This is a genomic window from Oryzomicrobium sp. (genome assembly GCF_021287045.1).
Classification (GTDB): domain Bacteria; phylum Pseudomonadota; class Gammaproteobacteria; order Burkholderiales; family Rhodocyclaceae; genus Oryzomicrobium.
Genome location: NZ_JAJTBG010000006.1, coordinates 169,081 through 226,107, shown reverse-complemented (window position 1 = coordinate 226,107; position 57,027 = coordinate 169,081). Strand labels below are relative to the sequence as shown.

Below are 57,027 nucleotides of genomic sequence, written 5' to 3'. Positions count from 1 at the left end.
CTACTCGGGCACGACGCGCGACGACTTCGCGGCGAAGAACGCGGCGGCGCGAGCGGCGTTGGAGAAGTTCGGCGAGCTGCCGCAGGACGTGCTGGAAGGCACGCGCCGCTCGCGCTTCGCGCCACCGATCGCGCGGCGGTCGAACAAGCCCGGCACGCCGCATGCTGCGCCTGCCATCGTGCCCGATGCGCAGGCTCCCACGGGTGGCGCAGCCGATGGTGCCGCGGGCGATGAGGGTGCTGGCGCATGACAGCATCGCCCCCTATCAGCCACTCCACGCGCTTCGTGGCGCTGGAACAGGCGGACTTCCAGCGGCTGGAACACGCAGGCTACCTAAAAGGCCTTTTACAGCCTTTTAAGGGTAAGGGGAGTCTGGCGACCTGGGCCAGCCAGTGCGCAGCGCTTCGCGACGACGTGATTGGCCTGGCGCAGCGGCGCGTGCTGCCCCAGGCGCGCGCCTATCCATTCAGTCTGCTCGACGTGCAACTGGCCCAGCAGGCCACTGGCGCAGGGACGACCTTCCTGCGCTGGCGCAACCTCGACCGTTCCTCCATGGGCGTGGCGTTGTGGGAGGCCCTGCTGGCCAACCCCGCGACGCCGGCCTCGCTGATCGACGAGCTGTACGCGATCGAACTGCAGCGCATCGTGCTGAACATGCAGATCAGCCTGACCCACAGCATCGCTCGCCAAGCCCTGGAATGCGCCTACAAGGCCGCGCAGGCCGAAGCGGCTTACCTGCGGCGCGTCCACGGGCATACCGCATCCGTTCCACCCACCACCAAGGAGTCACCATGAGCACGCACTTCGTCGGCGAGGGCAACATCGGTTCTGCGCCGGACTACCGCGAATTTCCGAACGGCAACGACGAGCCGCGCCGGCTGCTTCGCCTGAACGTCTACTTCGACAACCCGATCCCGAAGAAGGACGGCGAGTACGAAGATCGCGGCGGCTTCTGGGCGCCCGTGGAGCTGTGGCACCGCGACGCCGAGCACTGGAAGACGCTGTACCAGAAAGGTATGCGGGTGCTGGTCGAGGGCCGCACCGTGCGCGACGAATGGGAGGACGCCGACGAGAACGAGCGCGTGACGTTCAAGGTCGAGGCGCGGCGCGTGGGCATCCTGCCGTACCGCATCGAGTCGGTGGCGCTCAGCGCCAAGCCCGCCGGCGGACAGTAATTCGCCCATCGCCGTTCCCCCGAGGGCGGCTGTAGCAACCGTCATACGCCCGCGATGCACCAGCGAGCTATCCCCAAGGGATAGCTCCAAGGTCGTCCACGGAGTTCCAGCCGCCCTCCAGAAACGACGCTCTTGCTGTGCCAACTCCTGCGGTCTATGCGCACCGCTGCGGCAACGGACCGCCTGCCGATCACAAAGCGGTGTCTGCATCAATCGGCTTCCTTGCTGCCGGCATCTCCTGGCCCCGCCAAGCTGACGCCCATCCGATGAACCGCACATTTCCAAGGAGGCTTCATGCGCGTGTTCCTGTGCGAGAAGCCGTCCCAGGGCAAGGACATCGCCCGTGTGCTGGGCGCCGGCCAACGCGGCAACGGCTGCTACAGCGGCGCGGGTGTCGTCGTGACCTGGTGCATCGGTCATCTGGTGGAGGCGGTTCCGCCCGAAGGCTACGGCGAGCAATACAAGCGCTGGGCCATCGAGCAACTGCCCATTCTTCCTGAGCGTTGGCGTGTCGAGCCCAAGGCGGCGACCGCGGCGCAATTCAAGGTCGTGCAGCAGCTCGTCGCCAAGGCGGGCGAGCTGGTGATAGCAACCGACGCCGACCGCGAGGGCGAGATGATCGCCCGCGAGATCATCGACCTGTGCGGCTACCACGGGCCGATTCAGCGCCTGTGGCTGTCGGCGCTCAACGATGCGTCGATCCGCAAGGCGCTGGGTGCGCTCAAGCCGTCCGCCGAGACGCTGCCGCTGTACTACTCGGCCCTGGCCCGCTCGCGTGCCGACTGGCTGATCGGCATGAACCTGAGCCGGCTGTTTACGCTACTCGGTCGACAGGCTGGCTACACCGGTGTGCTGTCGGTGGGCCGGGTGCAGACGCCGACGCTGAAGCTGGTGGTGGATCGCGACCGCGAGATTGCGAGCTTCGTTTCCGTACCGTTCTGGGCCATCGAGGTTGCGCTTTCGCATACAGGCCAGTCCTTCGTCGCAAGCTGGACGCCGCCGCAAGGTAGCACCGACGATGCGGGCCGCTGCCTGCAACAGCCGGTGGCGCAGCAGGCCGCCGAGCGCCTGCGCACGGCCGGCTCTGCCCAGGTGCTGTCGGTAGAAACCGAGCGCGTGCGCGAAGGGCCGCCGCTGCCGTTCGACCTGGGCACGCTGCAGGAGGTGTGCTCCAAGCAGTTGGGGCTCGACGTGCAGGAGACGCTGGACATTGCCCAGGCGCTGTACGAGACGCACAAGGCCACGACCTACCCGCGTTCTGACTCGGGCTACTTGCCCGAGAACATGCTTGCCGAAGTGCCGACGGTGCTGGACAGTCTGGTCAAGACCGATCCCGGCCTGCGCCCCTTGATCGACCGCCTCGACCGCAACCAGCGTTCGCGTGCGTGGAACGACGGCAAGGTATCAGCTCACCACGGCATCATCCCGACGCTGGAGCCCGCCAACCTGTCGGCCATGAACGAGAAGGAGCTGGCCGTCTACCGGCTGATCCGCGCCCACTACCTCGCGCAGTTCCTCCCGCACCACGAGTTCGACCGCACGATGGCGCAGTTCTCGTGCGGCAGTCAGTCGCTGGCGGCCGTGGGCAAGCAGAACGCCGTCACCGGCTGGCGCGAGGTGCTGGCGACGCCGGGGCCGGACGATGCCGATGGCGAGGATGCGCAGCGCAGTCAGGTGCTGCCCGCCCTGCATGCGGGCCTATCCTGCCCGGTCGGAAAGGTGGATCTCAAGGCACTGAAGACCCTGCCGCCCAAGCCCTACACGCAGGGCGAGCTGATCAAGGCCATGAAGACCGTCGCCAAGTTCGTGACCGACCCGCGGCTGAAACAGAAGCTGCGAGATACCACCGGCATCGGCACCGAGGCGACACGCGCCAACATCATCAACGGTCTGATCGGTCGCGGCTACCTGGTCAAGAAAGGCCGTGCCGTCCGCGCTTCCGACGCGGCATTCACGCTCATCGACGCGGTGCCCTCGGCCATCGCCGACCCCGGCACCACGGCGGTGTGGGAGCAGGCGCTGGACATGATCGAGGCCGGCCAGATGGCGCTGGACACCTTCATCGAGAAGCAGTCCGTGTGGGTCGGTCAGCTCGTGCAGCAGTACCGCGGCGCGACGCTCTCGCTCAAGCTGCCGCCGGCGCCGGCCTGCCCACAGTGCGGCGCACCGATGCAGCAGCGCACGGGCAAGAGCGGCGCGTTCTGGTCCTGCTCGCGCTACCCGGACTGCAAGGGCACGTTGCCGATCGAGTCCCCGACGGGCCGGCGCGGCGCACCGCGCAAGCGGCGCGCCGCCTCCAAGGCGTTCTGATCCTGGCTTCCCCCTGCCGCGCCCGCCACTTCAACTGGCGGCAAGGCAAACGTCCCGCACCGCGCGGGACTCCAAAGCGCGCGTCTCCTTCTGCAACGGTGTGCGCGCCCCGTCTGCCCGCCATCGGGCGACGGGGCGAGAAGGTCATTGCTCCATGAATCGCGCCCGCCGCCATTCCCTTGATCGGTGTGCCTTGCCTCGGTCATGAGGGGCTTCCTGACGCCTTGCCGCCGCGCGAGCCGTGAGGAGGCCCCTTGGGCCGAGGGTATTCCGTGCCGGTGCCCGCCGGCGAAACATCGGGCTCCCTTTGTGTGTGGATGCACGCCAGAGGTTTCCGGCCCCAGCCACGAAACGGGCCGGGTGCGATTGCTGACGCAGCGAACGGCTTTGACGACGGCCAGGCGCTATGCCAGCCCACGGGTGGTTTCTTGCTCGATAGCCGAAGACCTGCAGGTCTTCGGCGCCTTTCTCCAACCTGACCGAAGCCCGAAGAGGAGACACCCCATCACCTCAACACATCTTGGGGATCTGCTGACTTGCCAGCTTCATTCAAGCGTGCCGGGTTGCTTCTTCAGCAGCAGGCATTTCGCCAGATAGCTATCCGAGAACGCTCGCAGGTTCGCACGACGCACCGATTGCTCCGCCGCAGTTCCAGGCCCCGCGCGTTTGGGTAGACAGCGGGCGACGACGTCGCCTAGTCGCGCATGGATATGACCGGTTGGATTCAACTCCCAAGCGCCATTGGCTCGACCACCTGGGATCGCCACGACGGCACGGCAACGGATTTCCCCCAGGAAATCCTGCAACAAGTAGTCGCGGGTGGCGATGTATGGAAACACGATCGTGTCCTCGACACCGGCAGGAAAAATCGCTACCGCCGGCAGCATCACATCGTGCGCAAGGTTCAGCACCGCCTTCTTCTGCTCCTCAAGGCTGGCCATCAACTTGGTGTCACTCTTCACCTTGCGGATGACCTTGTTGCGGAACAGTGCAGGTTGTTCCTTCACGAGAAACAACAACGCAGCAAGATAGAAGGGCAATTGCAGGAATGGCAGATCCACCGCCTGGATCAGGCCACTCAACCACTCCAGCTTGGATTCCGCACTGCCAGGCTGGTGGTAGATGTACAGAATGGCTGGCAGGTAACCCGACAGCAGGTCTATGTTCTGCGCAAGCTCAGGCTTGCCGTCCTCCAGCAACCTGTCGAAGTATCCGGCATTGTGCTTGGCCGCCCAGGCACCAAAGCGCCTCCCCAGCAGCTCGGCAAAATCATGCAGTGCCTGGCTGGCGCCTCCAAACTTCTGCCGCTGTTCGAGCATGGCCATCACCGGGTTCAGCTCCAACGGTTTCGAGCGCAGAAGGTTCTCCAGATATTCGGTGTTGGCCGAACGACGGCCTTCGACCATGTCGGTCAGCACATTGTTGTCGAGCACCAGTGAATGCAGCACCTTCGAGCCCGATGGCACCTGTCCCCATTGGTGCAACATCGGCCGGATATACAGCGCATCGATCTCGCCAGGTGGTGAGGCCGCCACCTTCCCATCCACTACCCATGTCTCGCCGATCAGCGGCTCCACCAAGTCGAAGTCTCTCGTTGTGTCCATTCCGCTCCATGTGCCCCCATCGCCGTAATGGTGCAACGCTCGCAGTGTAGCTATCTCATCCCGTCAGGCAGTGACTTTCCGGTGCATTCAAGCACTGGAGCATCTGGCGCAGCCTTCATACGCCATCGCTTCGTCACGGCACCAGTCGTACCCAACCGGGTCCTGGTGCATAGGGCACTAGCCGGATTCGGCGGCATTGCGGTGATGACGGATTTCTGTTTCTTGGACCACAGCGACCCTCCTCGCGCCGATCCTCCCGTCATGCGTCGCTGACTCGTCAGCACCATGCCAGCAGCCAGGGTCATCCGGCTGCCGCGGAGTTCCTCCGTGCGACCCGTCCAGTCCGCTTCGCATCGACCACCGCGGACGCGCGCCCTCGCGGCGCCGATGCCTGCTTTGTTCCATCCACCGGGAGGTTTCCGCTCCCGTTCGGGATGTGGCCTCCGACCTTCGCCAGGAGATCGCCATGCCCCGTCCGCCCCCAGGGGTGCTCCCCAGCCCCGCACAGGCCCGTGCCGATTCCATCGGCCATCTGGCCCTGGTCCACGTCGGCAAGCGCCTGCCCCTCCAGGTCTGCCACAGCGCCGCCGGCCACTACATCGGCACCACCGATGCAGAAGGTCCGGTCTCGCGTGAGTCCGTCCAGTACTTCCGTTCGTACCAGGCCGCCCGCCATGCCCTGGAGACAGGCCACTGGCAACAGCGGCTTACCCCTTAAAACCTTCTCGCCAGGAGATTCCTCATGAACCAGTCCTTGCCCCAAGACGTACTCGATCTGATCGCTCTGGAGGATCTGCATTTTTCCCAAGCGCCCGAAGCGTTCTTCCAGGCGTGGAAGCGCGGCGCCGAAATCGCCGGCCACGAGTGGTTCGGCGACGGCACACGCGAAGGTCTGCAGCGTGCCACCACCAAGTGGGACCTGCGGCCCAACATGCTGATGCTCAACAACGCCTTGGGCGTGCTGAGCAGCGGTCAACGCATGTTCCTGTCCGCGATGGTGAGCTTCTACAACTCCCGCGAGGGCGGCGCGATGCTCAAGCGTTGCGGCTTCGAGGGGCTGTCCGACTTCGGCGGCCTCGATCTGGAACGGCGCCAGGTCATCGCTGACCTCACGCTGCACTACAACGGCTGGTGAGCCGCGCCTGGCAACCCACCGTCTTTTCATCCCACCCCACGAGGGACATGCGTCCCCGTTCGGGGCCATGTCCCTCCTTCTTTTCGCAGGAGCGGCCATGTCCCGAATCAGCATCTTCCACTGACCTGCACCGCCCGCCACCAGGGCGGCCCGACGCCGCGGCCGGCTGACCGGCTGCCACTTCATCCACTCGCTGGGGTTCAATCCCCGGCAGGGGATTGCCTCGGCCATCCTCTGCTGGAGGAATCCCATGTCCCATTCCAAAAACCCCTTCGTCCGCGGCTACGATGGCCTGTCCGTGCAGCGGCTGCTGGCGATTTCCTACGACGACGACTGCCCGCTGAGCTATCTGCCGCTGCACGTCTCGCAGTCGCACCTGCCGGACAGCCAGGTCGAGCGCCATGCCTGCGTCTTCTGCGACGACTTCGCGCTGATCACCGAGGGCCAGAACGTGCCGCCCGAGCTGGACGCGCAGTGTCCCAGCCACGGCATCGCCCGAAACCTCGTCTACACCGTCATGGCCGAAGAAGCCGGCCAGCCGCTGCACGTCGGCGATACCTACTCCGAGGAAGCCGCGCGCGAGGTGGTACGCCGCCTGCGCTTCGAGACCGGGTTCTACAGCCGTGCCTGGGAAATCAGTTCGGCGCACATCACCGAGGAGGCCGGTCGCTTCCTCGCCGAACTGGCGGACATCGCCACGCCGAGCGGTTTTCTGTTCGTGGCCTTCCGCATTCCCTACAGCCCGGCGGTCGGCATGAAGCTGATCGCCACGCCCTGGACGGATGCGAACCTGCAGCATGTCGAGGGCATCACCGCCGAAGAGCTTCGGCAGGAGCACCGGGCCAAGGGCATGCCGGAGTCCCTCGTGGAAGTGTTGCACCTGGCTGCGCTCGCCGACGTGCGGCTGCTGATCTTCGATGCCGACGCGCCCGTGCTGGACGGACTGACGCTCTACGACGACGAGTAACCCGCAACCCATTCGAGCCCCCACGTCGGGGCTCTTCTTTTTCGCGGAACGCGGTGCCGGCGCATTGCCGATTCCCGGCGGACGGCCGCCGCCATGTGCCGCACGCTGGCCGCATGTTCGCTGGCGTTGCCGGCAGCATGCCCAGGCAGTCGAGACCTTCGAGACTGCGGTGCGGTCCGCCGCGCTGGTCGTTTCTTTCGCCGGACGCATGCCGCGTCCATCCACCTCACCCTCAAGGGATCGACCTCCCTTGCGGGCGGGAGTCCCTTGGTTGCCACAAGGAGTCTCCCCATGGATACCCAAGCCATCCGCGCACAGATGCCGACGCTCGTCGTCGGTCATGTGCCTTCCAACGTCCGTTCGTTCAAGTTCAACATCTTCGACGGCCAGCCCAAGGTTTCGACGCTGGGCTTTCACATCGACCCGAAGCCTTTCGAGGGCAAGGTCATCGCCACCACCGACGAGGCCATCGTCGTCAAGACGGGACGGGCCGAGTTCGCGGTGCTCGATCGCACCCTCGTGACCGAAGTGCCCGACGAGGGCGCCAAGGTGCAGGTCGAACCCTATGTCAGACGCCGCTTCGACGGTCAGCGGGCGGACACGCCCGAGGAGCAAACCGAGTTCACCGCCGACGGCCAGCCCTACACGGTGAAGCGGTTCGTGCTCGGGTCCGCACCGGCGAAGCTGCCGATCCCCGAGCCGCGCTGCCCCGAGCTGCAGGAACTGATCGTCCAACTGGAGCAGTTGCCCGCTCCCGACGGTTTCCGGCGCGTCACCCACCTGTTGGTGGATGCCGGTGCGCGGGACATCACCTGGGTCGATCCGCTGCCCGCCGACATCATCCGCACGCCACCGGCCATCGGCTTCACCGTCGCCACGATGAAGTTCCAGGGTCGCGTCACCGTGCTGTATGAGCGTGGCCTCGACCTCTACGCGGTGGAGCTGCACCGCGCCGGCGAGCTGGTCGAACGGGTCGATGAAGTGTTCTTCGACACCCTCGGCGAGACGCTGGAACGGCTGATCGACGACGGGAGCTGGAGACGCATCCGCGTGCAGTGCCTGTCGGGTCGCAAGGCTGTCCGGCACTGACCTCCCAGCAGCTTCCCGCCTTCGCGGCGGGAAGCCTCTCTTTCTGCCTCCCTGGAGATCACACCCATGACTGTTCGATTCAAAGGCACGGAGCTGCGGCCCGTGCTCGCCGAAGCGGTGGCGAATCAGTGCCGCGTCATCCTGGTCAAGGATCACGGCGTGTACTTCCTGGCCGAGCGCGGCGAGCGCCGACCCGATGGTCGCCAGAAGACCATCGCCTATGCCGCCGGCTGCAACCCGGATGTCGATGCGTTCGATGACTGGTGGGAGCTGGCGCGCGCCGAGTTCGGTGGCGACGACTTCGGCGAGTTCTTCGATCCGCAGGAGGGCGTGTTTGCGCGCATCCTGCACAGCGAGGACGACCTCGACGTGTCCGCCACCGCGACACACCTGTCGCTGCAGGCGGTTCCTTCCACGCCCAGCGGCAACTGACCGCCCATCCCTGGCCCCCGCTCCGGGGGCCTCATTCTTCCCGGCAATGCGGACAGCCGCGAGTGCCGATTGCCGCTCGCCTGCGCGCCGTCCTGGCGCCACGCTTCCGGCCATGTTCCGCTGACGTCCGTCAGCGACATGCCCAGGCAGCCACGATCTTCAAGGCTGCGACGCGGTTCCGACCGCGTTGATCACTCCAGTTCGCACCGGCATCCATGCGCGAACGGCCATCGGTTCTCGATGGCGATGCCTCCAAGCTGTTCCATCAACCCACGCGGGGGTTCCACACCTTCCCCGCCTGGGTCGGGTGTGTCTCCGCCTCATTGTTCTCAGGAGATTCACCATGACCACTTCCAACGAAAAGTCCTACTTCGATCTGCACATCACCGGCCTCGGGTATCTCAATCGCATCCGCGAAGTGAAGCCCAAGAAAGGCGATGCGTTCCTGGCCTGCGACATCGCGGCTCTGAACGGTCCCAGCGATGACGTCTCGTATGTGCGTTTCGACACGCGCGTATCGGGATCGGAAGCGCAGCACCTGGTGCGCCGCTGCATTCAGGCGGCCGACGCCGAGAAGAAGGTGATGATCGGGTTCCGCCTGGGCGACTTGTGGACCGACACCTTCACCTACTCCAAGGGCAAGCGTGCCGGCGAGCAGGGTGTGAGCCTCAAGGCCCGCCTGCTGTTCGTCAGTTGGATCAAGGTCGACGGCAAGCTCGTCTACAAGGCCGAACCAAAGCCGACCGAGACCGACGAGCGCGACCCGGAAGTCCCTGTGACGTCCGACGCGCCCGCAGCGCAGCAAGCCTCGGCACCGGAGCCTTCCAAGCCCGTCGCCGATGCTGCCGACGACGCTGCCGATGCCCCCGCATTGGCCGTTGCCGAGTCGTTCTGATCCGCAAGGCCCCATCCCCGGGGCCTTGTCTTCTCTTCGTCAGCAGGAGACCTTCATGATCACCATCCCCGGCCAACTGGCCATCAAGACCATCCACGGCAGGAACGGCGACTTCAACGTCGGCCGCCTGGCGACCTCGATCGGCGAGTTCGTCGTGAAGAACGCCGAACTCGATCAGTACCGCGAGGGCAAGTACGACGGTGATTTCGTCATCGTCGAGATTCGCCCCTCCACGTACAACGCCAACGGCCGCATGGTCATCGAGATCCGCGCCCATCTGGGCGGGATGACGCTGTCCAACATCGACGCCCTGAGCCGCGACGAAGCCCGCCGGCTGAGTCCGCAGGAAGTCGATCCGATCGACGAGGAAGCGCAGGCGCCCGTGCCGGCAACGCCCCCGGCCAAGCCGAAGGCGAAGCCGCGCAGTCCGCGCGATCCCCTGGTCGATACCACGCCGTTCGGCAGCGAACCGGCTCCCGTGTCCGCTGCGGCCTCGGCCGAGGCAGACGACGCGGCGCTGTTCGGTGCCTTGTGGCCCCTGGGCGAGACCGTGAAGCTCGATGCGACCGTGGATCGTCGTGTGCTGCGTCAGCAGCGCGACCGTCTCGACAAGCTGGGCTACGAGTTCGCTCCGTTGTCCCAGGACTGGCACCTCAAAGCTGCCTGATCCATCCGCCGCCTTGCGCGGCATTCCGCCACCCGCCGGGGTTCTCGCCCGACGGGGAGGGCTCCGGCCATTTCTTCAAGGAGACCTTCATGGGCTGGACCTTCGTTCGTCAGACGCGCGATCAGTTGATCCGCGAGCTGATCGCTCCGCAGGCGTCCGAACGCGCTTGCTGCGAAGTCATCGACCACACGCTGGACGGCGACGTTCTGTGGACCGTGGTTCGCGTCACCGCCAGGCAGGCGGGCGTCATGGGCCTCGCGGCCGGTGAGTCCGTCTGCTACATCGGCTGCCACCTGCTGGAAAGCTCGGGCGGCGATTGGGGCTACAAGTCCCTCGATGAGTCCGCGCATCCGTACTACTACTCGTGCCCGCTGCGCTATCTCGACATGGCGCCGGTGCAAAGCTCCGAGTGGCGCGAGCGGGTTCACCGCTTCCACGCAGGACGCACCGTCTAGCGGCACGCATCTTCCTTCACCCAACCGGGGCGAGCACGGCCCCGCGGGCTGTGGTTGCTCCTTCTTTTCCAAGAGGACATCACCATGCCTGCACCTTCTTCCGCGAAACCGCTGTACCGCATCGACGAATGCCCCGATCTCATGGCCGACGGTTGCGTCGGTGACGAGCAGGGCAATCTCGTCTTTCTCTCGATCTGGGCGCGCGACACCGCCGTTCAGGAGTTCCTCGCCCGCCTGACCCTCGGCCGGGATGACCAGGGACTGGATCAGTTCCACGTCATCACCGAGCAGGGTGCATCCATCCCGGTCTTCGTCGGCAACGTCGAGAACCTGGAAAAGCGCATCACCCGCGCCTATCGGCGAACGCTGTTCGGTTCGCTGACGAATGTGTGGCTGTTCGATCGTCGCTGCGTGAAGCCAGACAAGGCCAACGCCAGCGCGCTGGCGCTTCTGCCCAGGGATTCCGCGCACCGGCTCGACCGGTTGTGGACGCTGGTGCAGGACACCTGCCCGCTGCCACTGCTCGACCACTGGCGCGACACCGTGCTGGACCTGTTGCAGACACGGCGGATGCTGACCGGTCTTCCCTTGGCCCTCGGGCCGCTGGAAGGTCATCGGCTGGCCCTCGATGTCGCCGCGCTGACGAAGGCGCTGGGCGAGCTGATCCGCAACGGCACCCTCGGTGCCACGCAGTACGAACTGGCCGCGAACGCACCGCTTCGGCGTGTGGCGTGAGCCATCCCAACGGGCATGCGCGCCGCGCGTGCCCGCCTTCCCTCATCCATCATCAGGAGAAATCCATGGCACTCATGTTTCCGCGCCTGGCGCGCAATTTCATCCGTAACGGCTACTTCCCCACCGACGAGCCGACGCTGGAGCGGGCCTTGTCCGCACTGGCGCCGTCTCCCGGCTCCATGTCCATCCTCGATCCCTGCGCCGGCGAAGGCGTGGCGATTGCCGAAGCCGCCCACGCCCTCGGGCGCGAGCAGGTCCAGGCCTTCGCCGTCGAGTACGACGCCGAGCGTGCCCGCCACGCACGGCAACTGGTCGATCGCTGCATCCACGGTGACCTGATGGACTCGCTGATCTCGCGTCAGTCCTTCGGGCTGCTGTGGCTGAACCCGCCGTATGGCGACCTGAGCAAGGACGTGAACGGCAACATCGGCTATCAGGGCCAGGGCCGTGCGCGGCTGGAAAAGCTGTTCTATCAGCGCGCGCTGCCGCTGCTGCAGTACGGTGGCGTGCTGGTCTTCATCGTGCCGTCCTACGTGCTCGACGCCGAGCTGGTCGGATGGCTGACGCGCCACTTCGCCGGCCTGCGCATCTACCGTGCGGTGGAAACGCAGTTCAAGCAGGTGGTGATCTTCGGTCGCAGGATTCGTCAACGCGACCAGGCGTCGGAGTCGGTCAAAGCCGTGCGCGGTCTGCTGCTGCAGATCGGACAGGGTGACGCCGAAGCCGAGGAGCTGCCGCTCGAATGGCCGTTCCTGCCGTACACCGTCCCTGCCAGCCCGGCCGAGCCGGAGCACTTCTATCGCGTGACGATGGAGCCCGAGCAGTTCGCCGATGAAGTCGGCCGGCTGCAAGGACTCTGGCCGGCGCTCGATACCCACCTGGGCGCCGCGCAGCAATCGCTGCGTCCGCCCGCGCGGGCCTTGTCGCACTGGCATCTCGCCCTGGCCCTGGCCGCAGGCGCGATCTCCGGCGTGGTGAAGTCCAAGAGCGGGCGCGTGCTCGTCGTCAAAGGTGATACCCACAAGGAGAAGACCCTCCAGACGGAATACACCGAACGCGACGACGGCTCCGTGGCCGAGACGCGCATCCTCACCGACAAGTTCGTGCCGGTCATTCGTGCATGGGACTTGACGCTGGGCTCGCCCACGTGGGGCGAAGTGCTGACCATCCGCTGATCGCTGTTCCCTGACGGTTCGCCGTCGCTTTCATCCACCCACCGGGGTCACGTCGCCCCGATGGGGTGCCGTGGCCCCTTCTTCCAGAAGGAGAAACCACCAAGGCACTCGCAGTCCTCAACCTCTCGTCACAAGCACGCTTTTCGCCCGGGCAGGTGGTCATGACCGCCGGCGTCGACGAGCTGGTCCGACAGGGCCGGCTCAACCCCACGCCGTACCTGCGCCGCCATCTTCATGGCGAATGGGGCGACCTGAGCGACAGCGATCGGCGGCAGAACGACGCCGCGCTGAAGTCCGGCGAGGATCGTCTGTTCTCGTCCTACCAGGTCACGCGCGACCTGAAGCTCTGGATCATCACCGAATGGGATCGCAGCGTCACCACGCTGCTGTTGCCCAGCGAATACTGATCCAAATCCAGCGGCCTCGCGCCGCTTCTTTCTTCCCACCCAGGGGCATGTCACCGCCCCGTGGGGGAGGTGCATGCCCCATTGCTTTGGAGCATCACCATGTCCCTCGATCTCGAAACCGTTCCCGAAACCGCTGTGCAGGGCGACCTGCTCGAAACGGCTGCTTCACCCCTCACGCTCAGCCTGCAGGACTTCGTATCGGAGTTCGGCGACGAGTTGCTCGATTCGCTGAACCGCGCCAATCCTCCGGTCTACACCGGCCAGGTGCGGGTGCATCGGCAACTGATCCTCGCCGCGCTCAAGCGCAAGCTGTTCCCGGCGCAAGCCGATGTGGTCCATGCCGTCACCGAGCTACTGGTCGACCGCGGCGAACGCGCCGCGATCGTCAATGGCGAGATGGGTTGCGGCAAGACGACCGTCGGCATCGCCACGGCCGCCGTGCTCAACGCCGAAGGCTACCGCCGCACCCTGGTGCTCTCGCCACCCCACCTGGTCTACAAGTGGCGGCGCGAGATCCAGGAGACGGTGGCCGGTGCCAAGGTCTGGGTGCTCAATGGCCCGGACACGCTGGTCAAGCTGCTGAAACTGCGCGAGCAGTTGGGCGTGCCGGCCCAGGGCCAGGAGTTCTTCGTCCTGGGCCGCGTGCGGATGCGGATGGGGTTCCACTGGAAGCCTGTCTTCGTTCGGCGGCGCATGCCTCACGGCGACGTGGGGGCCTGCCCGGATTGCGGGCATGTCATCACCGACCTCGACGGCGAGCCGATCAACCCGGTCGAGCTGGAAGCCGAGGAGTCCCGCCGCAAGTGCAGCCACTGCCGTGCACCGCTGTGGTCGTTGATCCGTCCGAGAGGCCTGTCCGCCAGCGACCAGTCCTCGACCGTGCTCAAGGCACTGAAGCGTATTCCAACCATCGGGGAAGTCACCGCGCAGAAGCTGATGCAAAAGTTCGGTGACGCCTTCCTCGCGTCGATGCTCGGGGACAACATCCACGAGTTCATCAACCTGATGGATGGTAACGGCGAGCTGGTCTTCTCGGACCGGCAAGCCCATCGGATGGAACGTGCGATGGCCAACATGGAGTTCGGCTTCGGCGAGGGCGGCTACCAGCCGTCCGAGTTCATCAAGAGGCAGCTTCCCCAAGGCACGTTCGACCTGCTCATCGCCGACGAGGCACACGAGTACAAGAACGGCGGCTCCGCACAGGGCCAGGCCATGGGGGTGTTGGCGGCCAAGGCGCGCAAGACGCTGCTGCTCACCGGCACACTGATGGGCGGCTACGGCGACGACCTGTTCCACCTGCTGTTCCGAGCCCTGCCGGGGCGGATGATCGAAGACGGCTACCGGCCGACGAAGAGCGGCAGCATGACGTCGGCCGCGATGGCGTTCATGCGCGATCACGGTGTCTTGAAGGACATCTATTCCGAGAGCACTGGCACGGCGCACAAGACGGCCAAGGGCACCAAGGTATCGGTGCGCACGGTCAAGGCGCCGGGCTTCGGTCCGAAGGGCGTGCTGCGTTGCGTCCTGCCGTTCACGGTCTTCCTCAAGTTGAAGGACATCGGTGGCAACGTGCTGCCGCCCTACGACGAGGAGTTCCGCGAAGTCGCGATGGACACGGCGCAGGCCGCGGCCTACCGCGATCTGGCGGGTCGGCTGACCCAGGAGCTGAAGCAGGCCCTGGCGAAGCGCGACACGACGCTGCTCGGTGTAGTCCTCAATGTGCTGCTGGCCTGGCCGGACTGCTGCTTCCGGTCGGAAACGGTGGTGCATCCGCGCACACGCAACACCTTGGCGTTCGTGCCGGCTCAGTTCAACGAGCTGGAGGTGATGCCCAAGGAACGCGAGCTGATCGAGATCTGCAAGCAGGAGAAGGCGGAAGGTCGCAAGACCCTGGTCTATTCGGTCTACACCGGCACGCGCGACACCACGTCGCGCCTGAAGGTGCTGCTGGAGCAGGAGGGCTTCAAGGTGGCGGTACTGCGCGCGAGCGTGGATGCCTCCCGCCGGGAAGACTGGATCGCCGAGCAGTTGGACCGTGGCATCGACGTGCTCATCACCAATCCCGAGCTGGTGAAAACCGGCCTGGACCTGCTGGAGTTCCCGACCATCGTGTTCCTCCAGTCGGGCTACAACGTGTATTCGCTGCAGCAGGCCGCCCGGCGCTCATGGCGCATCGGCCAGAAGCAGCCGGTGCGCGTGATCTACCTCGGCTACGCCAACTCCTCGCAGATGACCTGCCTGGGGTTGATGGCCCGGAAGATCATGGTGTCGCAGAGCACGTCGGGCGACGTGCCCGAGTCCGGACTCGATGTCCTGAACCAGGACGGCGACTCGGTGGAGGTGGCACTGGCACGGCAGCTTGTCACGGTCTGATCCATGTGCTCATGCCGGCGGCCCCTCGGGGTCGCCGGCTTCTTTCCACGGCCCTTCGGGGCCGTTTTTCTTGGGCGTATGAGACAGTCCATGGCGCCGCCCGCCATGTATTCGGGCGGGCGTCAGTGCGTTTTGTTTGCTGCCCGCAGGCCAAGCGGCGGCGATGGTGAGCGCTCCGTGTTCCAGGGAAGCGCCCTCCATGCAACCATCCATCCGCGCTGTTCACCGCCTGGCCCTCGCCGCTGGCTTGCTGGCCGGCAGTCTGTTGGCCGCCGGCTGCGCCACGACCGCCGCACCGTCTGCGCCAGCGGTGCCGGCCGCATCGCCAACCGCCGTCGTGCCGGAGCCGGGTTTCGTTCCGGTGGCCCGCTACGGCCGCTACACCCTGGTCGAGCTGGTGCCGGAACCTGCGCAGCGTGATCTCTTGCAGCAGGCGGTGGAGGTCTCTATTCCGCCCATGCTCGATGCCAGCGTGGGCGATGCCATGCGCCATGTGTTGCTGCGCTCCGGCTATCGGCTCTGCGATGCGGCCGAGGCCGCCACGCTCTACGCGCTGCCGCTGCCTGCCGCACACCTGCGCCTGGGTCCGCTGATGCTGCGCGATGCCTTGCTGACCCTTGCCGGCCCCGCCTGGGAGCTGTCGGTCGATGACTTGACCCGCCAGGTCTGCTTCAGCCGGCACGGTGCTTCCACCTTCCTTTCCGCCAACCCGCCCGGCACCGCCACGCCCGTGCCGGACGCCGACCGGCCCGAGGAGATGCAGCCATGACCTTTCCCCAAGCGCCATCCGAGCGCAATTCCCGCACGCGCTGGCTCAAGATCTCCGCGGCCTTCTGGCTGGTGCTCATCAGTGCCGTGGCACTCATCAACAGCGTCGGCCTGTCGCGGCTCGCCGAGCAGACCCAGGGCAGCGCACAGGATTCGCAGGTCAATGCGCTGGGCCTGCGCGTGGCCGATCTCGAACAACAGGCCGATGCGGACAAGCGCCGGCCGGCGCCGATCAGCCAGGCCGAATTCACCACCGCGCGGCAGGCGCTGGACGAAAGGATGACGCGCCTCGAAGAGGCCGATGAGGCGAGGGCCCTGGCCATCGACCTACAGACGCTGCAGGCGCGCGTGAACGGAATCGAGACCCGCCTGGAGAAGACCCGGCAGGTGGCATCCGCCGCTCGCCCGCGTGCTCCGGTTGCGACGAAGCCCAAGGTGCCGGAGCCGCCGTTCCGGGTGCTCGGCGTGGAGCTGCGGGGAGGCGAACGCTTTCTGTCGATCACCTCCACCGCCGCGGCCTCGCTCGCGGGTGCCCGGCTGCTGCGCGAAGGCGATGCCGAGGGCGGCTGGCAACTGCAGTCGATCGAGGCGCAGGCGGGCGTGTTCCAGGTGAACGGCCAGACGCAGCGCGTTGCGGTGCCGTAGGAGGTCGCCATGAACCTGCGGCCGTTGCTCGCTGCCATCGTCCTGTTCGCCGCTTTCGGCGCATCCGCCCAGCCGGCCCCGGTGACGAATTCGCGCATGGTGCCCGCCCAGGTGCAGCCGGGCACTGATGCCGCGCTCGACGAGAGGCAGGCGCGGGAGTGGGGGCTTCACGCCGAGGAGTGGGCGCGTTACCGGCAACTGATGCAGGGGCCGCTCGGGGTCTATTCGCCCCAGCTCGATCCACTCACGGCGCTGGGCATCGAGGCCCGCAGCGAGGAGGAGCGCAGGCGCTACGCAGAGTTGCAGGTGCAGGCCGAGGCTCGGCGCGTCGGCAAGACGCTGGCCTACCAGCGGGCCTACGACGCGGCGTGGCAGCGCCTGTTTCCCGGCCAGCCGCGCGTGAGCCTGCCCGGCGCCAAGGCGCAGGGTGCCGGCAACACCGGTTCGGGGCGCCTGGCCGTCTTCGTCAAGGCCGACTGCGCACCGTGCGCGCAGCGCGTGCAGCAGTTGCAGGCGGCCGGTACGGCCTTCGATCTCTACATGGTCGGCAGCCGTCAGGACGACGCGCGCATCCGGCAGTGGGCCACCCAGGCGGGCATCGACCCGGCCAGGGTGCGCGCCCGCACCATCACGCTCAATCATGATGCCGGGCGCTGGCTGTCGCTCGGCCTGCCCGGCGAGCTGCCGGCCATGGTGCGCGAGGTGAACGGTCAATGGCAGCGGCAATAGGTACTCCGGGCCGGGTGCGTCGGCCATCCCGCGTCGCCATCCGCTGCGCCAGCGCCGCGCTGCTGCTCGCCACCGGCGGCTGGGCGTTGGCCGCCCTGGCGCGGGAAGTGCCGCCGCCGGCCTATCGACTGGCGGCGCATCGTGCAGACGTGCCGGCGGCGGTGCTGTACGCGGTGGCCTTGCAGGAGAGCGGCGCCATGCTGCGCGGGCGTCTGATCCCCTGGCCGTGGACGCTCAACGTCGCCGGCACGCCGCAGCGCTATGCCACCCGCGCCGAGGCCTGCGCGGGGCTGCACCGTGCGCTCGCCCACACGCCGGCCAATCGCATTGACGCCGGCCTCGGCCAGGTCAATCTCGGCTACCACACGCATCGCTACACGCAGCCCTGCGAGCTGCTGGACCCGTACCGCAACCTCGCCATCGCTGCGGAAATCCTGCGCGAGCAGCACACGCCGGGCGAGGACTGGCTGCTTGCCATCGGCCGCTACCACCGGCCCGCCGGCGGGGCACCCGCGGCGCGCTACCGGCGCAGTGTGCATCGGCACCTGACCCGCGTGCTCGACCCCGGCGTTCCCGTTCCCACCCTCCAGGCCACCACGCCATGAACCACATCGTTCTCATCGCCGCCATCGGGCTGCTGCCCACGACCACCGTCTTCGCCCAGACCGTCTCCGCGCCGTTGATCGTCGTCGAAGACCGCGGCGGCGACTCCGCGCTGCCGTACTACCAGTCGCTGAATCCTCAGCCGGATCAGGCCACACCGCCGGCCCCGATGCCAACCCCTCGCGCGGGCAACGCGGCCGACGCCGAAGCCCCCATGCTGCCGGTGCGCTCGACGCAACTGTCGCCGGGCGACGTGCAGCGCCGCGTCATCCGGGCGCCGGGCCTGACGGCGCTGTTCCTGGTCGGCGACGACGAGCGGTCGCGTGCCTGGCTGCGGCAGCGGCAGGCGGCGCTGCGCGAGCTGCAGGCCGTGGGCCTGGTGGTCAACGTGGAGTCGATGGCCGCGCTGACGGCGCTGCGCAGGCTGGCTCCTGGCCTGACCCTCTCGCCGGTCTCCGGCGACGACCTGGCCCAGCGCCTGGGCCTGCGCCACTACCCGGTGCTCATTACGTCCACCGGCGTCGAGCAGTAGGTGCGCCAATGGCCCAACCGCATGCGGTCGAGGTGCTGCTGCGGCCAGCGGTGGAGCTTTACACCGTGGCGGTCTGCACCGGCGCCGCGATTCTGTGCCTGGTGGCACCGTGGTCGCTCGCGCTGAACCCGCTGCTCGGCCTGGGCTCGGCGCTGGCCTTCCTGACCTTCGGCGCGATTCGCCTGCGCGATGCCTGGGCGATCCTGCGCTATCGCCGCAACATCCGCCGCCTGCCGCGCTACGTGATGACCAGCCGCGACGTGCCGGTGAGTCAGCAACGGATGTTCGTCGGCCGGGGCTTTCGCTGGGAGCAGCGGCACACGCACCGGCTGATGCAGACCTACCGGCCGGAGTTCCGCCGCTACGTCGAGCCGACGACGATCTACCGGGCCGCCCGGCGGCTGGAGGAGCGGCTTGAGTTCGCGCCGTTTCCCGTCTCGACGCTGGCGCGCGCGCTGGCCTGGGACAGCCCGCTCAACCCGGCGCGACCGCTGCCGCCGGTCGGCGGACTGCCGCGCCTGCATGGCATCGAACCGGCCGAGGTCGACGTCACCCTGCCGCTGGGCGAGCGCGTCGGCCACAGCCTGGTGCTGGGCACCACGCGCGTGGGCAAGACGAGGCTGGCCGAGCTGTTCATCACGCAAGACATCCGCCGCAAGGTCCGCGGCGAGCACGAGGTGGTGATCGTCTTCGACCCCAAGGGCGATGCGGACCTGTTGAAGCGCATGTACGTGGAGGCCAAGCGCGCCGGGCGCGAAGGCGAGTTTTACGTGTTTCATCTGGGCTGGCCGGACATCTCGGCGCGCTACAACGCCGTCGGCCGGTTCGGGCGGATCTCCGAGGTGGCCACGCGCATCGCCGGACAGCTCTCGGGCGAAGGCAACAGCGCCGCGTTCCGCGAATTCGCCTGGCGCTTCGTCAACATCATCGCGCGCGCCCTGGTCGAGCTGGGGCAGCGGCCGGACTACCTGCTGATCCAGCGCCACGTCATCAACATCGACGCGCTGTTCATCGAATACGCCCAGCACTACTTCGCCAAGAACGAGCCGAAGGCCTGGGAGGTCATCGTCCAGCTCGAAGCGAAGCTGAACGACAAGAACATCCCGCGCAACATGATCGGGCGCGAGAAGCGCGTGGTGGCCCTCGAACAGTACCTGTCCCAAGTGCGCATCTACGACCCGGTGCTCGACGGCCTGCGCAGCGCCGTGCGCTACGACCGGACGTACTTCGACAAGATCGTCGCTTCGCTGCTGCCGCTGCTGGAGAAGCTCACCACCGGCAAGATCGCGCAACTGCTCGCGCCGAACTATTCGGATCTGTCCGACCCGCGGCCGATCTTCGACTGGATGCAGGTCATCCGCAAACGCGCGGTGGTCTACGTGGGGCTGGATGCGCTGTCCGACGCCGAAGTTGCGGCGGCGGTGGGCAACTCGATGTTCAGCGATCTGGTCTCGGTGGCCGGCCACATCTACAAGTTCGGCATCGACGACGGGCTGCCCGGCGCCGCGGTGGGCACCAAGATTCCGATCAACGTCCACGCGGACGAATTCAATGAACTCATGGGCGACGAGTTCATCCCGATGGTCAACAAGGGCGGCGGTGCCGGCGTGCAGGTGACGGCCTACACGCAGACCTTGAGCGACATCGAGGCGCGCATCGGCAACCGTGCCAAGGCCGGCCAGGTGGTCGGCAACTTCAACAACCTGTTCATGCTGCGCGTGCGCGAGACCGCCACCGCCGAGCTGCTGACGCGACAACTGCCCAAGGTCGAGGTGTACGCCACGGCACTGATGAGCGGCGCCACCGACAGCTCCGACCCGCACGGCAATACCGCGTTCACGTCCAACACCCAGGACCGCATCAGCAGCAACAGCGTGCCGTTGATCGAGCCGGCGCATGTGGTGGCGCTGCCCAAGGGGCAGTGCTTCGCGCTGACCGAGGGCGGCAACCTCTGGAAAGTCCGCATGCCGCTGCCCGCACCCGATCCCGACGAAGCCATGCCGAAGGATCTGCAGGAGCTGGCCGGCTACATGCGACAGCACTACGTCGAGGCCGGCGACTGGTGGGAGAACCAAGGCATCCCCGGCCTGCAGGACAAGGCGCTGCCCGACGACCTGCTGGACGACTTCAAGCAGATGGCCGCCGCTGAAGAGGCCGAAGCATGAGCGATGCGGCCGTCGCGGCACAGCGCCAGCAGCAACGACAGCAGGGGCTGATCGCCGGCCTGGTCACGCTGCCGTTCCGCTTCTTCGGCGTGCTGTGCGGCGCGCTGCTGCTGTGCATCCTGATCGAATGCGTCGGCATGCACTTCTTCTGGCCCGATCAGGGCTGGCGCCACGCGCAGGGCATGCTGCACTACGAGCTGGATCAGCTCTCCACGCATTTCACGCGCAGCGCGCTGGTGCAGGAGCCGGGGCGCACCGCGCACCGGCTGGTCGAACAGGGCTACGACTGGCTGTTCGTGAAAAGCGGTCTGCTGGACTGGATACGCGACGCCTCGGCGCAGGCCAGCGCCGGCAACCACCGCCCGACCAAGGATTTCCGCTACTACCTGGGTCTGGTCTACGTGCATCTGGAGAGCTACCTGATCGCGGCGGCCTACACGACGCTCGTCTTTCTCGTGCGGCTGCTGGTGCTGTGCCTGACCCTGCCACTGTTCCTGATGGCCGCCTTCGTCGGGTTGGTGGACGGCCTGGTGCGCCGGGACATCCGCCGCTTCGGCGCGGGACGCGAATCGGGGTTCATCTATCACCGCGCTAGGGCCAGCCTGATCCCGCTGGCCGTGCTGCCGTGGGTGACTTACCTGGCACTGCCGGTCAGCGTGAACCCGCTGCTGATCCTGCTGCCCAGCGCTGCATTGCTCGGCGTGGCGGTGTGTATCGCGGCAGCGACGTTCAAGAAGTACTTGTAAGAACGCGCAAATGGCGCATAAGAGTCACCCCCTTGCGGTCGTGGCCGTGATCGCTTTTCAGCGGCGCCTGCTTCGCCCCGGCCATGGCAGTTCTCCCGTCAGTTCAGCCAAGCCTCCATCGTCTTCGACACGTGCGCCGAAGCGGTTCACCTCAACCTCCGGCAAATCGTCGCTGTCGAACCATAGCAAGGAGATGGTGGTATCGGTGCGCTGGTAATGTCTTGAAAGTTCCCAGAGGTCAAGGCCCTTTTCCCAGTTGTCGAACCAGATGTCCTGTGAAACTTCCCCCGTCTCAGTAGCGCTATTCCCTGAAGAGCGGATTCGGTGAGCCACGGAGCCTGCTGGAATGACCGACCTGGGAGGTATCCAGGCCCCTGCTTGCCGCAAGGCCGTTGAGCGTGCGGCATACCGCACCGCACCGCGCTCCATGGTGACGAATGCGCACGGCATATCGCTAAGACTGGCAAACCTTGACGCCGCTGCAGGGAATGATGTGCCGAACAAGTCGGCCATGTGTTGGATGAGATCCAGGGAGGGCTCTTCCTTGGGAACAGCGGAGAGCCATTGCTGATAGGGCATCAGCAGTTCAGCGGCAAACGTGTCGCAGGCGATCTCGTTCGGATGTCGCTTTGCATAGGACCATGACGGCACCTCGTCGTGACTCGATTCCAAGCCAAGCACGATATGGGCTATTTCGTGGCAGACAGTGAAGCGCTGGCGCTCGTCAGTTTCCAGCGAATTCACAGTGATGATGTGCTTCCCGTTCGGCTTGGTAACGGTATAGCCAGACTCCCCCTCGCCAAGCTCATCCTTCTTGATCTTGGCGTTAGCCGCGGTCACATACGGGGAGAGGTCTTCTCGGATGTTCGAAACATCGACTCTCGCGACAAACGCGCGCGCTCTCTGCCTGACATCCGCCTCGTCCATGTTCAGTCGTCCTCGTCGTCGTCGAAGGCCTTCTTGATTCGGGCGATGAGCGTCGCGGGGTCAGGCCTTGCATTTCCCCGATGCCTGACTCCAGCCGCGGCCGAAAAAACATCGATGCTGATCGAGGGATCTTGTAGCACGAATTCAACAAGGCTTGGATCAGCGTCTGCGTGGTCAACCAGCCACATCACGAGTGCGGCATCTCTTTCTCCCGGCTTGAGAACCTTCAACAGCTTCTCAACCAAGTCTTGGGATGGGTTTGTCTTCTCGCCTGTTTCGAGGCGGTGGACATAAGCATGATCAACTGACGATAGCTGGCCGATCTCACGCAGGGAAAGGGTTCTGCGTTCGCGTAGCGTCTTGAGGGCGACGCCTAGGCCTGTTTGCGACATGAGTTCTGATCCTTGCGGTTGCGGGAAGAAGGGCCAAGCCCTCTGTTGCCCCTCCACATCCGGTTGATGTTCAAAGGCGCACGCCGCACGCCAGTTGCACCGGCACACGTGCTCTGATACATTGTTGTCCAGCCAGACAACAGGCGTAGGTTTTACGCCTGCACCAGGTTGGATTGGCTTGGCCATCCTGTTGTCTGCGTGAGCAACGAATTGTGCTACAGCGGGAGGCCATTGACAACCCAGCCGAGCGGCTGGGACTTCGATAGTTCCACTGTAGGAGAGCCATCATGGCAGGCAAGAATCAGCATGTTGTTCCTCATCAGGACGGTTGGGCCGTCAAGGGAGCCGGCAATCAGCGGGCGACCTCCGTGCACGACACGCAGCAACAGGCCATTGACGCAGCGAGGGATATCGCACGCAACCAGCAGTCCGAACTCGTCATCCATCGTCCGGATGGCCGTATCCGTGATAAGGACAGCCACGGCAACGACTCCTTCCCGCCGAAGGGCTGAAGTGCCATGACGGGCATCCCTACCTACCATGTGCTCGCCCTGTCAGGGGGCGGTTATCGCGGCCTGTACACCGCCACGGTTCTCGCCGAACTCGAAACCGCGCTGGGTCGTCCGATCGCTTCGCACTTTGATCTGATTTGCGGCACATCGGCAGGAGGGATGCTCGCTTTGGGGCTGGCTGCGGAAATTCCGGCCCACGAACTCAAGGCACTGTTTGAAGAACAGGGCAGCCGCATCTTTGGTTGCCGCAGCCTTCCACGGCAGCTTCTTGGATTCTGGTTGACCGCAAAGCATGACTCAGCGGGATTGAAGGAAGTGCTGACCGAGCGCTTCCAAGGGACCACGATAGGCGACCTGAAACATCGTGTTCTTGTGCCGGCAGTCAACTACTCGACGGGACGTGGGCAGTTCTTCAAGACACCGCACCATCCGTCCTTTGAGCTGGATCACCGCATGAAGGTCGTTGATGTGGCATTGGCGACTGCTGCCGCGCCGGTCTATTTCCCTCTGGCGCGCAACGACCGCGGTGTCTTCGCGGACGGGGGGCTGGTGGGCAATGCCCCGGGCCTCTTCGGGTTGCACGAAGTCAAGACGTTCCTGGCGCCGAAACAGGATGCGCTGGTTCGGGTCCTCGCCATCGGCACGATGACCATCGGTGCGACCGTTCGCGGCGGCGCCAGCCTCGACCGCGGATTCGGCAAGTGGCGTGGGGGACTCTTCGACCTCGTGATCTCCGCCCAGGAGTCGTCGGTGGACTACATGCTGCGGCAAGCGCTGGGCAACAACTACTTCCAGATCGACGACAAGGCGACACCGGATCAAAGCAAGGACGTGAAGGCGCTGGATCGGGTTTCCATTGGCGCCACGAACACGCTCAAGGATCGCGGCAACCACGCGGCGCAGCGTGCGCTCGGCGATCCTCATTTCCAACCGTTTCGAGCGCACCAGGCCGGCGCTCCCATCTTCTATCACGGCCCCAACAAGAATGTTCCGGAGGCCGCATGCTGAACTTGAGCCCGCTCTTCTTCACCACCCTTGATAACGAATCGTGCATGCACGACGAGTTGGATCTGACGCCTGAGCAGCGCGCCTGGATCGCCAGCGCACGCACTGACGTCAGGGACTGCTTGCGCACAGGCATCCCCCGCGTGCTTAGGACAAGCGGATACACGGAAGACGTGCCGCAGCCGCGCTTCTTCACGCAAGGGTCGTGGGCATACAAGACGCTGAACTCCCCGGCACAACGCCCTCAGCAGGCGGATGTCGATGATGGCTGCTATCTGCCAATGAGCTTCGTCTCGCAGACGAGGCGTCCCAGCACTGCCGCGACGGTGTTCTTTGCCGCTGCGGAAGAAGCATTGAAGCCGCTGGTCGAGGAGAAGCGGTGGAAGCTTGTCACCGACAAGCCGACGTGCATCCGCATCGTCATTGCTGCGTACGCCCACATTGACATCCCGCTGTACGCGATCCCCGATCAAGAATTTGTCAATTTGGCAGAGGCCTCGATGAGGCGCTATGGGTATGACTCTCTGATGGACGCTGTGATCAAAGCGGAGCGGGACGCTTGGACGGCATTGCCTCGCGAGAAGGTGCTCCTCGCCCATCGGGAATGCAACTGGATGCCCTCCGACCCCAGGCCCGTGAAGGAATGGTTCCTTGGCGAAGTGGAAGCCAAGGGGGAGCAGTTCCGGCGTGTGGTTCGTTACCTGAAAGCCTTCCGCGATTGGAGGTGGTCCAGCGGAGGACCTGCCTCGATCCTGTTGATGGCCGCCGCGGCCCCACTCTTTGAGAAACGCGATAGGCGCGACGACCTCGCTCTGCTGGATGTCGTCGCGGCACTGCCAGCCCGGTTGCGTGGGGGAGTGAACAACCCCGTGGAAGAGTCCGAATCGCTCACGGAGCGACTTGGCCAAGCGGGTGTCGAAGATGCGGCCAAAGCATTCGAAGAGTTTGAGAAAGTGCTTCGCGGAGCAACCGGCGCCGGCAGTCCTTCACAGGCCTGCATCTGGATGCGAGGCGAGTTCGGCCCGCGTTTTCCGGACGAGCCAGATCGGATCAAGGTGGTGTCCGTTGCCGCCACCATTGCCGCGGCTCCCGCCACTGCTGGTCCTAGCGAACTTATCGGACGAACGAAAGCGGGATGAGCAGCGCCGCAGCGGTCGCAGACGTGATCGAGGCCTTCAAGCAGCGAGGCTTCGAGTTTGTTGGCAAGACGGATGACGGCTGGTTCAGGCTGCACGGGCGGTTGACCCCGCCCCAAGCAGACAAGGGTTGTTCGTGCGAAGTCCAGCTCGACCCCAGGTTCTTCGACTTGCCTCGCATCCGGCTGCTGGAAATCCCTCCTGAGCTGCCCGCAGCGGTTCCTCATCTTGGGGCAGATGGCGGGCTTTGCTATCTCGCCAAGGGCGCCGTCGTTCTGGACATCTACGATCCTGTCGGACAGTCGCTGGCGTGCCTGCAACGCGCGGCCGTCGTGTTCGGGCAGATCATGCAGGGGGAGATGATCGAAGACCTCGCGGAAGAGTTCTTCGCCTATTGGCAGGGCTGGCATTGTTTCGTGGACATGCAAGGCGAGGATCTAGGGCGGCAGAACTGCATCGTCGCGCAGGCCAATGGGTGCCCTTTGTGGTTCATTACCGACAACGAAGATCGAACTACTGAGAAGCTGAAGTCGCTCGGCTACCAAGTCACCGATAGAACGGTGCTGACTTACCGGGTCAAGACTGGTGCTCAACCCCGTCCTCTGAGTAGGAATTGGCCTCCTGAAACAGTCGGGGATATCCTGGCGTGGCAAAGCTCTCTTGACCCTCGGTGCCGGCGCAAGATTCACGAGCGTATCAAGGAGGGGGAGAGGAAGAAGGCCAACGGAGTTCTGATCGTCATCGAGTCTCCGCTGATGACCTATGGCTTTGCGGTTCTCTACGACCGCCAAAGTCCTGTCCAAAAGAGCAAGCTCGTAGATCGCAGGGATTCGAGCTATGGGTTGAAGGTGATGCCCATCTCGGTGGTCAGAATTGACGATCGGTATCTTGCCCAGCGGAACATGCCGAATTCAAAGACGCTTGCAGGGAAGAACATCGCCGTCGTTGGGTGCGGCACGATTGGCGGCTATCTGTCGGATATGCTCGTCAAGGCTGGAGCGGGGACATGTGGCGGAAAACTCACGTTGGTGGATTTCGACTGCCTTCTCCCGCAAAACATCGGGCGTCATCGCCTGGGATTTCCCGACCTGTTGTCTAACAAAGCCGAGGCTATGGCGAAGGAACTCAAGCGCTTGACGCCAGGCGCCGAGATTCGTGCGCTGCCCGTGGATGTCAGGCAGGCCCAACTGGGAGAGCCGGACCTGCTCATAGATGCCACCGGGGAAGAATCCCTCGGGCATTGGCTGTGCGGCCACTATCCGCCTCCGACGCCCATGCTTTCGGTCTGGATCGAGGGGCCGGGAACGGCTGTCCGCACGCTTCTGAGGACGAACGCGTCTGGTGCGTGCTATCGATGTCTTTGGCACAGCAACAGGAGAGGCGAGCTCCGTTCTACCATTGATCCTCTTCCTGCCATTCTGGCGGGGCATGGATGCGAGGGCTTGTACGTGCCATTCCCCGCTTCGGTGTCGGTGCACGCTGCCAGCCTGGGCGCTGAGATGACCCTTGATTGGGTCAACGGCGTCTATACCCCCGCGTTACGAACCAGGTTGATCGACCGCGCCCAGCAGCTTGCTACGCCAGATTGCGATCCGCTGCGGGATCGGGAATGCCCCTTATGCAGTTCATGAGTTCTTGGGCGGCCGACGACAACAGAACGCTGCTGCATTTCTCGAAGTCCACGCTGGAGACCTTCCGCCAGCATGTTCAGGCCAGTGATTCTGACTGCGAAGCTGGCGGGCTGCTGCTCGGTTCGGTCCATGGAACTCACATGCTCATTGAGCAGGCAACGGTTCCTACGGCATGGGACAAACGGTTTCGCTACCTGTTCGAGAGAATGCCATTCGGCCACGAAGCCATTGCACTGGCTCAATGGACGGCGAGCCACGGAACTATCCGATATTTGGGCGAATGGCACACCCATCCGGAAGACAACCCCAACCCGTCTGGCCTCGATAGATCGGAATGGAACCGTCTGTCGGCCAAGCGTCGGGATAAGCGACCAACGCTCGCTGTCATTGTTGGCCGACATGCCCTGTATATTGAGTTGGTGCCAAGCTCAGGCCAAGGATCAGTATTCTCCCCTGTGGAATAGCGGCACAACAAACCAATGTCGTCCCAGCGCGCCGTCTTCGTCGGCCTCGCGGGCGGGGTGGTGCGCCGGGAACATCCGCCGCTTCGGCGCGGGACGCGAATCGGGATTCATCTATCACCGCGCCAAGGCCAGCCTGATCCCGCTGGCCGTGCTGCCGTGGGTGACTTACCTGGCACTGCCGGTCAACGTGAACTCGCTGCTGATCCTGCTGCCCAGCGCCGCACTGCTCGGCGTGGCGATGGATATCGCGGCGGGGAGTTTCAAGAAGTACCTATGAAATTCCCAGGAATGTCGCTCACGCCGGCGCCACGATCCTCATGGAGACCAACGCGCGCAGATGCTCCTCCAGCGTCTGGGGGATATGTCCTCCCGAGATCAGAAGTCCAGCTTCCATGTTCTGTTCCATCGCATGGCCTGTCAGGTTGGCGCTGGTGATGAAGCACACGTCGCCATCGGCGACCGCGACTTTGGCGTGAACCCGCCCATCCGCAAACGGGGCCGCTCTTTCACGCCAAGCGTAGAGCTTCGCGGAAGGAACCAGCGTCCTCATCTTGCCGATTACGTCGAACGAAATGCTACCTCCGTGATCTTGCGACGATTCAAGAAGCATCGAAATGCTCACCCCGCGCGTGCTTGCGTCGTTCAATGCCTCCACGATGGCCGAGACGTCATAGGCCACGAAGCTGGTGACGAACAGGGTTTGCTTGGCCGCGTCGATGACTTGCAGGAGCGCCTGTTCCGTTCGACGGGCGGAGACGAATGGCGTCGTCGGCCCCGTCCACACGAGCTCGGTGGACTGGCGCCTCGAAACGTTCTCGAATGCATGGCTTGCAGCGAGAAGCATCGAGGCCAACTCGCCGGAACCGGTCGACGTGGCTCCCCACGCATCGACAAGACGATCGACGACGGCCTTGGCCGTGGCCGTGCCCACGACATCCGATAGCGAGGCGTTCGCTTTTCCGGCCTCGATCTTTCGAAGCCTGCCCGCCAGTGCTCGTACCTTCTCGGGCGAAATCAGACAGACCACGGCCGTGACGGCTTCCAGCAGCCTTTCCATGTCACAGCCCCGCGAAGAATGCGGCATCCCCTCGTTCGAGGGTCTGCACCAGCAACGATCTGTCGAGGTAACGGTTGCCGCGCTCGCAGGAAGTCTCGGCGACCAGACTGCATGCATGGCAGGCAGCGGCGTGTAGCGAGCGGTCTTTGCCCGGGTCATGCTCCGAGCAGAGCGGATCGGACGAGCAGACCTTCGAACGGTTCAGCGCCTGCCGAAGCAGACGACCGAGGTTGTCCGGTTTGCCCAGATCGACGAGGCCACCCAGCGTCCCATCGGAATCGGCTGCCGCCGTGTAGATGAGGATGCCTGCTTGGTGATTCGCGCCTGACGTGTCGGCGTAGATTCGTTCACGGATGCTCGCCGCGTTGTAGCCGCATTCGAGTGCCAGTTCTCGGATGAGCAGGTGCGAGAGCGTGTGAAGCATGGCGTACCGGATGCCGGGATAGCCCTCGTTGGGATCGAGGTGGCGCGAATTTCGCCATCCTCGGTGGCCAGCATTGAGCATCTGATCCACGTGTTTTACGCCGCCGAGCGCCTCCCACGTCCGGAGCGCATCTTCGTCGAACTGAATGAAGATGCCCTCGCCATGAACCTGATTGGCGGGAACCCAGTCCGGCTTGCGGCGTGCGAGCCCCGCCATCTGAGGACGCTCATTCGGATCGCTCGTTTCTTCGGGAGCCTCCACGCGGGTGAAGCCCAACAAGGCGTTGACCTCGCGGAGTCGCTCCAACAGCAGTACCCTGCCGATGCGCTGCTCGAAGCCCGTGGGCGTGGCGACCTTCTTGCTCATGAAGTGCGGATAGTCCGCGGGTGGATTGGCCGCCGTCAGCACCTCCCACTCCGGGCCCTTGATGTCGGCCTCGCCGACGACCTCCTGTTCGCCGCCGAGGCGATGGGCTTCGATGGCCGACCAGATGGCTGATGCCGGGTACTTGTCGATGCCCGGCAAGGCTCCGGTCTTCTTCAGCGCCTTCACCGTTACGGCAACCGAGGCTTCGGAATCCAGATCCTCGAAGAACTCCCAGCCGTCCTGAATCAGTTGACCGAGCGGGTCTTTGGCCTGCGGGATGGCGAGCGCCGACAGGGTGATCGGGAACCAACTGTTCGTCGAACCCAGCAGGACTGCCCGCGCCTCTTCGTCGCACTCGTCGTCGAAATGATCGAGATGGGGGTGCCTGCCTCGGCAGCTCGGCAGATTTTCCTTCCCGGCTTTGCCGAAGGCGTGCGCCATGCTGCGCGATGCGCCGCAGGCATCGCACTTCACCCACAGGTTCTCGGTCTGCAATGAGGCTCCGCTCTCGAAGAAGCGCAGCGTTCCCTTGCATGAGCTGTTGCCGCCGTGGACGAAGTAGTGCCACGGGAAGTCGTCGAGGTGGCCATCGCGGCAGGCCAAGAGGAAACGCGCCGGAACGGCATCGGCATCTTTCGCGGGCTGGTCACCCTTGGAGCCACGGCACCCCTTGTGGACGAAGCGGGTTCGCTCCGGGCGGAAGCGGTTTTCCTTGATCTCGAAGAGGCCCGCGTCGAAGGGCGACAGCAGACCGCATTTCACGCAGCGCATCCAGCGCGGGAACGGACGGACGGGGACGCCGATGTTCGCCTCCGCCGACCACGGATCGACGAGTTCGCTCTTCTGGAACGGTGGCACGCGCAGGTTCTCCACCTGCGAGCCGAGAACCTTGCGGACGGCGGCGAGCAGGCGCGGCTCGGCGATGGGCTGGCAGCGATCCTTTTCCCACTGGTCGATGCCCAGCGTCACCACCGAGAGGCTCGGCAGATCGATCAGCGCGCCCGGCCCGTATGTCCAGAGCAGTTGACTGGGGCGGACTTCCCCGACGGGTGTTCTATTGGTGGTCATGGTCAGTCCTCGTCCTTCGGCACCGGACGGGGCTTCCACCCGTGGTCGTCCGAAATGTGTCCCGTGTTCATGATCAGGCGCACGCCCGGCTCCACTTCGCGCATCGACATCGGAACCGTCCAGTTGTCCCACGCATGGATGCCCGGCGACTTGACCAGCCCGACCATCGTCGCGGCCTGTGCGCCGCGCTTTTCGTAGGCCAACGTGCGACCGGGAACGCTCACCTCCTTGGCCCATTCGTCCGCGCGTTCCTTCAGTTCACGCTCGGCCAGATTCTTGATAGTGGTCGTCTCGCTGACGTTCCAAGCCCGCCTCACCAGCACGTCGATGGCTTCAGTGATCTCGGGCTTGTCGGACTTGTCCAGCTCGCTCGCGCCCGCGTTCGGGCTGAAGACATCGTTCTCCAGTCGCATCAGGGAGAGGAGCGCACCGGTCAGGCCGCGATCCATAGCGCGCGGCGAGAACGGCGTCACTGATTGCGCTTCCACATGCTTGTAGAAGGTCGCGTGGTAATGCTCGAAGGTCTCGTAGTGCGAGAGGTCGCGCGGACGCGCCCACGTGAGCACCGTGCAGACCAAGCCAGGGAAGGAACGGCCCACGCGGCTGGTGGCTTGGATGTATTCCGCCGTGCCCTTGGGCTGGCCGTTGACCGCCATCAGGCCCAGGCGATTCACGTCCACGCCCACCGACAGCATGTTGGTCGCCAGCACCACATCGATGGCGCGGGTGTCGCCCTCGTTCCATTTCGTCACGTACTTCCCGGTGGCCGCTTCGAGCGCGGCCTTGAACTTGACCTCCAGATCGTCGAGGTACTTCGGGATGTCCTGACTGGAGACGCGCGAGGTCAGCTCGCGGATATTGTTGACGCTGCGCTGTGCGAGTGCGGGCCGTTCGACCATGCTCATCTGCACGCGATAGGAACGTGTCTGCACGTCGTCCTCGGCCAAGCGCCGCATCCCGCCCAGTTCGCGCAGCGAATTGAAGTAACCGACCATCGTCATGTACGGGTCGGCGGGCTCGCCGAAGCGATCGAACAGGGCTTGGGCAGCGGTGAGGAAGGCGGTATAGACACGGATCAGCATCGCGGGCCGCGAGCTGCCGGGCGAGCACACGCCGAGATAGCGCCGTCCGGGTCGCTCTTCGATCGGGCGCTGCACCGAGAAGTAGTTGTCCTCCACGTCCAAGCCGTGCGGCGGGAACACCGACACGCGCCGCATGAACACGTTGTTCACCTGTTCCTTGGCTTTGCGCACCGTCGCCGTGGACGCGACGATCTTGGGCTTGACCGTCTTTCCATCGAGCATCCAGCCGGACAGTTCGTCGACGGCGGATTCGTACAGGCCGACCATCGTGCCCAGGGGGCCGCTGATGAGGTGGAACTCGTCTTGGATGATCAGGTCGGGCGGTCGGATCGGTGCGACGCTCTTGACCTTGACCGCGGGCATGCCCTTCCCAGCCTGGTGATTGCCAGTGCAGCAGTCCGCTTCGTGCCACAGCAAGCCGTGGCGCTCGCATTCCTGACTCACGCGACCGAACAGCGTTCGTACCTGGCCGCGCCACGCCATCATGGCGAACTTGTCCACGGTAGCGATCATCATCGTCGGTGGACGATGGTATATCTCCTCATCCACCGTCAGCACTGGAATGCCGGGATACGGCGAACTGCTCGACCTGCCGCGAGAGAATGTGCAACTGCTCTTTTTGTCACCGCAGTAAACCACTGTTCTACCGCGATCCTTATCGACAACGACATCTTTTCCGGGATCAATCGCGGAGCCACACCAAGGACAACTGGTTAGCTGAAGTGGCGAAGTACGTCCTGCTTTGTTCTTTCCTGAATCACGTAGAGCTTGAATGGCGTAGTGACTTTCCTCGGTCGTGCCCGGCGTCACCTTGTTGCCGACCCACAGGCCGATGGTGAAAGGCTCCTTGCCGAGCGACTCATCCCCTTGCACGAGAGCATCTCGCCGAAGCTTTTCCATTGCGCAGATCAGCGCGGTGGCGCGCTGAAACTGCTGCAAGGTCAGCAGGCGCAGGGTGTAGCGCATGATCACGGCCAGACCGCGCGAACCGTCGTAGCCGCCGAGCTTGCCTTGCAGACGACGGATCGCCATCGTGAACGCCGCCACGCCAAGATAGGCTTCGGTCTTGCCGCCGCCGGTGGGGAACCACAGCAGATCGGCATGGGCTTCCATCGGTTGCACGCGATCCGGATGCATGGGGTCGGCCAGCGACGGGATCGACAGCAGCAGGAACGCCAACTGGAACGGACGCCAGCTTCGGTTCTTCGGCTGATCGAACTGATCCACCGTCACGTCACGTCCACGCCGCACTTCGAGCGCGTACTGACTGCGCACGCGCTGGATCGCCATCGCCCGGTTGGCGAAGCGGAATGCGGCCAGCGCCTTTTCGTCGTTCTTCAACGTGTCGATGCCCTGCTGCAAGCGCGATTGGATTTCCTGACACCGATCCAGTGCCTGTGCGGCCTGCGCGTCATACCCGACCACGTCCTCACCGATGCGCTCGCGCTGCTCGGCGATCCACGCCGCGTAGTCCTTGGTCAGCACGTTCAGGGCATCGACCAACTCGGTGACGCCCAGTGTGGCGAGACGATGCATGTCGAGCAGACCGCTCGACACCATCTCCTTCATCGCCGGACGGTCGGCGGGGTCGAGGCCCGGCGTCTCCGTGACCTGCACTTCGTACTGCGGCAGGACGGTGGTGCGCACCTCGGTGGCCAACGTCACGTCGTCCGCCGTCTCGGCGTGGACGGCGACGCCATGCCCGACCGCGAATTCCACACGGTTGCGGTAGATCATCTCCAGCGATTCGCGTTCGGTGTCCATGCCGTCTGCGTCCAGCACGGGACGGCGGCGGAAGATGGCGCGCTTGGATGCCTCCGATTCCGCACGCACGAACAGCTCCGGCTGGAACAGCCACGCCGTGTCGCGGTTGGTATCGGGTTCTTCCTGCGCGTTGATCAGGAACAACGTCACCAAGCGGTCGCCGTTGGCGTTCTTGGCGCGGACGGAACCCTGTATCCGCACCGCCGGACGATTTGGGTCCGGCGCCTGATGGGGGATCACGCCTTCGGTGAGCGGCAGCATCAGCTTTCCGCCGCAGGGGATGCGCTGCCAGACCTTGGCCTTCTGCCCATTGGGCCGCGTCAGCTCGTGTTCCTCGTTGGGCACGCGCTCGTAGCTGCCCCAGCGCGCCTCGACCTCGATGCGCTCGGCGTCGCCATCGACGCAGAAGGTCATGCCGAAACTGCTGGGCACCAACGATTGATTGCTGGCGGCGTCGATCTCGTCCGATGCATCCGATTCGGGTTCCACCCTCCCGGTCGCGGTTCCGAACTCGGCACCCGGTTCGTGCTGGCCAGGCACGATCGGGTCGCTGGGTTCCTCGACCTCATCCTCCGCCAATGGACCTTCCAGCCCTTCGATGCCACCCTGCGCTGCTTCGCGTGGTGCCAGCTTGCCAACCAGATAGCGGTCGCGCACACCCATGTCCACGATGCGCTCGTGCGGGCCGCCCGCCGGGCCGAGCAGGTCGTCCACCACGGCCAGTTGCAGCAGTTCGCGGATATAGGCCCGATCCTCGACCGGCGGCACGCCGCCGACGGTCTGCTGCAGCGCCGTGGGCAAGGCCGCGACGAACTCGTCCCACTGGATGCGTCCGACGTTGCCCGACGACGGCGGTGCCAACGAAACGCTGGCGACCGGCACCGGAGCGTCGGCAACCGACAGCCGGTCGAAGAAGATCGTGGTTGTTTCGAGGTCGAAACGAAGCCGCAGCACACGCCCGCCGCGCACGATCTCCCCGGCAGGGTTCAGTACGAGCACCCAATCGTCTTCGGCGATGGCCTGATAAAGGGAGCGATCGCCCTTCAAAACGAGGGTGTAGGGCGCGAGCCTACGATCGTTGCCAAGACCGTGATCGACGGCGATCCATGCGTTGGGAACGCTGGCCGTTCCCGTATTTGAATCATTCTTCATCATCGGTCTCCATACAGATCCGTGTGATCGACGCGTTCCCGCGTGCCCTGGGTGATTGGCTCAATGTCCCGATGTGGGACGACACGAGCGATATTCTCGGCATCCTCCGTCAGCCCGAGCGCCACGGTCAGCCTGTCGCCTGCCTCGATTTGTCGCGCATTGCCGGAGGTTGGATTCAATTCGATGAGCCGGAAATGTGTCGAAGAACCCGGTCGCTGCTCCACTCGCAATCTCACTTCTCTTTGCACCACCTCGATGGCTTGGCGATACAAGACGCAATTCGCACCACCGCCAGTGACGAATATCGGCAAGCCTTCTCGCCAAGCTGCACTACGCGGGTCTCCCCGTGCGTTGGTACGGGTTCCATCGATGACCCCGATGATGCAGCGGACGACTTGTTCTACGAATTCCTCATCTACCTCGACGACCTCATCCATACGCTTGCCATTTCGGTGCCCGAAGTCATCGGACGATTCGACGGGTGCTGCGTCGTTCCACGAAAGATCGAGGCCGAGTCTGGAATGGCGGTTGTGGCGCAGGTAGTGAGTTCCGAGGCGACGAACCGCAGAAAAGAAGATGGGGATACGTGGCGGAGATGCCCGATCGTTTCGCAGGACGACATTGAACGTCGCTACGTCTAGGGTGGCCGCACCGATGTCGATCAGCGCGTGCAGACCTTCCTTCACCTGCGGCGACCCCAGATACCCGGCGATTTGAGCGACGAACTCCGGCACGACACCCGGTTCTGCTTCGAGGTCTATTGCACGATCGGCCAAAGACCATGCAGCCACGACATCCTGTTCTGCGAGCCGATCTTCCGCTGCCAACAACCACGCGGTTCGAACGATGCGCCGGAATACATCGACGACCTTGGGGTTCTCGTGTGGCTCGGTGGGGCAACCAATGTTCAGCTCCCAGCGCAGTGAACGCCCGACGAGTTTTCGTCCGATTTCCGCATTCCGGTACAAGAACGCTCTCGCGTAGCGGATGACCAACGCCAGATACGCAACAGTGGCTGTCGGGCACTCATCTGACTCGGCCATCTCGATGACCGGGAGCTTGAGGTTCCCTCGAATATCGCCCTCGGTAAGACGTCGCCAGCAAAACTCACCATCCGGCGCGCGAACGACGAAACCGGGAACCACATAGCGTCCGGTTTCCGAATCGTCCTCCGTGAGGGCAGACCATGCGACGGGCACCAGATCGACACCTGCTCGAATCGCCACCTTCGTGAACGCGGTTCCAAAGTCCACCCCGACCCGGACGGCCATCGGTGCCGAGCGTTCGCCTCGGTGTTCTGGATGCTGCAACGATCTGCCGACGTCGCTCCACTCCGGCATGTTCAGAACACACCCGTCGTCGATGCGGGGCTTGAATGGTGGCGGTGGCAGCGCGCTGGGCCGTGCCGACGGCTTGGCGGCAGAAGCTCCAGCTGCGACCGGAGTGGCTGATTTCTGAACGGGATTCCGGGCAGAAGGCTTCTTCGGAGTAGGCTGACCGCCAGCCAGCCACGCTGGCGGTGGTTCGAAGTCGAGCTTGGGCGCCTCCTCACTTCGTTCCTTGTCGCGCTCCGACCTTCGTAGTGCGTTTTTGAGATCCCGCAGTTGATCCTTCCAACTCTTCATGGACGACCTCCCGCCCGCACCACGTCCACGAGCAAGACGCAGATGTCGCGCGTCTCAGCCGAAAACGCCTGACTCTTGCGCTCCAGCGTCGCTCGGCGGGTTTCCATCCGGGCCAGAAAGTCCTCCATCTTCTTGCGTTCGGCATTCGCCAAGCCCTTGCGCCGCTTGCCATCCGGGCTGCTTCCGTACAGCGACGCATAGGATTCATGGCTATCGATTCGCTTCTCGAACCCCTCGCGCTTCTTGCGGATGTGGTCGTCCAATAGCTGAGAAAGCACGTCGGCGCGATCTCGGTTCTCGCGCCATTTCTCATCCTTGATCGCCTTGTATCGATCCCTGAGCATTTCCTCGCTTCGTTCTGCGGCAGCCACCCCTGCATCCGGAGGGACATCCACTGCCACCGTCGGCCAGTCGTCCCCCGACTTCCTGACCGAGTCGAGCAAGGCTTCCGCCACCCGGTCGTCAAGGGGCGGCACACGGTCGAGCGATACGGCAGCGACCAAGAGATGCTCTTCCTCCTTCACACCGGAAAAGCTCGCCAGTCGGGTCATCAACGCATACCGGCCCGCCTCGATGCCTTCGGCAGCGACTCTAGCGGCGTAGAGCGGAAAGCGATCCTCCGATCCGTCGGCCTTGCGCGACAGGAAACGAACGATCGGATGGAAGCGATGGACGATCTCCTCGCCGGGCTTGGGCTTGTCGGTGATCCTGTCGGTGAAGCGACAACGCTTCGTCTGGCCGGAGGCAAGACCCGTCTTCCCGACCAGATTCTCCCGCCTCACGAACTCGTCCAACTCGGCCGCGAAGCCGGGACTCAGGCCGATGTCGAACGTGTCGGCATCACCATACGCCGCGACGAGCCGACAACCGGGAACGTTTCTGAGGCACCCATCGACGTAACGGATCAGGTCGTGCCGGGTGACGATCTTTCCATCGCCGCGCGCAGCTTCGATCTGCGCTAGCAGTTGCTGACCGTGTGCCACCAGTTGGATCGCTTCCCGCTCCAGTTCTTCCTGTTTGCGCTTGGCATTCTCGATCGCCAGCGCCACCTCCTCGATCAAGCGCGCTTCTTCATCGACGGTCAGATGCTTCGACAACAAGATGTCTTCGAGCTTGCGGACTTGACCAAGGATTTCCTCCGTTTCGCCCAAAGTGCTCTCGAAAACGCCGATGCGCTTGGTCAGCCTCGCAATGATGAGCGCATCGATCGTGTCCTTGTGGACGAAGTTCCACACCAAGATGCGCTTGGACATTTGACCGATGCGGTCGATGCGCCCGATCCGCTGTTCGATGCGCATCGGGTTCCACGGCAGGTCGTAGTTGACGACGAGACGGCAGAACTGCAAATCCACGCCTTCGGCAGCGACGTCCGTACAGACCAATACACGGCAGTTCCTGTCCTCTCGGAAGGCGGCAACCACGGCTTCCTTGTCGAACTCCGCCCCGCCCATCAGCAACCCGGCCTCCACGTTCTCGGCGGAAAGCCGCTCGACGAGATAGCGCGCCGTGCCCCTAAAGGTGGTGAACACGATGGCCTTGGCCTCGCGATCCTCGGCCACGAATCGCTTGAACGCCTTGGAAAGCTCGGCGAATTTCGAGTCGCTCCTGCTCAGATCGCCGAATCCGAACTGGGGCAGCGTTCTGCTCGCCAGCCACTGTTTGAGGCCAGACGTCCGTTCGGCCAGTTTTTCCTCGTCTTCGTCGATCTCGTCCATCGCCGCCGCCAAGGCGTCGGCGTCGAGTCCGTCGTCGCGCCACGTCCGCAACAAGGCAGCCGGACTGGACGCAACCATGCGCTGCGGCGTGGAAAGCAAGAAACCATGCTCGATGCCATTGGCCAGCGCATACTCCCGCGTTCCTTCGGTGATCGCCTGATAAAGCTCCCGCTCCACGGGCGACATTTCCGCCTCGAACACCGTGACGTCACGCAACACGCGGTTGGACTGCACCTCCCGTTTGCGCGTGCGGCTGACGATGTGCGCAAGCAAGTTGAGCCGTTCGAGTTTGGCGGCGATGTCAATGCGCCTGTCGTTCGTCCAGTCCTCAATCGACTCCGCTTCCTCGATCAAGCGATCGACGCGCTCGGATCGCTCGAACCATCGCGACGACTCGATTTCGCGGATCGCCGCCATGATCTGGTCGGCATCGCTCGTCGGATCTCGCACGACGTCGCTCGCGGCGATCACCGGACGATTGGCGAGGACGACGTTTCGGAAGTCCTCCGGATACTCGAAATGATCCGGGTCGAGCAGCCGCAACACATTGAACAAGTCGTCCGAACCGAGATTGATCGGCGTCGCCGACAGCATCAACTGGTGTGTGCTGACATCCCTCAGCAAGCTGCCCGTCCGCCATGCGCCCGTTTCTTCGTTGCGCATGTAGTGCGCTTCATCGAAGATCACCAAGTCCAACAGCGGTTCTTGGTCGGCATGCTGGTAGAGCAAGTCGGTGAGACGGGCGCGAACTGATCGCTTGGGCTTGTCGCTCTCGTTGGCATCCCAATCGCTCGGAACGCGGATGCCCTGGTAGCTGACGATCCATGCACGTTCCCGGTGCTCGGTCGAATCCAGTTCCTGCCGCAACGTTTCGGCATCGACGACACGAGCATCCAGACCGAAGCGCGAGGAAAGCTCGAACCGCCACTTCTCCCGCAGCATGGCGGGGCACACCACCAGCAGACGGCGCATGTCGTAGCGGGCGCGCAGTTCTGTCCAGATCAGCCCCGCCTCGATCGTTTTGCCCAGACCCACTTCGTCCGCGATCAGCAGGCCGTTGACGGGCGAGTCCAGCAGGGTCAGCAGGGGCTTGTATTGATGTGGGTAGAAGTCGGTCTGGGTCAGGCCCATCGCATAGACGACGTTCGACAGCCGTCCCGCCAGATGGATGTGCGTCAGCAATTGGCGCAGGTCGTCCACCCGCCCGTAACGACCGTCACGGATCAGTTCCAGAGGATCGTCGCCGCCCGCATCGGCCGCGACCAACTCCTCCTCGTAGTGCCAGTCCAGACGGCCATTCCAGTTCACGCGATGCTGAGGGCCGGACGCGCGCACCCGAGTTTGATCCGTGACCGTGCCGATCTTGGCTGGATCGTCGATGTGGCGGACGAGTTGTCCAGGGTTCCAAGACATAGCGCGCTTCCTCAGATTGCACTCACGATCTTTTCGAGCTTGTCGAGTGCCTTGCTCTGGTCGATGTAGGCCGAATAGGCTTCCTGCGCCCCACGGATCAGGGTGTCGTAGTGGACGATGCGACTGCCCGGCGCAATGGACTCCATCGACGACTTGAGCCGATCCGGGTTGGTGGCCTCTTCATCGACCGCCTTGCCGAGGACGAAGACCACCTCGATATCCGGCGTCGCCACGTTCTGCTCGCGCAGAATCTTCTTCAGCTTGTCCACATAGGTCTGGCCTTGCTCGACCAGTTCGAGCAGACCCATCTTGCGACCGACCTTCTTGAGTTCGACGATGACGTGCTTGCCCGCGTGAGTGCGGTAGGCGATGTCGACGCGGCCCAGACGTTCCTTCTCGGTCAGGTCTTCGATCAGCACGCCTTCCGTCGTGAGGCGGGACTCCATGATCTGGCTGCCCGTGGCGCGCTCCCACGCTGGATCAAGCAACCACAGGTGGTCGAACAGGTACTTCTGGAGCACCCGTTCCTTCGCATCTTCGTCGATGATGGTTTGGAAGTCGCGGATCGCGTCCAGACGCGACTTCACGATGTCACGGTAGAGCGAGGCTTCCAGCGCATCGCGGTCGGCGAGCACGGCCAGCAGCCGGTCGGCGCTCTCCACGCTCGTCACGAACTCTTCCGTCGAGCCACGCAGCTTCATGCGCTCGAAAGCCAGGATGCCGTGCCGGTACATGAGCTTGCGGTCGTCTTCGTCGTCCAGCGGCAGCGCGCTCAGTTTGGCGATCAGCGTCTCCGCGCTCTTCTTGTATCCCTCGGGGAGCGTATCGAGCCACTCGGCGAGGGCCGGAGAGGTCTCCTTGGCCTTCTCGACCTCGTGTTTCCTGCGCCATTCGTTCCAGCGTTTTTCGAGCTGGTTGAGCCGCGATCCGAGGAACGCGATCAACTGGATGTACCGCTCGTCGTCCTCCTGCACACGCTGGCGGTCGCTGGTGGCGATGTCCGGCTGATCGTCGGCATCGAGGAAGTCCGCCTCAATCTGGCCGGTGAGGTATTTCGTGTAGAGCCGCCCGTCGTTCAGGCGGTCGAGCACGTTCTCATGGAACAGGCGACCTCGGGCGAAGACCACGATGCCGTTCAGATTGCCCGCTTCGTCGTCGTCGAGGTCTTTGGGTTTGCGCGCCGTGCCGAGCCAGCCGCTCACGCGCCACGCCGAATCCCATGCATCGAACCGCGCGGACAACGATTCGCGCTCCAGGACGTGTGAAATGGTGCTGGCCTCCGGCTCGTAGCCATCGAACGTCCAGAGGAACTGGGCTTTGGGCAGATCGCCGCGATCGGCCGCCGTGATGGGCAGGCCGTCGATCCTGATCTCGAATCCATTGGCCTGACCGATGATCGAGAAGCGCCGGGCGAGGCGCTTTCGCAACGCGCTCACCCCCTTGCCGAGGCGCTGCCGCTTGATTTCGTGCAGCACGATCTTCGTACCCCGCGTCACGGTGAGCGTTTCGCTCGCCAGTGGCTCTGGGTGGTATGGGCGCTTTTCTTGCACGGCCTCGTGAATGCCCGGCACGCTCATCCGAAATCCGTGCATGTCACCGTTCTTGGAGGACTGCACCTCGATCACATTTGCGATGGAGAATAGTGACAGCTTGCCCAGCCCCTTGCGGCCCATTGCCGGGCGACCCTTGGCGGTCCTGCGCCCATGCTCCGCGTCCTCGTCACGGCGGCGATAGCCGACACGCAGGTACTTGCCGTTCAGGTCATCGACGGACATGCCGACACCATCGTCCTCGATCTCGATCCACTCGCTGTTTGGATCGACGCGAATCTGCACGCTCGACGCATCCGCGTCCCAGGCGTTGGCCACCGCTTCCGTCAGGACCGCGGCGATGTTGCTGTAGAGGTTGATGCCGAGATGTTCGAGGACGTTGAGGTCGACGGTCATCTCGAACGTCGGCGTGGCTTGGGTTCGAGTCATGACGTCCCCTCGTGATAGTTTTCCTCGTTGCCGGGCTGGATGCGGTAGCGCGCGCCGCGCCTTTCGCCTTGGCGCTCGACACTGCCACCCGAAATCAGGGCTGTGATCGTGGAGTTCCACTGACTCTCCACGAGGCCGGTGGCGGCAAGAATGTCGGATTTGGCGTGCCAGCCGGCATGAGTCTTCAGGTATTCGACGATGGCGTGGGCTGGGCCGGCGCGATAGTCGGCGCGGGGTTCGGCAGCTTTGAAGTAGTGGCCTTCGTTGGCTGGATTGGCATCGAACCCGAATGAGGATTGCTGTGCGAGCGTGTTTTCGGTGCGTTGGGTACGTGGTTTGCGCGTGGCCGTGCCGTTGGCTTTTCTGCCGTGCAAGCCTTGGGCGACTTCTTCCTCGTAATGCTGGCGGTTCAACTCCGAAAGCCGACGCAGCACTTCGATGCGCGCGGCCTCCGAGATGGTGAAGCGGACGCGGTCGTTCTCTGGCAGATACGGCACTTCGTGGAAGCCGTGTCCGAGGTCAAGGTCATGCCAGCCGTAGGCGCGTGCGACAGAGGCGTCCATTTCACGCTGCAATGCGCGCAGCCCTTCGATGCGAGGATCGCGCTCTGTGTCGGTATGGAAGCGGTTATAGAGCTTGGTCAGGCCGATGTGATCGGTCCGCATGACTTCGCGGCGTGCCCTCAGGTACGCCTCACCGAGCGGTTCCAGGGTTTCGAGGTCATTGGGAAACGGAAGGGTCTCGAACGCATCTGACGGCGAGAACCGCAGCCGCGTTTCGTGTCGCGACGACTGTTGCCACACCCACGCCTGCCCGATGGACGAGTTGAGCAGGACTGCGAATGCGTGGGGGCTGGCGGCCGCAAAGACGACGCATTGTTCACTGCATACCACGTTATTCGGCACAACGGAGGGTCCGAAGTACTTCCCGACACGGGCTGAGACTAAGATCTCCTTCATGGGCTTGGCCTTCGAGTTCCAGCCGTCGGGATGTTGTTCGAAGTGTTGGCCGCGTCCGATGGAGTGATAGAGAGCCGGCCGCTTCTCACCGAACTGCCACCATCGTTCGGGTAGGGGCTTTCTGAGCATGAACTTCCCATTCTTGTCACGCCGCTGGCGCTCGGGCTTCACTTCATCTTCGATCCATGACCAAGGCTTTGAGTACGTCTGGGCCCGCACCTCCGGCCAGTCCCAGAAGTTGATTACCCAGCGGCTCGGGCGCTGCTCCGGGTCTGAATTGAGATCGTCACCGTTGATGTACGGAAGGATCACCTCGGCATTCTTCGGGTCGGCGTCCAGCATTCGCTGTGCCTCATCAGACGTAAGCACGAAGCCCATACCAAGTACGTAGGAGCCAATGAAAGCCTTGCCTTCGTTGGCTTTCAGCCTCTTCGGACTCCATTCCTCACGATCGGAGAGGAAAGCCGATATAAAGGGAGCCGATCGCCCGAGCAGAGAGCGTTCGCCCTGCCACTCGCCTTTGTGAACATGCACGCGACTGGTGACGACCGCCGCCTTCCCGGGCCACGGTTCGTTTGGGTAGGCTGCATGGATGACGGCACCCGCGCCGACCATCGCTTCCAACCCGACCTGCCGCGTGTCGCCTTCCGCGATGGTGTTGACCGCGAGCAGGCCGAAACCGCCACCTTCGCGCAGCAGGCTCCAAGCACGCAGGAAGAAATAGGCGACCAGATCAGCCGAGCCGCGACGCCCCTCCGCGATGTACGCGACCAGCCAATCGCGGAAGGCAGTGCCCGCGACGCCGGTGATGCGCTGTCCACCCAGGAAGGGTGGATTGCCGACGATGCCGTCGAAGCCGCCGCGCTCACGCGCGAACACTTCCGGAAACTCCAACGGCCAATGGAAGGGTCTCCGCGCAGGCTTGTCTCCGGCCAGATCGGTCGAGAGCGCAGCGACCGATCTCCGGCGCATCGAGGCGAGCACTTCGCGGTCGCCATCGATGGCTTGCCCGGCCTGGATGGTCAGTGACGCCAGCGCGTTCTCCAGCGCCGTGCCGCCGACCGATGCGAACACCTCCCCGATGAAGGCATCGGCGATGCATTCCGGCACTTCGAGCCTACGGCGCGCGTCAGCGTCCAGATGCGCCATGGCTTCCACGTCGCGGATGTCACGGATGGGCATCTCGCGCAAGCGTGAGCGCAGTTCGATGGCCTCACGCACGGCCTGCTCAACGTTCTGGCCGAACAGGCGTAGCTGGCCCTGGCCGGTGGGATTCATCGAAAGCTGGGTGAGTTGATCCAGCCGATGGATGCCGAGCAGGCTGTCGCCACAGTGCAGGTTGTGGTCGAGGAAGCCGAAGGGACGCCCCTTGGCCAGCGTCACCAGCCAGATGGAAAGCTTGGCCAGTTCGACCGCCAGCGGGTTCAGATCAACGCCATAGAGGCCGCGTTCGGCGATGAGGCGGCGGGCGGCAATGGTGCGTGTCTCGGTGTCACGCGGTAGCGCCTCGACGCTGGCGCTGGCATCCGCCACCTGCCCATCGACACCGATCGTGTGGCCCTGCGCCTCGGCCTGCGCCCATGCCTCCACCAACCGGTCGGCCAGCCACCTGCAGGCTTGCACGAGGAATGCACCCGAACCCATCGCCGGGTCACAGATCTTCAGATCGAGCAGATCGGCGGGGGATCTCAGCGCCCAGTCCGCGCGGGGCGTACCCTGCGTCGGGCCGACGTAGGCGATGGGGGTGAGCGTCTCGGCGACGATGGCTTCGGTAAGCGACTTCGGCGTGTAGTGGGTGCCGGTCTCACGGCGGTCAGAGCCGGTGGTGACGATGAAGGCCCCAGCGGGATAGACCAGCGGGTAACCCCAAGGGTCGGTGCGCACCATATGGCCGAATGGCTTGATGCGATCGCGTAGCGCCGTGTCGCCGTGGCAAGCCGTCAGCACCCGATCGGCGAGCGAATCGTCAACGGGACGAGCCAGATCGTTGCGTACGCGACTGGCGGAACTGCCGGAGCGCTGCTGGAGCAGTTCGGTCAAGCGGTCGGCACCGTCCAGCCTCGCAGATTCGAGTTCGGCCAGCGTGATCCAGGGCGACTGGGCGCTCTTGGTGGCGTCGAGTTCCAGCGTGACCTCGGCGGTGCGCTTGACGGTGCGCTCCAGCAGACCCTCATAGACGTAGCCGATCTGCTCGACGTCCAGTGCCCGATACGACAGCGTGCGCCCCTGGAATTGCTGGATGGCTTCGAGCAGCAGCAAGACGGTGCGGTTGTCGATCGGCAGCGGCTTGGCTGGGTCGGTGCGCCAATCGGAACCACGGGCGCGGCCTTCGAGGAAGGGGAAACGATCCGGATCGAACAGGGAGCCGCCCAGCGCGGGGAGGCGCAGGTTTTCGTGCTTGATGCCGCCGTACACGGCGCGGAAGACAGCCAGCAGGCGCGACCACGCATCCCAGCGACGCTCCAGAATCTCGTCGGATTCGGCGCGCAACTGCATCCGTAAGGTCGAGAGCGCGTAGTTCGCCTCGTAGCGTTCGTCGCCCAAGAGCAGTAGGCCGCGCTCTTCGGCGGAGAGCAGGAAGACCAGCCGCATCATCACCGTCAACGCCGCTTCGTAGAGTTCGGCTTCCTTCACGCCACGTAGCAATTCGCGGTCGCGATCTTGGTCGGCTTTGTCGAGCGACTGGATGAGCACTTCGACCGCGCGCCGCACCTGCTCGCCCAAGGCGTCGGTCACATCGTCCTGGAACTTCAGCGAGCGATCGAAGAGCGCGGGCAGCCGTTCGGATTCATCGACGAAGAAACGCCGGATTCCCAAGAGGTGGACGAAGGCTTGGAGGGTGATGGATTCCTGCCCCCAGATGCGCGCATACCAACTGGCGAAGGTAGTGACTGCGCCTACCGGCGCATCGACCATCATCCAGCGTTCGCCGTTGGTCACCAGCCCGAGGCGGCAGCCCGTGGCGCGGCAGAGCCTGACCATACGTTCTGCCGGTGTGCTGGCCCAGCCGTCCAGCTTCTGGGTGGCATCGAGATCGACATCCTGCCCGTAGGCGTGGACGAGCATCAGCGGCTGGTCGCCGTTGCCGACAACGGCGAAGTCCGGCAACAGGGTCACCCCGTGCTCGGGCAGATCGGCGGTCAGGTGCGCGACGCACCAATCCTTGCGTTTGAGCACGTCGCCGCGACCGTCCTCGTCGAGTTCCAGTCCACGCGACAAGACCTCGTCGATCCATGCCGCATGCAGGTCTGCGAAATGCAGATCGTCGGTTTCCAGTGCCTCGCGCCATTCGTCGTAGGCTTGCCGCAGCCGCTTGCGCTTGGCTGCATCCAGTTCTTCCAGACCCTGCGGAAAGGCTTCTTTCAGGACGGGAACGGCGAGGAAAGGGCCGGAAATCTCGACGAGCGAGAGCCAGTCGTGGTGTTGGGTCTGCGTCACCATTCAGGCTCTTCCGCGAAAAATGAGATGGTGACGCTGTCATCGGTGCTCGACCAGCGATGTCCGCAACCACAAACGATGGAGCCATGGAGTTCGACGAATGCCTTCGTCCCACAGTCTTGGCAGTGGATACGCGCGCACTTGCATCCGCGGCACTGACCTGCAAGCCACCAGAACCACGCGCCTCCATCGAGGGTGACCGCACCTTCTTGATCGAGCACGATGCAGTCGGCATCGCAGGATGGGCACATCTTCCATTTGTCAGGAACGATCAAATCGAGGGCGTCTTCCACCGACAGAAGTTCGAGGCCGCATCCAGCATGGTCAGCCTTCTTCTTGGCTGGCTCCGTCCACCCATTCGCCACGACGACGATCGCTTTGTTTGCGCCAACGGCATCAGCGAGTGCGAGGACTGACTCGACCTCTCGCACATCGATGGGAACGGCGTGGAACTTGGCATCGACGATCATCTTCAGCGGATGCCCCTTGGCCTCGATTTCGATGAGCACGTCGATTTGCCGTAGCTGGCCGGTGATCTTGTCCGGAACCATGACGTTTCTTCTGACGTTACCGAAGTCGTCGATTTGCTCGTAGAACTCGGCGACGGCCTCCTGATATTCCTGCCAGGTCATCATTTCGCCACCCCTGACGTGGACTCGGGCACGACGAAGATCACGGCGACCGGGAAGGTGCGGTCGTCGAGCTTGGCGTAACGGGATTCGATGGCCTGCGTTTCCATCCGGCGCTCGTCAGGGATGCGCGCGAGGCGCGCTTCCAGCGCGGCGATGTCGCGGCGGAGTTGTGTGCGTTCATCCTCGGTGAAGAGCGAGAGCTGTTCGGGCTGCTCGCCTTTCTTCAACTCGGACTGGATCGCCTTCTCCAGTTCGTCGAGCACGGTGCCGATGTCGTCGATTTCCTGCTGTCTGCGGGTCTGGAGCGTGTTGGCCAGGTGTCGGAGACGCTCCTTCGAACGCGCATCCACCGCTTTCAGGATGGCTTCCTGCTGACGGTCGAAGCGGACGCGAAGTGCGTCGAACAGGGACGGGGCTGCTGTGATCGGCCTCGAACCGTCCAACCACTGCTGGACGCGGGTGACGCCTTCTTCGCGGCGGAAGGATTGGTCGCGCAGGTAGCCGCCGGATACCGTCAGTTCCTCGTGCAGCCGATGATGGTTGCCACCCGTGACGACCAGCCGCGAGACGACGACCACGGCGGGGCTGTCGATGAGCGCATCCGGCACGGTGCGGACGGTGACGCGGTGCAGTTTCTTCACGTCGTCCTGCGCCCAGATCTCGGCGCGCAGCAACCGCAGGCACATCTGCACCAAGCGATGGTTCAGGTGAACGAGCACGACGTCGTCGCGGCCACTGGCGACGGCGTGGTCGAAGGTGATGGGCCGTATCCGCTGGGTGTGCGGGTGACGCAGCCCTTCCAGACATCGCGCCCAGGAGCCGGACAGCGCCGGCATCCGGAACACGCTGCCCGAGGGTGCGCCCGGTAGCTCGGCGGGTTCCAGCGGCGGACGGCCCGCCAGCGCGAGGCCGGTCTTCACGGCCATCAGGACGTGGTCGGGCGTGAGGTGGAAATCCTGCTTGGTAGTGAGGAGACGTTCGTGCAGTTTGGCGACGCGCTCCTTCAACTCACGTTCGGCACGAACGAAGTTCTTGGCCCGTGCGATCCGTGCCTCGGCGAGACGAGTGTCCAAATCCTTCAAGGAGCCTTCGATCAGACCGGACATCTGCGGCGCGATGACCGGATTGACGCTGCCCATGTCGGCGCGCATCGAGTCCAGTTTTCGCAAGGCGCGCAGGATGTCCTCGCCGTGGCCACCGACCGATGCGCCGCTCGTGTCGCCACCATCGACCGGGTGCCAGATCAGCACTTCCTTTTCGCGCTGTCCGTGGCGGTCGATACGCCCGTTGCGCTGCTCCATCACATTGGGGTTGTAGGGAATCTCCAAGTGGATGAGCCGATTGCAGTGGTTCTGCAAGTCGATGCCTTCGGACGCCGCGTCGGTGGCGAGCAGGATGCGGACGGGTGAATCCTGTGGCGATGCCTGGAACGCCGCCTTGATGGGTTCCCGTTCCTCTTGAGAGAGGCCGCCGTGGAGCAGGCCGAGACGCTCGCCGCCGAAGCCGTGGCTGGCGAGGATTTGATGCATCCACTGGTGTGTGGTGCGGTATTCGGTGAACAGGATCACCCGGCGATCGTTCCACTGACCGTCCGGCTTGAGGTTGGCCGTGAGCCAGTCGAGGATGGCTTCGGCCTTGGAGTCGGCCTGATTCCTGGCTCGCTGAGCCCACACCCTCAAGTCGTCCAGCGTCGCCCGCTGCTCCGGCGTCAGCGGCGTCGAGCGGCGCGTGGCTTCCTCGATGGCTTCGGCTTGGGCGTTCTCTACCTCCTGATCGTCGGCATAGTCTTCGTCGACTTTTAGGATGGCCTTGTGCAGAATGCGCTCCGCCATCGCGTCCGACTTCGCGGACCGTGCTTCGGACAACGATGCGACGTGCTTTTCCAGAGTGGACGCGAACGCCGCTGGCGACGAGAGCAGACGCTTCTTGAGGAGGCGATTGACGAAGGCCGTGCCGAAGCCATTACCTGATTTCTCGGCATCTTTTTCGCGGCTGGCGCAGTAGTCGTCCAACTTGCGATGAATCGCGCGCTCTTCCGCCGTGTACGGGACTTCGAGCGCCTGCAAGGTGCGCCGGGCGTACAGGGGGTTGCCGTGCGCATCGACCAGATCGCTTTTCAGGCGACGGATCATCACCTGACTTAGGCGCTTTTCGTCGGGGAGGATGTTGCGCGCGAAGCGCTGGTCGTCGAGCAATTCCAGCAGCGAGGTGAACGACTCGGTGTAGCCGTTGTGAGGTGTCGCGGTCAGGAACAGGCGATGCTGGAAGTGCGGGCCGATGGCGCGGACGAAGCGTGTGCGCTGGCTCTCCAGCGCGTAGTGCGCGCCTGCGGCGGGCGCGACGTTGTGTGCTTCGTCCACGACCAGCAGGTCGAACTTGCGCGGATGGCCGACGTGCGGCGGGATCACGTCGCGCATGGCGCGCAAACCCTCGCCGCCCTTGGCCCAATCCATCGACGTGATGAGGCGCGGATGCGACGTCCACGGATTCGCGTGGATGCCGCGCTCGCGCCGCAACCGTTTGATGTAGTCGGTGTCCACCACGCGGAAATCGAGGCCGAACTTCTCCAGCATCTCGACGCGCCATTTCTCCTGAAGCGACGCAGGGCAGACGATCAGGATGGTGCGGGCACGGTGCCGCAGCAGCAGTTCCTGAATGACCAGACCGGCCTCGATGGTCTTGCCGAGGCCGACGTCGTCGGCGATGAGCAGATTGACGCGAGCCATGTCGATGGCTCGCACCAGCGGATCGAGCTGGAAGTCCTCGATGCTGACGCCGCTGCGGAACGGCGCTTGGAGAAACCCTCGGTCGGCGTTGGTGGCGGCGCCCCACCGCACGGCGTCGAGGAAGGCGTCGAGCATGCCCGAATCGTCCTGCCCCGTGACCGAGGGCAGGCCCGCGCGTTCGATGACCTGGGCACCCGGCTCGATTTCCCAGACGACTTCCAGTTCCTCGCCGAGACCATCTTCGTCGATCGACGATAGCGTCACACAATGTTGGGGAGTGCCGGTATCCAGCCGAGCGGCATCGACGTCGGCCACCACCCACTGACGACGGCGCACCTCGACCAGTTGTCCTGGCTCAGGCCTCGCGCGATACGTCTGGGCTTGCTGCTCGGTTTGGACCTCCATGCGATTGCCATCTCCCCTTTTTCAGTTTTTCGCATTCACGCCGGACGACGAAACGCGACGCTGTGCGTCGACCGTGGCGATCACGCGCGCGACAGCTCTTGCCGCCTCGGTCGGTGATTCGTGCGACCAGAATCGGAGTACCGTCCAGCCGACGGAGCGAAGCCGCTCATTCGTGTCCGCGTCCCGCTTCCGGTTCGCCTCGATCTTCTGCTGCCAGAACTCCGCATTCCGTTTCGGCCAAGTGGCATGCTCGGGGCAGCCATGCCAGAAACAGCCATCGACGAAGATGGCGATCTTTCGCCCGGGAAACGCGATATCCGCGACGCGACGGGGCTTCCTCAGAACCTCGTAATCGATCCTGTAGCGCAGACCGATTCGATACATCTCCCTCCGCAACGCCACCTCCGCATCCGTCCCTTTCTGCCTCACCTTCGCCATGCGGCGACTGGTATCGGGTGACGAGGGCAGGAGTTGCGGCATAGAGCGGTCCTCGTCAGTCCATCACCGAGCCGTGACCGACGCGAGGTGTTGGTTGATGCTGCGGGCGATGGCGCGACCGAGATCGACGGGAACCGCGTTGCCGATGAGCCTCCCGAGCACCTTGAAACTCACCTCGCCATCCGGCGGGATGAATGCATAGTCGCGCGGGAAGCTCTGCAAGATCGCGGCTTCCCGTAGGGAGATGGCTCGATCCTGCTCAGGATGACCGAAGCGACCGTTGCCGAACCCGTAGCACTGGGTCGTCATGGTCGGCGCAGGCTTGTCCCACTCCATGCGCCCATAGACGCCCGGATAGGTGCGCCCGCTCTCGGCGCGGTGGCATTCGGCGATCAAGTGTTTGGGCCAGTCGCGCCAAGTGCCGCCGGGCTTGGAGACCTTGATCCGCTTGAGGTTCGTTTCGGACAGCGTCGAGGTGACGTGCAGTTTGTCTCTGGGCGCGGACTCTCCGGCACTGAGCGGTCGCAAGTGCGCGATGGCCTGTCGAACGGTTTTCGGTTTCTCGTGGGTGGGCGGGATCATCTCGATGCTGCCGTGCTTAGAGGCCAGCAGCACCATCCGCCGCCGCATCTGCGGGACGCCATAACGAGAGCTGTCGACGACATCGAACCAAACCTTGTACCCGAGCCGTTTCAGCGTATCCACGAAGTCGTGGAACACCTCGTGCTTGGCGACGGTCGGCACGTTTTCCATCGTGATGACATCGGGACTGGAGCCCTTCGCGAGGCGAGCGAATTCATACAGGAGGCCCCACTTGCCATCTTTGCCGTCTAGCTCGTAGCGCTGCGCGTAGGTCGAGAAGGGTTGGCATGGCGCGCAGCCCGCGAGAATCGTCAGATCGGCGTCACCGAACAACGCCTTCAGCTCGGCGATGGTGACCTTACTGATGTCTCGCTCCACGAATCGGGCCTGGTTGTTGGCCTCATAAGGGAAGCGGCAGGCGGGGTCCATATCGATTCCGGCGACGACAGGCACACCCTCCAGAACGAAGCCATGCGTCAATCCGCCTGCACCGCAGAACAAATCAACACAAGAAATTTGTGTCACATCAAACCTCCCCATTTGCGGGCATGTTCCGTTGTCCGATCCATGCGGCGTAGGGTCGGGAGCCATGCGTAGTACTGGCTCTGATGCGGCGTCAGAAGCTGTTGCATCATCGGCAGCGCTCCTCCCCTGGACCATGACCAGTTGCACGAACTTGGTAGTCGGTCACTTCGCCTCCGGCTTCTTGTTGATGCTTTCCGCGATCCAGCGATCCAGCTCCGAGCGGCGAAAGCGCCAGGTTCCCCCAAGCTTGAACGCCGGAATCTCTCCTTTCTGGGCAAGGCGATAGACCGTCCGTTTCCCGGCTTTGAGGTAGGCCGCGACCTCCTCAAGCGTGAGGATCTCGCTCTCGACTTCAGTCATCCGGAAACCATCCGATCTGGCCTTTCGTAGATTACGATTGCCAAGTTTAGCCAATTCTACCAAGCTGCGGTAGGCGCTGGCCAACTCCGCAATCCCGGGAGCATTGCACGGTTGATCGCCAGCTCGCCCCGGAAATCCGGTCATGCCGTAGTTCCCATTCCCTGCGGCGCGAAGCGAGGGCGCGCCACAGCATCTGGCCATCCGCTTCAACGGGGAATGGCACGATGGGACAGACCAACCGCCGCACATCCGCATGGCCTGCGCTTGCCGTGGTGTTGGCTGTGTCGTTCTCGGCGCTGCAGCCTGCCGCCGCTGCCGACAGCCTCGCCTCGGAGCGTGAGCAGCTCGCCGCGCTTGCCCGCCAACTCGACCTGATCGACCGCCTCGCCGAGCACGCCGCCCATACCGCTCCGCAGGAACGCGCCCGCTACCACTTCGACTACGCCCGACTGCGCGCCGACCTGAAGCGCGTTCGCGCCGGCCTGCAGGACTACCTCGTGCCCCAGCGCGCCCAGCCGCGCGATCCCGTCCCGCTGGCCGGCGATTACGTCCGCCGCGACCGCGCCGACGACGAGGAGCCATCGCCATGACGCCCTCTGCCGATCAGGTCGCTGCCTTCCAGGCCAACGGTGGCTTTGCGCCTTCGGCCGTCTCTGCCGTGGTGCTGGGCTTCGTGTTCGCCGTGTTGCTGCTGTGGGGCGTGTGGGCCATGCGCACCGCCTACGTCGGCTGGGTCGAGCACCGCATCACCGAGCGTCAGTTCCTCGCCGTCGTCGTGCGCTTCGTGGCGATGTACCTGGTGCTGACCTTCTTTCTCCTCTCCTGACCGTCACGAAGGGCCACACGCCATGAACACTCCAACGACATCCCATCGCATTCCGTTCCGCATCGCCGCACCGCTGCTGCCGCTGGCGCTCGCGGGCCTGCCGCTGTCGGCCTTCGCGCAGGGCCTGCCGACCATGGAAGACCCATCGCGTGGCCAGGGCAGCGGCATCCTGCAGACCTTGCAGAACTACGGCTACGACATCGTGCTGCTGATCGCGCTGCTCGTGGTCGCCTCGATGTTCGTCGGCGTCTGCTATCACGCCTACACGCGCTACTCGGAGATCCACACCGGCCGCGCCACCTGGGGACAGTTCGGCCTGACGGTCGCCGTGGGCGCGATCCTCCTGGTGGTCGGCATCTGGCTGCTCACCAAGGCCACCGGCGTGCTGTGAGGGCGGCAAGCGATGGCCGTCCCTTCGGAGACCCCGCAAGACACGCTGGTGACCTTCCTGCCGCATCGGCTGAACCGCCAGCCGGTGGTCGTGCGCGGGCTGACCGCCGACGAGTTGTGGATCTGCGCCGGCCTGTCGGCCGCAGCCGGGTTCGCGCTCGGCCTGCCGCTGGCCTGGCTCACGCACAGCATCGCCATGGTGCCCACGCTGATCGTCGCCGGTATCGCGCTGGGCGTCTTCGTCGGCGGCGGCTTCCTGCGCGCGCAGAAGCGCGGCCGGCCCGATACCTGGCTCTACCGGCAGCTCCAGTGGCGGCTGGCATTGCGGCACCCGGCGCTGGCAGCGCTCCTGGGCGGCCAGCGCCTCATCACCCGCTCGGGCTTTTGGACGACCCGGCGCAATGCCGATCGAGGTACGCCATGAGCCGTTTCAAGAACGAGGTTGCGCACCTGCAGGCGCACGTGAAGACGTTGCGTCTGGGGGCCGGCGCGTTGTTCGTGGTGGCGCTGCTGCTCGGCTTCGGTTGGTGGAGTGCGCCGAAGAGTCTGACCATCCATGTGCCGCCGGACTTGCGCTCGGGCAGCACGCGCAAGTGGTGGGACGTGCCGCCCGAGAGCGTGTATGCCTTCTCCTTCTACATCTGGCAGCAGGTACAGCGCTGGCCCACGAACGGCGAAGAAGACTACCCGCGCAACCTGCGCGCGCTGTCAGCCTACCTGACGCCGAGCTGCCGGGCCTTCCTGCAGCAGGACTACGAATACCGGCGCGCCAGTGGCGAGCTGCGTCAGCGCGTGCGTGGCATCTACGAGATTCCCGGCCGCGGCTACGGCGATGATCCGGCCACGCGCGTCAAGGTGGTTTCCGACCGCGATTGGATCGTCACGCTCGACGTGAGCGCGGACGAATACTACGGCTCCGAGCAGGTCAAGCGCGCCCTGGTGCGCTACCCCATCAAGGTCGTCCGGCTGGACATCGACCCCGAGCGCAACCCCTTCGGCCTGGCGCTGGACTGCTACGCCAGTGCGCCCCAGCGCATCGAACCGCCGCCGACGCCGGCCCAGACCGGCGCGCCCGCCAACGCCCCCGGCCACCTGCAGGGAGACTCTCCATGAAGCCCGTTAACTGGTCGGCCCTGGCCGGCGTCCTGCTGATCCTCGGTTTCGTGCCGGCCAGTCAGGCCGTGGAAATCCTGCGCTGGGAGCGGCTGCCCCTGCCGGTGCCGCTGGTGGTCGGCCAGGAGCGCGTGGTCTTCATCGACCGCAATGTGCGCGTCGGCGTGCCGGCCAGCGTCGGCGATCACCTGCGCGTGCAGAGTGCGGGCGGCGCGATCTACCTGCGGGCGAGCGAGCCGATTCCGCCCACGCGGCTGCAACTGCAGGACGTGGAGTCCGGCGCGCTGATCCTGCTCGACATCGCCGCCGAGCCGGGGAAGGACGGCCAGGCGCCGCTGGAGCCGGTGCGCATCGTGGAAGCGGAAGCCCCCGCGAAGCGCTACGGCGGCAGTGCAGCAAGCGGTGCGGACGAGCGGGCCGATGCGCCCGCGGACAAACCCGTTCCCCGGCGCGAAACGCCGGTACCGGTCGTGCTGACGCGCCATGCCGCACAGAACCTGTACGCGCCGCTGCGCACCGTCGAGCCGGTCGCCGGCATCGGGCGCGTGAACCTGCGCCGTGGCCTCGCGCTGGACACCTTGCTGCCGACGCTGCCGGTGCACGCGCGGGCACTGGCCGCGTGGCGCCTGGAAGACCAGTGGGTGACGGCCGTGCGACTCACCAACACCGCCGCGCGCTGGCTCGACCTCGACCCGCGCGCCCTGCAGGGGAACTTCCTGGCGGCGACCTTCCAGCATCCGAACCTGGGGCCGGCCGGCACCCCGTCCGACACCACGGTGCTCTACCTGGTCACGCGCGGCCACGGCCTGGCCGAGTCGCTGCTGCCGGCGCTGAGCCCGATCGACGCCAGCGTGAACCTGCCGCCGGCCGCCGCGGCCGGCTCGGCCGGAGGAGCGCGCGATGAAGAGTAATCCGCTGCTCAAGTGGCTGCTGATCCCGATGGCGCTGCTGCTGGTGTTCGTCGGCATCAAACTGTTCTCCGGCGCCCCCGGCGGCCAGCCCGCCCCCAAGGGCGCGGCCAGTACGCTCACGCCCGAGGAGATGAAAGCCCTGGGCATCGCCGGCGACACGCCGCGCGATACCGTTGCCACGCTGGTGGCCCAGGTGAAGCAGTTGCGCACCGAGCTACAGAGCGCGCTCGGCGACAACAAGCAGCACAAGGCCGAGAACGAGCGCCTGCGGGCGCGGGAAAGCGCGATCGACCAGCGCATCCAGAGCGCGCTGGAAGGCGAACGCAACCGCCTGGAGCAGGAGCGTAACCAGGTGGCCAGCGACAGGCAGCAGACCCAGGGGCTGCTGCAGGATCTGCAGCGGCAACTGGACGGTCTTTCCGGCAAGGGTGGCCCGTCCGACCTGCCCGTCGGGCTGGGACTGGAAGAGGGTGACGGCAAGCGCTTCAACCGCGGCGTCGGTGGCACGCAGTGGGTCGAGCCCGACGATGCCAAGGTCGACGCCAAGAACGGCAGCAAGGAGCCGAGCTTTCCCCTGAGCTTCGGGCCGGCCCAGAAAAGCCTGTCGGCCGCAGTGGAATCCGTCGCCGACGTCGGCAGCCGCGCCGTGGGCGCATCCACGAAGGCTGTCTACACCGTGCCGTCGAACTCGACGCTCATGGGGTCGATTGCCATGACGGCGCTGATCGGGCGCGTGCCGATCGATGGAACCGTCAACGACCCGTACCCGTTCAAGGTGCTGATCGGCCCGGACAACCTCACGGCCAACGGCATCGACATCCCCGACGTGGCTGGCGCCGTGGTCAGCGGCACGGCCTCGGGCGACTGGACGCTCTCGTGCGTGCGCGGGCAAATCCGCTCGGTCACGTTCGTGTTCCAGGACGGCACCATCCGCACGGTGCCGGAGGACAGCAGCAAGGGCGGTAGCAGCGGCGGCAACGCGGGTCACAACGGCGCCAGCATCCAGGGCGGCCTGGGCTGGATCAGCGACCCCTACGGCATCCCCTGCGTCAGCGGCGAGCGGCGCAGCAACGCCCAGCAGTACCTGGGCAGCCAGGCGCTCATCACCGCGGCCGGCGCCGGCGCGGCCTCGCTCATCAAGTCCGACAACGGCAGCGTGGCCGTGGTCGCCAACAGCAACGGCTCGCTGGGCACCGTCGGCATCAGCGGCAATGAAGCGATGGGCCGCATCCTCGCGGGCGGCGTGCGCGACATGGCCGATTGGGTCAACAAGCTCTACGGCCAGGCCTTCGCGGCGGTCTACGTGCAGCCCGGCGCCAGGGTGGCCGTGCATCTGGAGCAGCCGCTCGACATCGACTACGACGCCAAGGGGCGTCGGGTCCACCACCGCACCGGAGAAGCCCATGCCTCGGATCTGGATTGACGCGGCCGCCGTGCTGCTGGCGGCCACCCTGCTCGGCGGCTGCGCCACCAGCAAGGAGAAGCTGCTGCCGCACGGCGACAGCACCATGCTCGACATCTGGCATCAGGAGACCGGCGGCAGCGCGGGCGGCGGCCAGGCCGCGCGGCAACTGCTCGATGCGCGCCAGGGTTTGCGCCGGCCGCTGACCGAGGCCTATGTGCAGGCGGCGCCCGGCGTGCAGGCGCCCTACACTCGTACCGCGCAGAACGAGATTCACCGCCAGTTCCACCGCCTGCCGAATCCCGACCTGGTGATGTACGTGTTCCCGCACCTGGCGGGCACCGACCCGGTACCGGTGCCCGGCTACAGCACGGTGTTCCCGCTCTACCAGCGCGTGCAGTACGCGATGCCGGGTGAGCGCGTGGAGGACTACTGATGGCCTGGTCGCTGCCGTGGTCACGCAAGCCCGGCGCATCGCCTGTTGACGCCGCGGATGCGACCGATGATGCCTGGGCACGGCACGTAACGGCCTTGGCGGCACAGGGTGTCGCCGAGCCGGGCAGCGCGCTCGGCCGGGGCCGGCGCAGGCCGGCCACCCAGGCCGACCACGATGCGCTCTATGGCGTCGCGCCGTCGTTCGCGGACTTGCTGCCCTGGGTCGAGTACCTGCCCGGCAGCAAGTGCATGTTGCTGGAAGACGGCCAGTCGGTGGCGGCCTTCTTCGAGCTGGCGCCGGTCGGCACCGAGGGCCGTGAGATGGCCTGGCTGTGGCAGGCGCGCGATGCGCTGGAGAACGCCCTGCAGGACTCCTTCGACGAGTTGGACGACAACCCTTGGGTGGTGCAGCTCTACGCCCAGGACGAGGCCGGCTGGGACAACTATCTGCGCTCCCTGGCGAACTATCTGCAGCCGCGTGCGCAGGACAGCGCGTTCAGCGACTTCTACCTGCGCTTCTTCGCCCATCACCTGCGGGCCATCGCCAAGCCGGGTGGCCTGTTCGA

General features: G+C 64.8%; 52 protein-coding genes and 1 pseudogene (2 of these 53 cut by a window edge). 38 read left to right on the top strand and 15 right to left on the bottom strand.

The annotated features are described in order from the left end of the window. The 4 genes from LWW89_RS08835 to LWW89_RS08820 all read left to right on the top strand — a co-directional run. A protein-coding gene (locus tag LWW89_RS08835) for a PFL_4669 family integrating conjugative element protein (protein ID WP_023093159.1) crosses the window boundary here: on the top strand, positions 1–250 show its end. 539 nt of this gene lie to the left of the window's left edge; 250 of the gene's 789 nt are visible here — the last part of the coding sequence; the start codon falls outside the window, past its left edge; its stop codon occupies positions 248–250. Further along, a complete protein-coding gene (locus tag LWW89_RS08830) occupies positions 247–795 on the top strand; it encodes a DUF3158 family protein (RefSeq protein WP_023093158.1) in 549 nt (182 codons plus the stop codon). The genes LWW89_RS08835 and LWW89_RS08830 overlap by 4 nt, the downstream gene beginning before the upstream one ends. After that, the gene (locus LWW89_RS08825) at positions 792–1,175 is read left to right on the top strand and encodes a single-stranded DNA-binding protein (RefSeq protein WP_004362284.1); all 384 of its coding nucleotides are present in this window, start codon (positions 792–794) and stop codon (positions 1,173–1,175) included. Before LWW89_RS08830 ends, LWW89_RS08825 begins: the two co-directional genes overlap by 4 nt. A gap of 294 nt (positions 1,176–1,469) precedes the next feature. After that, positions 1,470–3,485: a DNA topoisomerase III gene (locus LWW89_RS08820; protein WP_023093157.1), complete on the top strand. Its 2,016-nt coding sequence runs from the start codon at positions 1,470–1,472 to the stop codon at positions 3,483–3,485. A gap of 545 nt (positions 3,486–4,030) precedes the next feature. Here LWW89_RS08820 and LWW89_RS08815 read toward each other — a convergent pair. Beyond that, positions 4,031–5,065, bottom strand: a complete 1,035-nt coding sequence (locus tag LWW89_RS08815) for a hypothetical protein (protein WP_205954406.1) — start codon at positions 5,063–5,065, stop codon at positions 4,031–4,033. A gap of 490 nt (positions 5,066–5,555) precedes the next feature. Here LWW89_RS08815 and LWW89_RS08810 point away from each other — a divergent pair, with 490 nt between their 5' ends. The 19 genes from LWW89_RS08810 to LWW89_RS08720 all read left to right on the top strand — a co-directional run bounded on the left by LWW89_RS08810 (position 5,556) and on the right by LWW89_RS08720 (position 21,607). Then, positions 5,556–5,807: a hypothetical protein gene (locus LWW89_RS08810; RefSeq protein WP_023093155.1), complete on the top strand. Its 252-nt coding sequence runs from the start codon at positions 5,556–5,558 to the stop codon at positions 5,805–5,807. Between the two features lie 24 nt (positions 5,808–5,831). Continuing rightward, positions 5,832–6,224: a hypothetical protein gene (locus tag LWW89_RS08805; RefSeq protein ID WP_023093154.1), complete on the top strand. Its 393-nt coding sequence runs from the start codon at positions 5,832–5,834 to the stop codon at positions 6,222–6,224. Positions 6,225–6,474: 250 nt separating this feature from the next. Further along, positions 6,475–7,191 carry a hypothetical protein gene (locus LWW89_RS08800; RefSeq protein WP_023093153.1) on the top strand — a complete coding sequence of 239 codons (717 nt, stop codon included), beginning with the start codon at positions 6,475–6,477 and terminating at the stop codon, positions 7,189–7,191. A 291-nt stretch (positions 7,192–7,482) separates the two neighbouring features. Continuing rightward, on the top strand, positions 7,483–8,280 hold the full coding sequence (locus LWW89_RS08795) for a hypothetical protein (RefSeq protein WP_023093152.1): 798 nt from the start codon (positions 7,483–7,485) through the stop codon (positions 8,278–8,280). A gap of 66 nt (positions 8,281–8,346) precedes the next feature. Beyond that, entirely contained in the window at positions 8,347–8,712 is a 366-nt protein-coding gene (locus LWW89_RS08790; RefSeq protein ID WP_023093151.1) for a DUF3085 domain-containing protein, read from the top strand. 343 nt (positions 8,713–9,055) lie between these two features. Next, positions 9,056–9,607: an STY4534 family ICE replication protein gene (locus LWW89_RS08785; RefSeq protein WP_023093150.1), complete on the top strand. Its 552-nt coding sequence runs from the start codon at positions 9,056–9,058 to the stop codon at positions 9,605–9,607. A gap of 55 nt (positions 9,608–9,662) precedes the next feature. Then, the gene (locus LWW89_RS08780) at positions 9,663–10,274 is read left to right on the top strand and encodes a DUF3275 family protein (protein ID WP_003294141.1); all 612 of its coding nucleotides are present in this window, start codon (positions 9,663–9,665) and stop codon (positions 10,272–10,274) included. Positions 10,275–10,363: 89 nt separating this feature from the next. Further along, the gene (locus tag LWW89_RS08775; protein WP_023093149.1) at positions 10,364–10,729 is read left to right on the top strand and encodes a hypothetical protein; all 366 of its coding nucleotides are present in this window, start codon (positions 10,364–10,366) and stop codon (positions 10,727–10,729) included. A gap of 84 nt (positions 10,730–10,813) precedes the next feature. Further along, entirely contained in the window at positions 10,814–11,464 is a 651-nt protein-coding gene (locus LWW89_RS08770) for a hypothetical protein (protein WP_023093148.1), read from the top strand. A gap of 65 nt (positions 11,465–11,529) precedes the next feature. Continuing rightward, positions 11,530–12,639 carry a DUF6094 domain-containing protein gene (locus LWW89_RS08765; RefSeq protein ID WP_023093147.1) on the top strand — a complete coding sequence of 370 codons (1,110 nt, stop codon included), beginning with the start codon at positions 11,530–11,532 and terminating at the stop codon, positions 12,637–12,639. A 161-nt stretch (positions 12,640–12,800) separates the two neighbouring features. Beyond that, positions 12,801–13,046 (top strand): hypothetical protein, encoded by a 246-nt coding sequence (locus tag LWW89_RS08760; protein WP_023093146.1) that lies wholly within the window; start codon positions 12,801–12,803, stop codon positions 13,044–13,046. Between the two features lie 99 nt (positions 13,047–13,145). Beyond that, complete coding sequence (locus tag LWW89_RS08755) at positions 13,146–15,419, top strand: helicase-related protein (protein WP_023093145.1); 2,274 nt, start codon at positions 13,146–13,148, stop codon at positions 15,417–15,419. A gap of 199 nt (positions 15,420–15,618) precedes the next feature. Further along, positions 15,619–16,188, top strand: coding sequence for a PilL N-terminal domain-containing protein (locus LWW89_RS08750; RefSeq protein WP_023093144.1), 570 nt, complete (start codon positions 15,619–15,621; stop codon positions 16,186–16,188). Next, entirely contained in the window at positions 16,185–16,832 is a 648-nt protein-coding gene (locus LWW89_RS08745; protein WP_023093143.1) for a hypothetical protein, read from the top strand. Before LWW89_RS08750 ends, LWW89_RS08745 begins: the two co-directional genes overlap by 4 nt. Positions 16,833–16,841: 9 nt before the next feature. Beyond that, positions 16,842–17,561 (top strand): TIGR03759 family integrating conjugative element protein, encoded by a 720-nt coding sequence (locus tag LWW89_RS08740; protein ID WP_023093142.1) that lies wholly within the window; start codon positions 16,842–16,844, stop codon positions 17,559–17,561. Then, on the top strand, positions 17,546–18,166 hold the full coding sequence (locus tag LWW89_RS08735) for a hypothetical protein (RefSeq protein ID WP_023093141.1): 621 nt from the start codon (positions 17,546–17,548) through the stop codon (positions 18,164–18,166). Before LWW89_RS08740 ends, LWW89_RS08735 begins: the two co-directional genes overlap by 16 nt. Next, positions 18,163–18,696 carry an integrating conjugative element protein gene (locus LWW89_RS08730; RefSeq protein WP_023093140.1) on the top strand — a complete coding sequence of 178 codons (534 nt, stop codon included), beginning with the start codon at positions 18,163–18,165 and terminating at the stop codon, positions 18,694–18,696. The genes LWW89_RS08735 and LWW89_RS08730 overlap by 4 nt, the downstream gene beginning before the upstream one ends. Positions 18,697–18,704: 8 nt before the next feature. Next, on the top strand, positions 18,705–20,861 hold the full coding sequence (gene traD / locus LWW89_RS08725) for a type IV conjugative transfer system coupling protein TraD (RefSeq protein ID WP_023093139.1): 2,157 nt from the start codon (positions 18,705–18,707) through the stop codon (positions 20,859–20,861). Then, positions 20,858–21,607 carry a TIGR03747 family integrating conjugative element membrane protein gene (locus tag LWW89_RS08720; RefSeq protein WP_023093138.1) on the top strand — a complete coding sequence of 250 codons (750 nt, stop codon included), beginning with the start codon at positions 20,858–20,860 and terminating at the stop codon, positions 21,605–21,607. Before traD ends, LWW89_RS08720 begins: the two co-directional genes overlap by 4 nt. Positions 21,608–21,664: 57 nt before the next feature. On the opposite strand, the gene LWW89_RS08715 is transcribed toward LWW89_RS08720, so the two are convergent. Both LWW89_RS08715 and LWW89_RS08710 read right to left on the bottom strand, forming a co-directional pair. Continuing rightward, a complete protein-coding gene (locus LWW89_RS08715) occupies positions 21,665–22,534 on the bottom strand; it encodes an ImmA/IrrE family metallo-endopeptidase (protein ID WP_023093136.1) in 870 nt (289 codons plus the stop codon). A 2-nt stretch (positions 22,535–22,536) separates the two neighbouring features. Next, positions 22,537–23,112, bottom strand: coding sequence for a helix-turn-helix transcriptional regulator (locus LWW89_RS08710; protein WP_293263646.1), 576 nt, complete (start codon positions 23,110–23,112; stop codon positions 22,537–22,539). 101 nt (positions 23,113–23,213) lie between these two features. Between LWW89_RS08710 and LWW89_RS08705 the strand changes: the two genes are divergently transcribed. From LWW89_RS08705 to LWW89_RS08680, 6 genes and pseudogenes are all read left to right on the top strand, one after another. Further along, positions 23,214–23,438: a DUF2188 domain-containing protein gene (locus LWW89_RS08705; RefSeq protein WP_023093135.1), complete on the top strand. Its 225-nt coding sequence runs from the start codon at positions 23,214–23,216 to the stop codon at positions 23,436–23,438. Between the two features lie 6 nt (positions 23,439–23,444). Continuing rightward, complete coding sequence (locus tag LWW89_RS08700) at positions 23,445–24,446, top strand: CBASS cGAMP-activated phospholipase (protein ID WP_023093134.1); 1,002 nt, start codon at positions 23,445–23,447, stop codon at positions 24,444–24,446. Next, on the top strand, positions 24,440–25,582 hold the full coding sequence (locus LWW89_RS08695; RefSeq protein WP_023093133.1) for a cyclic GMP-AMP synthase DncV-like nucleotidyltransferase: 1,143 nt from the start codon (positions 24,440–24,442) through the stop codon (positions 25,580–25,582). The genes LWW89_RS08700 and LWW89_RS08695 overlap by 7 nt, the downstream gene beginning before the upstream one ends. Further along, the gene (locus LWW89_RS08690) at positions 25,579–27,210 is read left to right on the top strand and encodes a ThiF family adenylyltransferase (RefSeq protein ID WP_023093132.1); all 1,632 of its coding nucleotides are present in this window, start codon (positions 25,579–25,581) and stop codon (positions 27,208–27,210) included. Before LWW89_RS08695 ends, LWW89_RS08690 begins: the two co-directional genes overlap by 4 nt. Next, on the top strand, positions 27,189–27,674 hold the full coding sequence (locus LWW89_RS08685; RefSeq protein WP_328590613.1) for a Mov34/MPN/PAD-1 family protein: 486 nt from the start codon (positions 27,189–27,191) through the stop codon (positions 27,672–27,674). The genes LWW89_RS08690 and LWW89_RS08685 overlap by 22 nt, the downstream gene beginning before the upstream one ends. 36 nt (positions 27,675–27,710) lie before the next feature. Then, positions 27,711–27,951 (top strand): annotated as a pseudogene (locus tag LWW89_RS08680) (DUF4400 domain-containing protein); the annotation flags it as partial. An 18-nt stretch (positions 27,952–27,969) separates the two neighbouring features. Here LWW89_RS08680 and drmC read toward each other — a convergent pair. The 12 genes from drmC to LWW89_RS08620 all read right to left on the bottom strand — a co-directional run bounded on the left by drmC (position 27,970) and on the right by LWW89_RS08620 (position 51,384). Beyond that, a complete protein-coding gene (gene drmC / locus LWW89_RS08675) occupies positions 27,970–28,731 on the bottom strand; it encodes a DISARM system phospholipase D-like protein DrmC (protein WP_031637507.1) in 762 nt (253 codons plus the stop codon). Between the two features lies 1 nt (position 28,732). After that, on the bottom strand, positions 28,733–30,589 hold the full coding sequence (locus LWW89_RS08670) for a DUF1998 domain-containing protein (RefSeq protein WP_023093129.1): 1,857 nt from the start codon (positions 30,587–30,589) through the stop codon (positions 28,733–28,735). Positions 30,590–30,591: 2 nt separating this feature from the next. Next, positions 30,592–34,587, bottom strand: coding sequence for a DISARM system helicase DrmA (drmA, locus tag LWW89_RS08665; RefSeq protein ID WP_023093128.1), 3,996 nt, complete (start codon positions 34,585–34,587; stop codon positions 30,592–30,594). Next, positions 34,587–36,212: a hypothetical protein gene (locus LWW89_RS08660; RefSeq protein WP_023093127.1), complete on the bottom strand. Its 1,626-nt coding sequence runs from the start codon at positions 36,210–36,212 to the stop codon at positions 34,587–34,589. The genes drmA and LWW89_RS08660 overlap by 1 nt, the downstream gene beginning before the upstream one ends. Further along, positions 36,209–39,340, bottom strand: a complete 3,132-nt coding sequence (drmD, locus tag LWW89_RS08655) for a DISARM system SNF2-like helicase DrmD (RefSeq protein ID WP_023093126.1) — start codon at positions 39,338–39,340, stop codon at positions 36,209–36,211. Before drmD (LWW89_RS08655) ends, LWW89_RS08660 begins: the two co-directional genes overlap by 4 nt. 11 nt (positions 39,341–39,351) lie before the next feature. Beyond that, positions 39,352–41,319: an ATP-binding protein gene (locus tag LWW89_RS08650; protein WP_023093125.1), complete on the bottom strand. Its 1,968-nt coding sequence runs from the start codon at positions 41,317–41,319 to the stop codon at positions 39,352–39,354. Beyond that, positions 41,316–45,719 (bottom strand): type IIL restriction-modification enzyme MmeI, encoded by a 4,404-nt coding sequence (locus tag LWW89_RS08645; protein WP_023093124.1) that lies wholly within the window; start codon positions 45,717–45,719, stop codon positions 41,316–41,318. The genes LWW89_RS08650 and LWW89_RS08645 overlap by 4 nt, the downstream gene beginning before the upstream one ends. Continuing rightward, positions 45,713–46,351, bottom strand: a complete 639-nt coding sequence (locus tag LWW89_RS08640; RefSeq protein ID WP_023093123.1) for a restriction endonuclease — start codon at positions 46,349–46,351, stop codon at positions 45,713–45,715. The genes LWW89_RS08645 and LWW89_RS08640 overlap by 7 nt, the downstream gene beginning before the upstream one ends. Then, complete coding sequence (gene drmD / locus LWW89_RS08635) at positions 46,348–49,479, bottom strand: DISARM system SNF2-like helicase DrmD (RefSeq protein ID WP_023093122.1); 3,132 nt, start codon at positions 49,477–49,479, stop codon at positions 46,348–46,350. Before drmD (LWW89_RS08635) ends, LWW89_RS08640 begins: the two co-directional genes overlap by 4 nt. Before the next feature lie 21 nt (positions 49,480–49,500). After that, the gene (locus LWW89_RS08630) at positions 49,501–49,959 is read right to left on the bottom strand and encodes a very short patch repair endonuclease (RefSeq protein ID WP_023093121.1); all 459 of its coding nucleotides are present in this window, start codon (positions 49,957–49,959) and stop codon (positions 49,501–49,503) included. 21 nt (positions 49,960–49,980) lie between these two features. Beyond that, on the bottom strand, positions 49,981–51,024 hold the full coding sequence (locus LWW89_RS08625) for a DNA cytosine methyltransferase (RefSeq protein WP_196641781.1): 1,044 nt from the start codon (positions 51,022–51,024) through the stop codon (positions 49,981–49,983). 162 nt (positions 51,025–51,186) lie between these two features. Further along, the gene (locus tag LWW89_RS08620; RefSeq protein WP_023093119.1) at positions 51,187–51,384 is read right to left on the bottom strand and encodes a helix-turn-helix domain-containing protein; all 198 of its coding nucleotides are present in this window, start codon (positions 51,382–51,384) and stop codon (positions 51,187–51,189) included. 224 nt (positions 51,385–51,608) lie between these two features. Between LWW89_RS08620 and LWW89_RS08615 the strand changes: the two genes are divergently transcribed. The 9 genes in view from LWW89_RS08615 to LWW89_RS08575 are tightly spaced (at most 22 nt apart) and all read left to right on the top strand, a layout consistent with a single transcriptional unit that may run on beyond the window. Next, positions 51,609–51,974, top strand: coding sequence for an RAQPRD family integrative conjugative element protein (locus tag LWW89_RS08615; protein WP_023093118.1), 366 nt, complete (start codon positions 51,609–51,611; stop codon positions 51,972–51,974). Beyond that, on the top strand, positions 51,971–52,210 hold the full coding sequence (locus tag LWW89_RS08610; RefSeq protein ID WP_023093117.1) for a TIGR03758 family integrating conjugative element protein: 240 nt from the start codon (positions 51,971–51,973) through the stop codon (positions 52,208–52,210). The genes LWW89_RS08615 and LWW89_RS08610 overlap by 4 nt, the downstream gene beginning before the upstream one ends. Before the next feature lie 22 nt (positions 52,211–52,232). Beyond that, complete coding sequence (locus tag LWW89_RS08605) at positions 52,233–52,601, top strand: TIGR03745 family integrating conjugative element membrane protein (protein ID WP_023093116.1); 369 nt, start codon at positions 52,233–52,235, stop codon at positions 52,599–52,601. A gap of 12 nt (positions 52,602–52,613) precedes the next feature. Further along, positions 52,614–53,024 carry a TIGR03750 family conjugal transfer protein gene (locus tag LWW89_RS08600; protein ID WP_023093115.1) on the top strand — a complete coding sequence of 137 codons (411 nt, stop codon included), beginning with the start codon at positions 52,614–52,616 and terminating at the stop codon, positions 53,022–53,024. Beyond that, on the top strand, positions 53,021–53,713 hold the full coding sequence (locus LWW89_RS08595; RefSeq protein WP_023093114.1) for a PFL_4703 family integrating conjugative element protein: 693 nt from the start codon (positions 53,021–53,023) through the stop codon (positions 53,711–53,713). The genes LWW89_RS08600 and LWW89_RS08595 overlap by 4 nt, the downstream gene beginning before the upstream one ends. Continuing rightward, positions 53,710–54,624, top strand: coding sequence for a TIGR03749 family integrating conjugative element protein (locus LWW89_RS08590; RefSeq protein ID WP_023093113.1), 915 nt, complete (start codon positions 53,710–53,712; stop codon positions 54,622–54,624). The genes LWW89_RS08595 and LWW89_RS08590 overlap by 4 nt, the downstream gene beginning before the upstream one ends. After that, entirely contained in the window at positions 54,614–56,047 is a 1,434-nt protein-coding gene (locus LWW89_RS08585) for a TIGR03752 family integrating conjugative element protein (protein ID WP_023093112.1), read from the top strand. Before LWW89_RS08590 ends, LWW89_RS08585 begins: the two co-directional genes overlap by 11 nt. Continuing rightward, positions 56,028–56,462, top strand: coding sequence for a TIGR03751 family conjugal transfer lipoprotein (locus LWW89_RS08580; protein WP_023093111.1), 435 nt, complete (start codon positions 56,028–56,030; stop codon positions 56,460–56,462). Before LWW89_RS08585 ends, LWW89_RS08580 begins: the two co-directional genes overlap by 20 nt. Continuing rightward, a protein-coding gene (locus LWW89_RS08575) for a conjugative transfer ATPase (RefSeq protein WP_023093110.1) crosses the window boundary here: on the top strand, positions 56,462–57,027 show its start. The gene runs 2,323 nt beyond the window's last position; the window shows 566 of its 2,889 coding nt (coding positions 1–566); it begins with the start codon at positions 56,462–56,464; the stop codon falls past the right edge of the window. The genes LWW89_RS08580 and LWW89_RS08575 overlap by 1 nt, the downstream gene beginning before the upstream one ends.

Coding starts and splice junctions, on each gene's coding strand:
- LWW89_RS08620 (WP_023093119.1), bottom strand. CDS start 51,384: ATGACTGAAGTCGAGAGCGAGATCCTCACGCTTGAGGAGGTCGCGGCC.
- drmD (WP_023093126.1), bottom strand. CDS start 39,340: ATGTCTTGGAACCCTGGACAACTCGTCCGCCACATCGACGATCCAGCC.
- LWW89_RS08670 (WP_023093129.1), bottom strand. CDS start 30,589: ATGACCACCAATAGAACACCCGTCGGGGAAGTCCGCCCCAGTCAACTG.
- LWW89_RS08720 (WP_023093138.1), top strand. CDS start 20,858: ATGAGCGATGCGGCCGTCGCGGCACAGCGCCAGCAGCAACGACAGCAG.
- LWW89_RS08600 (WP_023093115.1), top strand. CDS start 52,614: ATGGCCGTCCCTTCGGAGACCCCGCAAGACACGCTGGTGACCTTCCTG.
- LWW89_RS08650 (WP_023093125.1), bottom strand. CDS start 41,319: ATGACTCGAACCCAAGCCACGCCGACGTTCGAGATGACCGTCGACCTC.
- LWW89_RS08715 (WP_023093136.1), bottom strand. CDS start 22,534: ATGGACGAGGCGGATGTCAGGCAGAGAGCGCGCGCGTTTGTCGCGAGA.
- LWW89_RS08710 (WP_293263646.1), bottom strand. CDS start 23,112: ATGGCCAAGCCAATCCAACCTGGTGCAGGCGTAAAACCTACGCCTGTT.
- LWW89_RS08585 (WP_023093112.1), top strand. CDS start 54,614: ATGAAGAGTAATCCGCTGCTCAAGTGGCTGCTGATCCCGATGGCGCTG.
- LWW89_RS08610 (WP_023093117.1), top strand. CDS start 51,971: ATGACGCCCTCTGCCGATCAGGTCGCTGCCTTCCAGGCCAACGGTGGC.
- LWW89_RS08825 (WP_004362284.1), top strand. CDS start 792: ATGAGCACGCACTTCGTCGGCGAGGGCAACATCGGTTCTGCGCCGGAC.
- drmC (WP_031637507.1), bottom strand. CDS start 28,731: ATGGAAAGGCTGCTGGAAGCCGTCACGGCCGTGGTCTGTCTGATTTCG.
- LWW89_RS08695 (WP_023093133.1), top strand. CDS start 24,440: ATGCTGAACTTGAGCCCGCTCTTCTTCACCACCCTTGATAACGAATCG.
- LWW89_RS08730 (WP_023093140.1), top strand. CDS start 18,163: ATGAACCACATCGTTCTCATCGCCGCCATCGGGCTGCTGCCCACGACC.
- LWW89_RS08770 (WP_023093148.1), top strand. CDS start 10,814: ATGCCTGCACCTTCTTCCGCGAAACCGCTGTACCGCATCGACGAATGC.
- LWW89_RS08590 (WP_023093113.1), top strand. CDS start 53,710: ATGAAGCCCGTTAACTGGTCGGCCCTGGCCGGCGTCCTGCTGATCCTC.
- drmA (WP_023093128.1), bottom strand. CDS start 34,587: ATGAAGAATGATTCAAATACGGGAACGGCCAGCGTTCCCAACGCATGG.
- LWW89_RS08775 (WP_023093149.1), top strand. CDS start 10,364: ATGGGCTGGACCTTCGTTCGTCAGACGCGCGATCAGTTGATCCGCGAG.
- LWW89_RS08760 (WP_023093146.1), top strand. CDS start 12,801: ATGACCGCCGGCGTCGACGAGCTGGTCCGACAGGGCCGGCTCAACCCC.
- LWW89_RS08660 (WP_023093127.1), bottom strand. CDS start 36,212: ATGAAGAGTTGGAAGGATCAACTGCGGGATCTCAAAAACGCACTACGA.
- LWW89_RS08765 (WP_023093147.1), top strand. CDS start 11,530: ATGGCACTCATGTTTCCGCGCCTGGCGCGCAATTTCATCCGTAACGGC.
- LWW89_RS08820 (WP_023093157.1), top strand. CDS start 1,470: ATGCGCGTGTTCCTGTGCGAGAAGCCGTCCCAGGGCAAGGACATCGCC.
- LWW89_RS08745 (WP_023093143.1), top strand. CDS start 16,185: ATGACCTTTCCCCAAGCGCCATCCGAGCGCAATTCCCGCACGCGCTGG.
- LWW89_RS08605 (WP_023093116.1), top strand. CDS start 52,233: ATGAACACTCCAACGACATCCCATCGCATTCCGTTCCGCATCGCCGCA.
- LWW89_RS08580 (WP_023093111.1), top strand. CDS start 56,028: ATGCCTCGGATCTGGATTGACGCGGCCGCCGTGCTGCTGGCGGCCACC.
- LWW89_RS08755 (WP_023093145.1), top strand. CDS start 13,146: ATGTCCCTCGATCTCGAAACCGTTCCCGAAACCGCTGTGCAGGGCGAC.
- LWW89_RS08750 (WP_023093144.1), top strand. CDS start 15,619: ATGCAACCATCCATCCGCGCTGTTCACCGCCTGGCCCTCGCCGCTGGC.
- traD (WP_023093139.1), top strand. CDS start 18,705: ATGGCCCAACCGCATGCGGTCGAGGTGCTGCTGCGGCCAGCGGTGGAG.
- LWW89_RS08805 (WP_023093154.1), top strand. CDS start 5,832: ATGAACCAGTCCTTGCCCCAAGACGTACTCGATCTGATCGCTCTGGAG.
- LWW89_RS08785 (WP_023093150.1), top strand. CDS start 9,056: ATGACCACTTCCAACGAAAAGTCCTACTTCGATCTGCACATCACCGGC.
- drmD (WP_023093122.1), bottom strand. CDS start 49,479: ATGGAGGTCCAAACCGAGCAGCAAGCCCAGACGTATCGCGCGAGGCCT.
- LWW89_RS08795 (WP_023093152.1), top strand. CDS start 7,483: ATGGATACCCAAGCCATCCGCGCACAGATGCCGACGCTCGTCGTCGGT.
- LWW89_RS08740 (WP_023093142.1), top strand. CDS start 16,842: ATGAACCTGCGGCCGTTGCTCGCTGCCATCGTCCTGTTCGCCGCTTTC.
- LWW89_RS08830 (WP_023093158.1), top strand. CDS start 247: ATGACAGCATCGCCCCCTATCAGCCACTCCACGCGCTTCGTGGCGCTG.
- LWW89_RS08645 (WP_023093124.1), bottom strand. CDS start 45,719: ATGGTGACGCAGACCCAACACCACGACTGGCTCTCGCTCGTCGAGATT.
- LWW89_RS08640 (WP_023093123.1), bottom strand. CDS start 46,351: ATGATGACCTGGCAGGAATATCAGGAGGCCGTCGCCGAGTTCTACGAG.
- LWW89_RS08700 (WP_023093134.1), top strand. CDS start 23,445: ATGACGGGCATCCCTACCTACCATGTGCTCGCCCTGTCAGGGGGCGGT.
- LWW89_RS08630 (WP_023093121.1), bottom strand. CDS start 49,959: ATGCCGCAACTCCTGCCCTCGTCACCCGATACCAGTCGCCGCATGGCG.
- LWW89_RS08595 (WP_023093114.1), top strand. CDS start 53,021: ATGAGCCGTTTCAAGAACGAGGTTGCGCACCTGCAGGCGCACGTGAAG.
- LWW89_RS08735 (WP_023093141.1), top strand. CDS start 17,546: ATGGCAGCGGCAATAGGTACTCCGGGCCGGGTGCGTCGGCCATCCCGC.
- LWW89_RS08690 (WP_023093132.1), top strand. CDS start 25,579: ATGAGCAGCGCCGCAGCGGTCGCAGACGTGATCGAGGCCTTCAAGCAG.
- LWW89_RS08615 (WP_023093118.1), top strand. CDS start 51,609: ATGGGACAGACCAACCGCCGCACATCCGCATGGCCTGCGCTTGCCGTG.
- LWW89_RS08810 (WP_023093155.1), top strand. CDS start 5,556: ATGCCCCGTCCGCCCCCAGGGGTGCTCCCCAGCCCCGCACAGGCCCGT.
- LWW89_RS08790 (WP_023093151.1), top strand. CDS start 8,347: ATGACTGTTCGATTCAAAGGCACGGAGCTGCGGCCCGTGCTCGCCGAA.
- LWW89_RS08800 (WP_023093153.1), top strand. CDS start 6,475: ATGTCCCATTCCAAAAACCCCTTCGTCCGCGGCTACGATGGCCTGTCC.
- LWW89_RS08780 (WP_003294141.1), top strand. CDS start 9,663: ATGATCACCATCCCCGGCCAACTGGCCATCAAGACCATCCACGGCAGG.
- LWW89_RS08705 (WP_023093135.1), top strand. CDS start 23,214: ATGGCAGGCAAGAATCAGCATGTTGTTCCTCATCAGGACGGTTGGGCC.
- LWW89_RS08685 (WP_328590613.1), top strand. CDS start 27,189: ATGCCCCTTATGCAGTTCATGAGTTCTTGGGCGGCCGACGACAACAGA.